At 64.3% G+C, this 50,309-nt stretch carries 41 protein-coding genes and 1 riboswitch; of the genes, 26 read left to right on the top strand and 15 right to left on the bottom strand.

The genetic code is table 11. From position 1 onward, the window contains the following. The 14 genes from V6M89_RS27820 to V6M89_RS27755 all read left to right on the top strand — a co-directional run. Positions 1-1,243: efflux RND transporter periplasmic adaptor subunit (locus V6M89_RS27820; RefSeq protein WP_332856258.1), on the top strand; the 1,243-nt coding region annotated here is incomplete at its 5' end. Beyond that, positions 1,240-4,347, top strand: a complete 3,108-nt coding sequence (locus tag V6M89_RS27815; RefSeq protein ID WP_332856257.1) for an efflux RND transporter permease subunit — start codon at positions 1,240-1,242, stop codon at positions 4,345-4,347. The genes V6M89_RS27820 and V6M89_RS27815, both read left to right, overlap by 4 nt. Next, a complete protein-coding gene (locus V6M89_RS27810; RefSeq protein ID WP_332856256.1) occupies positions 4,344-7,649 on the top strand; it encodes an efflux RND transporter permease subunit in 3,306 nt (1,101 codons plus the stop codon). The genes V6M89_RS27815 and V6M89_RS27810 overlap by 4 nt, the downstream gene beginning before the upstream one ends. After that, on the top strand, positions 7,646-9,073 hold the full coding sequence (locus tag V6M89_RS27805; RefSeq protein ID WP_332856255.1) for an efflux transporter outer membrane subunit: 1,428 nt from the start codon (positions 7,646-7,648) through the stop codon (positions 9,071-9,073). The genes V6M89_RS27810 and V6M89_RS27805 overlap by 4 nt, the downstream gene beginning before the upstream one ends. A 144-nt stretch (positions 9,074-9,217) precedes the next feature. Beyond that, positions 9,218-11,797, top strand: coding sequence for a chemotaxis protein CheB (locus tag V6M89_RS27800; RefSeq protein WP_332856254.1), 2,580 nt, complete (start codon positions 9,218-9,220; stop codon positions 11,795-11,797). A 7-nt stretch (positions 11,798-11,804) separates the two neighbouring features. Continuing rightward, complete coding sequence (locus V6M89_RS27795; protein ID WP_332856253.1) at positions 11,805-13,550, top strand: sensor histidine kinase; 1,746 nt, start codon at positions 11,805-11,807, stop codon at positions 13,548-13,550. Positions 13,551-13,568: 18 nt separating this feature from the next. Beyond that, the gene (locus V6M89_RS27790) at positions 13,569-14,249 is read left to right on the top strand and encodes a hypothetical protein (RefSeq protein ID WP_332856252.1); all 681 of its coding nucleotides are present in this window, start codon (positions 13,569-13,571) and stop codon (positions 14,247-14,249) included. A gap of 58 nt (positions 14,250-14,307) precedes the next feature. Continuing rightward, a complete protein-coding gene (locus V6M89_RS27785; protein WP_332856251.1) occupies positions 14,308-14,523 on the top strand; it encodes a DUF4287 domain-containing protein in 216 nt (71 codons plus the stop codon). Between the two features lie 466 nt (positions 14,524-14,989). Next, complete coding sequence (locus tag V6M89_RS27780; RefSeq protein ID WP_332856250.1) at positions 14,990-15,391, top strand: hypothetical protein; 402 nt, start codon at positions 14,990-14,992, stop codon at positions 15,389-15,391. A gap of 146 nt (positions 15,392-15,537) precedes the next feature. Then, positions 15,538-16,248, top strand: coding sequence for a CPBP family intramembrane glutamic endopeptidase (locus tag V6M89_RS27775; RefSeq protein ID WP_332856249.1), 711 nt, complete (start codon positions 15,538-15,540; stop codon positions 16,246-16,248). Positions 16,249-16,312: 64 nt separating this feature from the next. Next, positions 16,313-18,454, top strand: a complete 2,142-nt coding sequence (locus V6M89_RS27770) for a S46 family peptidase (protein ID WP_442882008.1) — start codon at positions 16,313-16,315, stop codon at positions 18,452-18,454. Further along, entirely contained in the window at positions 18,454-19,101 is a 648-nt protein-coding gene (gene pnuC / locus V6M89_RS27765) for a nicotinamide riboside transporter PnuC (RefSeq protein ID WP_442882007.1), read from the top strand. Before V6M89_RS27770 ends, pnuC begins: the two co-directional genes overlap by 1 nt. Further along, positions 19,098-19,622: an ATP-binding protein gene (locus V6M89_RS27760; protein ID WP_332856248.1), complete on the top strand. Its 525-nt coding sequence runs from the start codon at positions 19,098-19,100 to the stop codon at positions 19,620-19,622. Before pnuC ends, V6M89_RS27760 begins: the two co-directional genes overlap by 4 nt. Then, positions 19,619-20,344 (top strand): hypothetical protein, encoded by a 726-nt coding sequence (locus V6M89_RS27755; RefSeq protein ID WP_332856247.1) that lies wholly within the window; start codon positions 19,619-19,621, stop codon positions 20,342-20,344. Before V6M89_RS27760 ends, V6M89_RS27755 begins: the two co-directional genes overlap by 4 nt. Here V6M89_RS27755 and V6M89_RS27750 read toward each other — a convergent pair. After that, positions 20,341-22,482, bottom strand: a complete 2,142-nt coding sequence (locus V6M89_RS27750; protein WP_332856246.1) for a TonB-dependent siderophore receptor — start codon at positions 22,480-22,482, stop codon at positions 20,341-20,343. The two genes, V6M89_RS27755 and V6M89_RS27750, sit on opposite strands and share 4 nt — an antisense overlap. Before the next feature lie 54 nt (positions 22,483-22,536). After that, a riboswitch (TPP riboswitch) is annotated at positions 22,537-22,635 on the bottom strand. A gap of 166 nt (positions 22,636-22,801) precedes the next feature. On the opposite strand from V6M89_RS27750, the gene V6M89_RS27745 reads away from it, so the two are divergent. Beyond that, positions 22,802-23,323 (top strand): Imm26 family immunity protein, encoded by a 522-nt coding sequence (locus V6M89_RS27745; protein ID WP_332856245.1) that lies wholly within the window; start codon positions 22,802-22,804, stop codon positions 23,321-23,323. On the opposite strand, the gene V6M89_RS27740 is transcribed toward V6M89_RS27745, so the two are convergent. Genes V6M89_RS27740 through ompR form a run of 3 tightly spaced genes read right to left on the bottom strand, consistent with a single transcriptional unit; the run spans position 23,310 to position 26,161 of the window. Continuing rightward, entirely contained in the window at positions 23,310-24,017 is a 708-nt protein-coding gene (locus V6M89_RS27740; protein WP_332856244.1) for a hypothetical protein, read from the bottom strand. The genes V6M89_RS27745 and V6M89_RS27740 overlap by 14 nt on opposite strands. Continuing rightward, positions 24,017-25,378 (bottom strand): sensor histidine kinase, encoded by a 1,362-nt coding sequence (locus tag V6M89_RS27735; RefSeq protein WP_332856243.1) that lies wholly within the window; start codon positions 25,376-25,378, stop codon positions 24,017-24,019. The genes V6M89_RS27740 and V6M89_RS27735 overlap by 1 nt, the downstream gene beginning before the upstream one ends. Positions 25,379-25,393: 15 nt before the next feature. After that, positions 25,394-26,161 carry an osmolarity response regulator transcription factor OmpR gene (gene ompR, locus V6M89_RS27730; protein WP_020702208.1) on the bottom strand — a complete coding sequence of 256 codons (768 nt, stop codon included), beginning with the start codon at positions 26,159-26,161 and terminating at the stop codon, positions 25,394-25,396. Between the two features lie 245 nt (positions 26,162-26,406). Between ompR and V6M89_RS27725 the strand changes: the two genes are divergently transcribed. The 3 genes from V6M89_RS27725 to V6M89_RS27715 all read left to right on the top strand — a co-directional run bounded on the left by V6M89_RS27725 (position 26,407) and on the right by V6M89_RS27715 (position 30,858). Beyond that, complete coding sequence (locus tag V6M89_RS27725) at positions 26,407-26,709, top strand: hypothetical protein (RefSeq protein ID WP_332856260.1); 303 nt, start codon at positions 26,407-26,409, stop codon at positions 26,707-26,709. 324 nt (positions 26,710-27,033) lie between these two features. Further along, positions 27,034-28,878: a flagellar assembly protein A gene (locus tag V6M89_RS27720; protein ID WP_332856242.1), complete on the top strand. Its 1,845-nt coding sequence runs from the start codon at positions 27,034-27,036 to the stop codon at positions 28,876-28,878. Between the two features lie 114 nt (positions 28,879-28,992). Further along, positions 28,993-30,858, top strand: a complete 1,866-nt coding sequence (locus V6M89_RS27715) for a flagellar assembly protein A (protein ID WP_332856241.1) — start codon at positions 28,993-28,995, stop codon at positions 30,856-30,858. Position 30,859: 1 nt separating this feature from the next. Here the strand turns inward: V6M89_RS27715 and arfB are convergent, their stop codons facing one another. Together arfB and V6M89_RS27705 are read right to left on the bottom strand one after the other, a co-directional pair. Then, the gene (gene arfB, locus V6M89_RS27710; RefSeq protein WP_332856240.1) at positions 30,860-31,249 is read right to left on the bottom strand and encodes an alternative ribosome rescue aminoacyl-tRNA hydrolase ArfB; all 390 of its coding nucleotides are present in this window, start codon (positions 31,247-31,249) and stop codon (positions 30,860-30,862) included. Continuing rightward, positions 31,246-32,319 carry a CaiB/BaiF CoA transferase family protein gene (locus V6M89_RS27705; protein ID WP_332856239.1) on the bottom strand — a complete coding sequence of 358 codons (1,074 nt, stop codon included), beginning with the start codon at positions 32,317-32,319 and terminating at the stop codon, positions 31,246-31,248. Before V6M89_RS27705 ends, arfB begins: the two co-directional genes overlap by 4 nt. 126 nt (positions 32,320-32,445) lie before the next feature. Between V6M89_RS27705 and V6M89_RS27700 the strand changes: the two genes are divergently transcribed. Beyond that, positions 32,446-32,934: a chemotaxis protein CheW gene (locus V6M89_RS27700; protein WP_332856238.1), complete on the top strand. Its 489-nt coding sequence runs from the start codon at positions 32,446-32,448 to the stop codon at positions 32,932-32,934. Here V6M89_RS27700 and V6M89_RS27695 read toward each other — a convergent pair. The 4 genes from V6M89_RS27695 to V6M89_RS27680 form a co-directional block, all read right to left on the bottom strand. Then, positions 32,931-34,904, bottom strand: a complete 1,974-nt coding sequence (locus V6M89_RS27695; RefSeq protein WP_332856237.1) for an ATP-binding cassette domain-containing protein — start codon at positions 34,902-34,904, stop codon at positions 32,931-32,933. The genes V6M89_RS27700 and V6M89_RS27695 overlap by 4 nt on opposite strands. 122 nt (positions 34,905-35,026) lie before the next feature. After that, positions 35,027-35,914 carry a 50S ribosomal protein L3 N(5)-glutamine methyltransferase gene (gene prmB, locus V6M89_RS27690; RefSeq protein ID WP_332856236.1) on the bottom strand — a complete coding sequence of 296 codons (888 nt, stop codon included), beginning with the start codon at positions 35,912-35,914 and terminating at the stop codon, positions 35,027-35,029. Between the two features lie 59 nt (positions 35,915-35,973). Beyond that, the gene (gene dapE, locus V6M89_RS27685; protein WP_332856235.1) at positions 35,974-37,107 is read right to left on the bottom strand and encodes a succinyl-diaminopimelate desuccinylase; all 1,134 of its coding nucleotides are present in this window, start codon (positions 37,105-37,107) and stop codon (positions 35,974-35,976) included. 2 nt (positions 37,108-37,109) lie between these two features. Beyond that, positions 37,110-37,463, bottom strand: coding sequence for an ArsC family reductase (locus V6M89_RS27680; RefSeq protein ID WP_332856234.1), 354 nt, complete (start codon positions 37,461-37,463; stop codon positions 37,110-37,112). A 196-nt stretch (positions 37,464-37,659) separates the two neighbouring features. Between V6M89_RS27680 and V6M89_RS27675 the strand changes: the two genes are divergently transcribed. The 4 genes from V6M89_RS27675 to V6M89_RS27660 all read left to right on the top strand — a co-directional run bounded on the left by V6M89_RS27675 (position 37,660) and on the right by V6M89_RS27660 (position 42,316). Next, a complete protein-coding gene (locus V6M89_RS27675) occupies positions 37,660-38,310 on the top strand; it encodes a PEP-CTERM sorting domain-containing protein (protein WP_332856233.1) in 651 nt (216 codons plus the stop codon). Between the two features lie 235 nt (positions 38,311-38,545). Continuing rightward, positions 38,546-39,844, top strand: a complete 1,299-nt coding sequence (locus tag V6M89_RS27670; RefSeq protein ID WP_332856232.1) for a diguanylate cyclase domain-containing protein — start codon at positions 38,546-38,548, stop codon at positions 39,842-39,844. Next, positions 39,837-41,804: a TonB-dependent receptor plug domain-containing protein gene (locus tag V6M89_RS27665; protein ID WP_332856231.1), complete on the top strand. Its 1,968-nt coding sequence runs from the start codon at positions 39,837-39,839 to the stop codon at positions 41,802-41,804. The genes V6M89_RS27670 and V6M89_RS27665 overlap by 8 nt, the downstream gene beginning before the upstream one ends. After that, the gene (locus V6M89_RS27660; RefSeq protein WP_332856230.1) at positions 41,801-42,316 is read left to right on the top strand and encodes a YfiR family protein; all 516 of its coding nucleotides are present in this window, start codon (positions 41,801-41,803) and stop codon (positions 42,314-42,316) included. The genes V6M89_RS27665 and V6M89_RS27660 overlap by 4 nt, the downstream gene beginning before the upstream one ends. 6 nt (positions 42,317-42,322) lie before the next feature. On the opposite strand, the gene V6M89_RS27655 is transcribed toward V6M89_RS27660, so the two are convergent. The 3 genes from V6M89_RS27655 to dapC form a co-directional block, all read right to left on the bottom strand. Then, a complete protein-coding gene (locus V6M89_RS27655) occupies positions 42,323-43,465 on the bottom strand; it encodes a PilT/PilU family type 4a pilus ATPase (RefSeq protein WP_332856229.1) in 1,143 nt (380 codons plus the stop codon). Between the two features lie 62 nt (positions 43,466-43,527). Next, positions 43,528-44,355: a 2,3,4,5-tetrahydropyridine-2,6-dicarboxylate N-succinyltransferase gene (dapD, locus tag V6M89_RS27650; RefSeq protein ID WP_332856228.1), complete on the bottom strand. Its 828-nt coding sequence runs from the start codon at positions 44,353-44,355 to the stop codon at positions 43,528-43,530. A gap of 11 nt (positions 44,356-44,366) precedes the next feature. Then, positions 44,367-45,581: a succinyldiaminopimelate transaminase gene (gene dapC, locus V6M89_RS27645; RefSeq protein WP_332856227.1), complete on the bottom strand. Its 1,215-nt coding sequence runs from the start codon at positions 45,579-45,581 to the stop codon at positions 44,367-44,369. A gap of 160 nt (positions 45,582-45,741) precedes the next feature. Between dapC and V6M89_RS27640 the strand changes: the two genes are divergently transcribed. Continuing rightward, positions 45,742-47,559, top strand: coding sequence for a DUF4153 domain-containing protein (locus V6M89_RS27640; protein WP_332856226.1), 1,818 nt, complete (start codon positions 45,742-45,744; stop codon positions 47,557-47,559). A 73-nt stretch (positions 47,560-47,632) separates the two neighbouring features. Here V6M89_RS27640 and V6M89_RS27635 read toward each other — a convergent pair whose 3' ends face one another. Next, positions 47,633-48,022, bottom strand: a complete 390-nt coding sequence (locus V6M89_RS27635) for a VOC family protein (protein WP_332856225.1) — start codon at positions 48,020-48,022, stop codon at positions 47,633-47,635. A 31-nt stretch (positions 48,023-48,053) separates the two neighbouring features. Further along, positions 48,054-48,839 (bottom strand): SDR family NAD(P)-dependent oxidoreductase, encoded by a 786-nt coding sequence (locus V6M89_RS27630; protein ID WP_332856224.1) that lies wholly within the window; start codon positions 48,837-48,839, stop codon positions 48,054-48,056. Positions 48,840-48,930: 91 nt separating this feature from the next. Between V6M89_RS27630 and V6M89_RS27625 the strand changes: the two genes are divergently transcribed. Together V6M89_RS27625 and V6M89_RS27620 are read left to right on the top strand one after the other, a co-directional pair. Beyond that, positions 48,931-49,803 (top strand): LysR family transcriptional regulator, encoded by an 873-nt coding sequence (locus V6M89_RS27625; protein WP_332856223.1) that lies wholly within the window; start codon positions 48,931-48,933, stop codon positions 49,801-49,803. A gap of 324 nt (positions 49,804-50,127) precedes the next feature. Then, on the top strand, positions 50,128-50,309 hold a 182-nt coding region (locus tag V6M89_RS27620), incomplete at its 3' end, for a PAS domain S-box protein (RefSeq protein ID WP_332856259.1).

Below are 50,309 nucleotides of genomic sequence, written 5' to 3'. Positions count from 1 at the left end.
GGGCGGCCTGGCGTGGTACCTGACGCACCAGGCGCCGAGCACCGGCGCGCCCGGCGCGCCAGGCGCCGGCGGTCCTCCCGGTCCCGGCGGCCCAGGTGGTCCCGGCGGTGCTGGCGGTCGACGCGGCGGCGCGGCCACCACGGTCGGCGTGGCGACTGCAGACAAAGCTGACATTCCGGTCACACTGGAGGCGCTGGGTACGGTGACCGCCGCGGCCACCACCACCGTGCGTCCGCAGGTGTCGGGCATCCTGCAGCAGGTGCTGTTCAAGGAAGGCCAGATGGTCAAGGCCGGGCAGGTGCTGGCGCAGATCGATCCACGCCAGTTCGAAATGGCGCTGTTGCAGGCTTCCGGCCAACGCCAGCGCGACGAGGCACAGCTGGAAAACGCCAAGCTGACGCTGAACCGCTATCGCACACTGCTGGGCCAGGACTCGATCGCCCGCCAGGACGTGGACACGCAGGCCTCGCTGGTCAAGCAGCTGGAAGGCACCGTCATGACCGACCGCGCGCAGGAAGGCACGGCCAAGCTGAATCTGGGCTATACCAAGGTGATCGCGCCGATCACCGGCCGCGTGGGCTTGCGCGTGGTCGATATCGGTAACCTGGTCAGCTCCGGCGACGCCAACGGCCTGGCCGTGATTACCCAGCTGTCGCCTATCGATGTGGAATTCTCGATCCCGCAGGACAGCGTGCCGATGGTGATGCAGCAGGTGAATGGCGGCGCACAGCTGTCCGCGATCGCGCTGGACCGCACCCGCACCAATGCGCTGGACAACGGCAAATTCGCGGCCATGGACAACCAGGTCGACGTGCAGACCGGCACCGTGAAAGCCAAGGCGCGCTTCGCCAACGCCAAGTCGGCGCTGTTCCCGAGCCAGTTCGTCAACGTGCGGCTGGAGCTGCGCACCATCAAGGATGCGGTGATGGTGCCGGTGACGGCGGTGCGCCACGGCGCCAACGGCGATTTCGTCTACGTGCTGAAGGAAGACAAGACCGTCACCGTCCGTCCGGTCACGCGCGGCCAGGCCACGGTCGACAAAGTGCAGATCGCCAGCGGCCTGCAGGTGGGCGAGCAGGTCATCACTGAGGGCGGCGACCGCCTGAAGGAAGGCGCCAAGGTCACGCTGCCTGGCGCCGGCAAGGGCAAACGCGATGGCGCCGCGTCCGCCGACGGCGCTTCAGCTCCAGCGGAAGGCGAACGTCGTCATCGTCGTAAAGAACAGGGCGCGGCACAACAATGAGTCCATCAGCACCATTCATCCAGCGACCGGTAGCGACATCGCTGCTGATGCTGGCGATCGTCCTCGCCGGCATCGTCGGCTTCAAGTTCCTGCCGCTGTCCGCGCTGCCGCAGGTTGACTTCCCCACCATCCAGGTGCAGACGCTGTACCCCGGCGGCAGTCCCGAAGTGATGGGCCAGACCGTGACCGCGCCGCTGGAGCGCCAGTTCGGCCAGATGGCCGGCTTGCAGCGCATGAGCTCCACCAGCGCCGCCGGCGTTTCCATCATCACCCTGCAGTTTGGCCTGGGCCAGACGCTGGACGTCGCCGAGCAGGAAGTGCAGGCCGCGATCAACGCCGGCGCCTCGCTGCTGCCGACCGACCTGCCGGCGCCGCCGGTGTACGCCAAGGTCAATCCGGCCGATGCGCCGGTGCTGACGCTGGCCATCACGTCGGATACGATGCCGCTGACCGAAGTGCAGAACGTGGTCAACACTCGGCTGGCGCTGAAGATCAGCCAGGTCTCCGGCGTCGGCCTGGTCACGCTCAGCGGCGGCCAGCGTCCCGCCGTGCGCATCCAGGCAGACACCAACGCGCTGGCCTCCTACGGCCTGGGGCTGGACACGCTGCGCACCGCGATCACCGCCGCCAACGCCAACGGCGCCAAGGGCAGCTTCGACGGCCCGACCCGCGCCTACAGCATCAACGCCAACGACCAGCTGGTGACCGCCAAGGATTACAAGGACCTGATCCTGGCCTACAAGAACGGCGCCCCGGTGCGCCTGGCCGACGTCGCCACCGTCAAGGACAGCGCCGAGAACGTCGAACTGGGCGCATGGTCCGGCAACAAGAAGGCCATCATCCTCAACGTGCAGCGCCAGCCGGGCGCCAACGTCATCGCCACCGTCGATGCGATCAAGGCCCGCCTGCCGGAACTGCAAGCCGGCCTGCCGGGCGCGATGAAGGTCGAAGTGCTGAGCGACCGCACCACCGGCATCCGCGCCTCGGTCGAACACGTGGAGATGGAGCTGCTGCTGGCCGTGGTGCTGGTGGTGCTGGTGATCTTCGCCTTCCTGCATAGCCTGCGCGCCACCGTGATCGCCAGCCTGTCGGTGCCGATCTCGCTGATCGGCACCTGCGGCGTGATGTATTTGCTCGGCTATAGCCTGAACAACCTGTCGCTGATGGCGCTGACCATCGCCACCGGCTTCGTGGTCGACGATGCGATCGTCATGATCGAGAACATCGCCCGCTACATTGAAGAAGGCGAAACGCCGATGGCCGCCGCGCTCAAGGGCGCCAAGCAGATCGGCTTCACCATCATCTCGCTGACGGTGTCGCTGATCGCCGTGCTGATTCCGCTGCTGTTCATGGGCGACGTGGTGGGCCGCCTGTTCCGCGAGTTCGCGATCTCGCTGGCGATCACCATCCTGATCTCCGCCGTGGTGTCGCTGACGCTGGTGCCGATGATGTCGGCGCGCTGGCTCAAGAGCCACGCCGAGGAAAAGCCAAGCCGCTTCGCCCGCCGCTTCCAGCAGTTCTTCGATTGGGTAATCAACCACTACGACCGTTCGTTGACCTGGGTGCTGGAGCACGCCGGCCTGACGCTGCTGGTCGCGCTGGGCACGATGGCGCTGACGGTGCTGTTGTACGTGGTGATCCCGAAAGGCCTGTTCCCGACCCAGGACACTGGCCAGCTGCAAGCGCGCCTGGAGACCGGCAAGGCCGTCTCCTACGCCAAGATGGCGGACCTGCAGCAGCAGGCCGCGCGCCTGATCCTGGAAGATCCCGACGTCGGCACGCTCAGCTCCGTGGTCGGCGTGGACGCCGCCAACAACACCATGCTCCACACCGGCAGCATGCTGATCAACCTGAAGCACGAACGGATAGGCAGCCAGCAGGAGACCATGGACCGCCTGCGTCAGCGCGTGGCGCAGATCCCCGGTCTGACGCTGTACCTGCAGCCGACCCAGGACTTGACCATCGACGCCGAATCCGGCCCGACCCAGTTCCGCGTGTCGATCGAGGGCGCGGACAACGCCACCGTCAACCAGTGGGCCACCAAACTGGCGGAGCAGATGCGCACCAGGCACGAGCTGCGCAACGTGGTGTCGGACGTCGGCGCCAGCGCAAACGCGGCCTACGTCAGCGTGGACCGCGACAGCGCCTCGCGCATGTCGATCACCGCCGCCTCCATCGACGACGCCTTGTACAGTGCCTTCGGCCAGCGCATCGTCTCGACCATCTTCACCGAGACCAACCAGTACCGCGTGATTCTGGAAGCGCGCCGCGATGACATCACCACCCCGGCCGACCTGGGCAACCTGCAGATTCGTACCGGTTCCGGCAAGGCCACACCGCTGTCGGCGGTGGCCACCATCAGCGAGCGCGCCGCGCCGTTGCAGGTGACGCACGTGGCGCAGTATCCGGCCACCACGCTGGGCTTCGACACGGCGCCCGGCGTTTCGCTGGGCACGGCGGTGGACTCCATCAAGCAGGCCGCCGCCGAGATCAAGTTCCCGGCCTCGGTCACGCTGACCTTCCTCGGTGCGTCCGGCGCCTACCAGGCTTCGTTGTCGAACCAATTGTGGCTGATCCTGGCCGCCGTGATCTGCGTCTACATCGTGCTGGGCGTGCTGTACGAAAGCTATATCCATCCGTTGACGATTTTGTCGACGCTGCCGTCGGCCGGCGTCGGCGCCTTGCTGGCGTTGCTGGTCAGCGGCCAGGACCTGGGCGTGATCGGCATCATCGGCATCATCCTGCTGATCGGTATCGTCAAGAAGAACGCCATCATGATGATCGACTTCGCCATTGAGGCGGAGCGGGAGCAGGGCAAGCCGCCGCGTGAGGCGATCCACCAGGCCGCGCTGCTGCGCTTCCGCCCGATTTTGATGACGACGCTGGCCGCGCTGTTCGCCGCCGTGCCGCTGATGCTGGGCTGGGGCGAGGGCGCCGAGCTGCGTCGTCCCTTGGGGCTGGCCATCTTCGGCGGCTTGATCGTCAGCCAGATGCTGACGCTGTACACCACGCCGGTGATCTACCTGGGCTTCGACAGCCTGGCGCGCCGCGTGCGCCGCAAGATCGGCAACCCGCCGGCGCAAGTTGAAGGTGGTGCGCTGTGAATCTGTCGTCACCCTTCGTCAGGCGTCCGATCGCCACCGTCCTGTTGACGTGTGGCCTGGCGCTGGCCGGCATCGGCGCGTTCTTCGTGCTGCCGGTGGCGCCGCTGCCGCAGGTGGATTTCCCGGTCATCTCGGTCAACGCCAACCTGCCGGGCGCCAGCCCCGCGACCATGGCCACCAGCGTCTCCACGCCGCTGGAGCGCCACCTGGGTGTGATCGCCGGCGTCAACGAGATGACGTCGCAATCGAATACCGGTTCCTCCAGCGTGACCTTGCAGTTCGACTTGAACCGCAACGTCGACTCGGTCGCGCGCGAGGTGCAGGCGGCGATCAACGCCAGCCGCGTCGACCTGCCGGCCACGCTGCGCAGCAACCCGACCTACCGCAAGGCCAATACCTCCGGCATCCCGGTGATGATCCTGGCGCTGACGTCGGACACCCGCACACCGGGCCAGATCTTCGACGCCGTCTCCAACACCGTGCTGCAACGCCTGTCGCAAGTGACCGGCGTGGGCGACGTGGAACTGGGCGGCAGCTCGCTGCCGGCGGTGCGCGTTGAACTGAATCCGTATGCCCTGAACCGCTACGGCCTGTCGGCGGAAGACGTGCGCGCGGCCATCCAGGCCACCAACGCCAACCGTCCGCGCGGCGCCTTGCAGGGCAACGGCCGCCGCTTGCAGATCTATTCCGTCTCGGCCAACGCCAGCGGCGGACGCTCCGCCGCCGACTACCGCAACCTGGTGGTCGGCTGGCGCAACGACACCGCGATCCGCTTGCAGGACGTGGCGCAGGTGATCGACGGCGTCGAAGACAACAACAACCTTGGCCTGTTCAACGGCAAGCCGGCGATCATCGTCATCCTGCGTTCGCAGGCCGGCGCCAACGTCATCGAAACTGTCAACAGCGTGCGCGCGCAGCTGCCGTTGTTGCAGGCGCAGTTGCCGTCGGACGTCAAGATCGACGTCGCCAGCGACAGCACCAATTCGATCCGCTCGTCGCTGCACGAGATCGAGATCACGCTGATCATCTCCATCCTGCTGGTGGTGCTGGTGGTCAGCGCCTTCCTGCGCAGCGTGCGTGCCACCATCGTACCGGCGGTGGCGACCATCGTTTCGCTGCTGGGCACCTTCGGCGCCATGTATTTGCTGGGCTTCAGCCTGAACAACCTGTCGCTGATGGCGCTGACGGTGGCCACCGGCTTCGTCGTCGACGACGCCATCGTGGTGCTTGAAAATACCACCCGCCATATCGAGGCCGGCATGGACCGCTTCGAGGCGGCGCTGTTGGGCGCGCGCGAGGTGGGCTTCACCGTGCTGTCGATCAGCCTTTCGCTGATCGCCGTGTTCATTCCGCTGCTGTTCATGGGCGGCCAGTTTGGCGCGCTATTCAAGGAATTCGCCGTCACGCTATCGGCGGCGGTGATGATTTCGCTGGTGATCTCGCTGACCACCACGCCGATGATGTGCGCCTGGCTACTCAAGCCCGGCCATGTCCACGCCAAGCCGCCGGGTCGCATCGCCCGTTTCTTCGAGCGCGGTTTCGACTTTATCCTCAAGGGCTACGAGCATAGCCTGGACTGGGCGCTGTCCAGCGTCTGGCTGGTGATGCTGAGCCTTGTGTTCGTGATCGGCCTGAACTTCTATCTGTTCGCGGCGATACCGAAGGGCGGCTTCCCGCAGCAGGACACGGGCCAGATCAACGGCGGCATCCGCGCCGACCAGAGCATCTCGTTCCAGGCCATGCAGGGCAAGCTGAAACAGCTGGTCAACATCATCAAGGACGATCCCGATGTCGCCACGGTGGTCGGCTTTACCGGCGGCCGTCGCGCCGGCGGCGGCTTCATGTTCATCAACCTGAAGCCGGCCAACCAGCGCACGGTGGCCGGGCAGGCGGTGATCGCGCGCCTGCGGCCCAAGCTGGCCAGGGTGACCGGCGTGAGCCTGTTCCTGAGCCCCGTGCAGGATCTGCGGGCCGGTGGACGCCAGGCCAATTCGAACTACCAGTACACGCTCAAGAGCGACAACCAGGCCGATTTGAAGAAGTGGGCCAGCCGTCTCGCGGATGCGATGAAGGGCCAGAAAGCACTGACCGATGTCGATACCGACCAGGCGGACAACGGCGTCGAGACCTTCGTCACCATCGACAAGAACAGCGCTTCGCGCCTCGGCCTGTCGGCGCGCGATGTGGACAATGCCTTGTACAACAGCTTCGGCCAGCGCCAGGTGGCGACCATCTACTCGGAGCTCAACCAGTATCACGTCATCATGGAAGTGCCGCGCGAGTTTGCCACGAGCCCGGAGGCGCTGAAGGATGTGTATGTGCCGTCGAAAGGCCTGCCTGCGCCGAGCGCCAGCAATCCCAACGGCGCACCGGTGGCGGTGACGGTGGCTGCTACCGGTAGCGCAGGCACCAGCACGGGCAGCACCAGCGCAACCAGCACAACCAGCGCCACCCCGGCCAACGTGGCCGCCCCGGCGGTCAAGGACGCGTCGTCCGGTTCCGCTCTGAGCACCAAGGCCACCACCATGGTTCCGCTGTCGGCGCTGGCCAGCTTTGCCGAAAGCTCGGCGCCGACCTCGATCAACCACCAGGATGGCGAACTGGCGACCACCATCGCCTTCAACCTGCAACCGGGCACCAGCCTGTCCGAGGCGGCGGAGCAGATCAAGGCGGCCGAAGCGGAGATCGGCATGCCTAACAATGTGCGCGGCAGCTTCCAGGGCTCGGCCAAGGCCGCGCAGGACAGCAACAAGTCGCTGCCACTGCTGATCCTGGCCGCCATCGTGGTGATCTACATCGTGCTGGGCATCCTGTATGAAAGCCTGGCGCATCCGATCACCGTGCTGACCACGCTGCCGTCGGCGGGCGTGGGCGCGGTGCTGGCGCTGCTGATCTTCAAGATGGAGTTCTCGACCATTTCGCTGATCGGCATCTTCCTGCTGATCGGTATCGTCAAGAAAAACGCCATTCTGATCATCGACTTTGCGCTGGAGGCGGAACGTTCGCGCGGCCTGACGCCGTTGCAGGCGGTGCGCGAAGCGTGCCTGCTGCGCTTCCGCCCGATCCTGATGACCACACTGGCCGCCGCACTGGGCGCGCTGCCGCTGGCGATCGGCTTCGGCGAAGGCTCCGAGCTGCGCCAGCCGCTGGGCGTGGCCATCATCGGCGGCCTGATCGCCAGCCAGGTACTGACGCTGCTGACCACACCGGTGGTCTACATCCTGATGGACAAGCTGCGTCGCCGCGGCGCGTCCGAACAACATTTAAGCCGCATCCACAGCGAAGCGCCGGGCACACCATGAACAACTACGCACCAATCTTACGTTACTCCCTGATCGCAATGGCGGTGCTGCTGGCCAGCGGCTGCGCGGTCGGCCCGGCCTACCAGCTGCCGTCCACGCCGCAGCCGTCGGCCTACAAGGAAACCGCCAGCGAGGCCGAGAAGGTCGCCGCCGGCTGGACCGCCGCCGCGCCGGCCGACACGCTGGAACGCGGCCCGTGGTGGCAGCTGTTCGGCGATCCGCTGCTGAACCAGATGGCCGACAGCATCGAAGTCTCCAACCAGAACGTCGCCGCCGCCGTCGCCAACTACGCGCAGGCACGCGCGCTGGTCGAGCAGCAGCGCGCCTCGCTGTTCCCGTCGGCGACGCTGAACGGCAGCGCCAACCGCTCCGGCGGCGGTGGCGATACGCCGACCGGCAACCAGTACCGCGCCAACATCGGCGGCAGCTGGGAGCCGGACGTCTGGGGCAAGCTGCGCGCCGGCACCAACAACGCCAAAGCCAGCATGCAGGCCAGCGCCGCCGAACTGGCCGCCGCGCGCCTGTCGGCGCAGGGCGAGCTGGCCACCAACTACTTCTCGTTGCGCCAGACCGACGCCCAGAAGGCGCTGCTGGACGCCACCACGGAAGGTTACTCGCGCGTGCTGCAAATCACGCAGAACCGCTTCGACGCCGGCATCGCCGCCAAGTCCGACCTGCTGCAAGCGCAAACCCAGCTGGCCAACGCCCGCATCGACCAGGTCACGCTGGGCCGCCAGCGCGCCACGCTGGAGCATGCGATCGCGGTCCTGCTGGGCAAGGCCGCAAGCGATTTCACGCTGCCGCCGGCGCCATGGAAGGTGGTGGTGCCCGACGTGCCGACCGGCGTGCCGTCGACGTTGTTGCAGCGCCGCCCGGACATCGCCGCCGCCGAGCGCCGCGTGGCCGCCGCCAATGAGCAGATCGGCGTGGCCCGCAGCGCCTACTTCCCGAGCCTGAACCTGACCGGCTCCTTTGGCTACGGTTCCAGCTCCACCGGCGGCTTGTTCAACGCCTCCAATAACTTGTGGTCACTGGGACTGTCGGCGGCGCAGACGCTGTTCGACGCCGGCGCCACCAAGGCCCGCGTCAGCGGCGCCGAGGCGCAGCGCGACGCCGCCATCGCCCAATACCGCCAGACGGTGCTGAGCGCTTTTGCCGACGTCGAGAACCAGCTGGCCGCGACCCGCGCATTGGCCCAGCAGCAGGACCTGCGCAAGATTGCTTCCGAGGCGGCCGACCAGGTCGAGGCGCAGATGCTCAACCGCTACCGCGCCGGCCAGGTTGGTTACAGCGACGTGGTAACCGCGCAGAACACCGCGCTGGCGGCGCGCCGCGCGCTGGTGCAATCGCAGGCCGACCGCCAGACCACGGCGGTGGCGCTGATCCAGTCGCTGGGCGGCGGCTGGCATGCTGCTGGCGAATAGGGCGGTGGCGGTGTAGCGCGCGTGACACAGTTTGGCGTTTGGGGCGCGGTTTTGTATAATCTTCTGGCAAGATGTTAACAATTGCCACTTTTCCGAGACGCCTGACCGCCGGTGCAGGGTTGTTCCGGCGGTCGCCCAGCCACAATGACGAAACAAACCGCTCACGCAGCCAATGTCGCCGCCATCGACCTCCCGACGGCGAAGCCCGCCCACGGCCAGGTGCCGGTGGTGGGCGTTGGCGCGTCCGCCGGCGGCCTTGATCCGATCTGCGAATTCCTGGTCAGCGTGCCGCCGGCCAGCGGCTTCGCCTATGTCATCGTGCAGCACCTCGATCCGACCCACAAGGCCATGCTGCCGGAGCTGCTGCAACGGGTCACGCGCATGCCGGTGCATGAGATCGAGGACGGCATGCCGGTCGAAGCCGACCATGTATATGTGATACCGCCCGGCCGCGACCTCGGTTTCGACGGCGCCAATTTCGCCGTGCTGCCCGCTTCCGGCGCGCGCGGCCACCACTTCCCCATCGATAGCTTCTTCCAGGCGCTAGCCGCGCGCAGCCGCGAGCATGCGGTGGCGGTGGTTTTTTCCGGCATGGGCGCCGACGGCACGCGCGGCATGGCCGCGGTGCGCGAGGCCGGCGGCCTGACGCTGGCGCAGCAGCCGGCGTCGGCGCGCTTCGATCCGATGCCGCTCAGCGCCATCGCCGCCGGCCTGGTCGACATCGTGGCGCTGCCGAGCGAAATGGTGGCGCTGGTGTTGAGCTGGTGGAGCAGCCACGAATCCACCCTGCCGGCCCAGGCGGCGGCCCAGCGCGATGCGCTGCGCCAGCTGTTCCAGTTGCTGCTCAAGCAGACCGGCGCCAATTTTTCCGACTACAAGCTGAGCACCGTGCTGCGCCGCATCGAGCGCCGCATGAAGGTGCGCCAGTGCCTGACGTTGGCCGACTATGTCGTCTTCCTGCGCGCTAATCCGGCCGAGATCGAGCTGCTGTTCAAGGAACTGTTGATCGGCGTGACCAACTTCTTCCGCGATCCCAAGGTGTGGGACTACCTGATGGCGACCGCGTTGCCCCAGCTGCTGGAGGCGCACCCCGACGGCGGTGCCTTCAAGGCGTGGGTGCCGGCCTGCTCGACCGGCGAGGAGGCGTATTCGCTGGCGATCGCCTTCAGCGAGGTGCTGGAGCGGGTGCGGCCGGCGGCGCGCTACACGCTGCAAATCTTCGCCACCGACCTCGATGACGACGCCATCGAGCGTGCGCGCCAGGGTGTGTTCGGCGATGGCATCGAGGCGGAAATGCCGGCGGAGCTGCTGCAACGCTACTTCATGGCGGCCGAGAAGGGCGGCTACCGCGTCCGCAAGGATGTACGCAACACCATCATCTTCGCGCGCCAGAACGTTATTTCCGACCCGCCGTTCACCAAGCTCGATATACTATGTTGTCGCAACCTGCTGATTTATTTCACGGCCAAATTGCAGGAGCAGCTGATCCCGCTGTTCCACTATGCGCTGAAGCCCGAGGGGCTGCTGATGCTGGGCAGCGCAGACACGCCCGGCAACTTTCATGAACTGTTCGCGCCGGCCACCAGCGCGGGACGCATCTACCGGCGCCTGGATGCCTCCGTCCACCGCGTCGCCAATTATTTTCCGACCCGCGTCAACACCGTGTCGATTTCCACCGCCAGCGAACCTCAGCCATCATCCATGAACGGTAACCTCCAACTCCAGGTCGAGCAGCTGCTGCTCAAGAAGCATACGCCGGCCGCCGTGCTGCTCAACGCGCATGGCGACATCCTGTACATCCACGGCCGCACCGGCGCCTACCTGGAGCCGGCCGCCGGCAAGGCCAACTGGAACATCCACGCGATGGCGCGCGACGGACTGCGGCACGAGCTGGCCGACCTGCTCAAGCGCGCGACCCAGGGCGAGAGCCAGATCGCCGTGCGTGGCCTGGTCCAGCGCGACGACGCCGGCAAGCCCTTGCAGGCGCTCGACCTGACGGCCGAGCCCATGCCCGGCGAAGGCCCGCTGGCCGGCACCGTCATGCTGACGCTGGCCGGCGCGCCGCTGCCGGTGGAAAAGCGCCGCAGCCGCACTAGCAATCCGCAGTTGCTGGAACTGGAGCAGCAGCTGGCGCAGGCGCGGCTGGAGATCCAGGCGGTGCGCGCCGAGATGCAGGCCTCGCGCGAGGAGCTCAAGTCGGCCAACGAGGAGCTGCAGTCAACCAACGAGGAACTGCAATCGGCCAACGAGGAACTGACCACCTCCAAGGAAGAGATGCAGTCGCTGAACGAGGAGCTGTACACCGTCAACGCCGAGCTGCAATCGAAGGTCGACGACCTGTCGGTGGTGAACGGCGACATGAAGAATCTGCTCAACAGCACCGACGTCGCCACCATCTTCCTCGACGGCGAGCTGCGCATCCGCCGCTTCACCGACCAAAGCAAGCAGATCTACAAGCTGATCCCCGGCGACGTGCACCGGCCGCTGAGCGATATCGTCAACGATTTGCAGTATCCTGAGCTGGAAGACGACGCGCGCGAAGTGCTGCGCACGTTGGTATTCCGCGAACGCCAGATCCCCACCAACGGCGGCGGCTGGTACACGGTGCGCATCATGCCCTACCGGACGGTGGACAATGTGATCGACGGCGTGGTCGTCACCTTCATCAACATCAGCGAGTCGAAACAGCTGGAGGCTCAGCTGCGGTCGATGCAGAAAGGATAGGCCTAGCATGAAAAAGCGCCAGCGTCCCGAACTCGATCCTGTGCAGTTGCGCCAGATCGCCGAACTGACGGTGGCGGCGCTACCGAAAGTAAAGCCTCCGGCCGACGGCGCCGGCAGCGATGAACTCAAGCGCTGGCATGAACTCCAGGTCAGCCAGGTCGAGCTGGATATGCAGAACCTGGCCTTGGCCGAGTTGCAGATTGAGCGCGACCAGGCCGAGGAGGGGCGCGACAGCTACGCCACGCTGTACGATCAGGCGCCGGCCGGCTACTTGTCGCTCGACGCCGATGGCTACATCACGCGCGCCAACCAGGCCGCCGCCGTGCTGCTGGCGCGCCCGCTGTGCGAGTTGGTGGGCCGACGCTTCGAGCAGTTCGTGGCGCCGCAATCGCAGGCCTTGTTGCGCGGCTTCCTGCTCGACTTGCTCGACAGCGGCGGACGCGGGGTGCTGGAGGCGCCGCTGTTCGATTCGTACACGCGCAGCGCCATGCGCGGATTGCGCCAGGTCCGCATCGAAGCGAACATGGATGCGGCGGGCCGCTCCTGCCGCATGATCCTGACCGACATCGGCACCGAGGATGTGCGCGAGGATGCGCGGCGGCGCGCCTTCCAGGTACTCGACAGTATCAACGAGGCGGTGCTGGTCTGCGACGCCGAGCAGAACATCGTCTTCGTCAATCCCGCCTTTACCACGCTGACCGGCTACGCGGTGGAGGAGGCGCTGGGCCGCAATCCGCGCTTCCTGGGCCGCCCCGGTGCCCATCCGGTCGGCTACCATGCGGAATCGCTGCGCTGCCTGCGCAGCTACGGCAAATGGCAGGGCGAGGTGTACAACCGGCGGCGCGACGGCACGCCATATGTGGCCTCGATGTCGCTGACGGTGGTGCGCGACGACGACGGTTCGATCAGCCATTTCATCGGCGTGTTCTCCGACGTCACGGCGCGCCAGCAGGCCGAGGCGGCGCTATTGAAACTGTCGCGCGAGCTCGATGCGCGGGTGGCGGCGCGCACCGCCGAACTGACCGAGGCCAATCGCCAGCTGATGCTGGAAGTGGTGGAGCGCAAACGCACCGAGGCGGCGCTGCACGAATCGCGCGAGCAGCTGCGCAAGCTGGCCGAGCACATGGAGATGGTCAAGGAAAACGAACGTACCCGCATCGCGCGCGACATTCACGACGAGCTGGGACAAAACCTGATGGCGCTGCGCATCGATATCTCCATGCTCAGCGCCCGCACCAGCGAGCGCCATGCGCGCCTGCACCAGCGGGTCGACGCGGTGCTGGAAAATGTCGACACCACCATCAGCAGCGTGCGCGGCATCATGAACGAGCTGCGGCCGGCGGTGCTGGACCTGGGTTTGCAGGCGGCGCTGGAATGGCAGGTGGGCGAGTTCCGCAAGCGCAGCAGCCTGGCGTGCGCGCTGACGCTGCCCGACGACGGGGTGTTTGCCTCGATCGCTCCGGAGATGGAGATTGTGCTGTTCCGCAGTTTGCAGGAGGCGCTAAGCAACGTGCGGCGCCATGCGGGCGCCAGCCGGGTCGAGGTGCTGCTGGCGCGGCGCGACGGCCGGCTGGTGTTCAGCGTCAGCGACAACGGCGTCGGCATTGCGCCGCAGCACCGCGACAAGAGCGAGTCGTTCGGCTTGCAGGGCATGGCGCAGCGCGTGGAATCGCTGGGCGGGCGGCTCGATATCGGCCAGTACGAACCAGGGCGCGGCTGCACGCTGACGATGGACTTCGAGCTGCCTGTTTAACCTTTGGAGCTTATGCGTATGGGTGTTGAATATAGACATTTTATGGTGGTGGACGATGCAGACTGGCGTCCCCAAAGCGACACAGCAGCCAGAGTCGAAGCGGTATTGCGCGACTGGTCGCTCATAGACGGGGCAGAGCACACGATAGACTTCTCGGCGTCTCAGGAAAAGCGTGGGGGCAGTTCGAACAGTGCGGCTTCGCCTGGCCCGGGAGTCGCCGTTGTCTATCCTGGCGCAACCGGAGCAGCGATAGAGGTTGTCGCGGGGCCCTCCTTGTTTGCCGATATGGCATCGGATGACCGTTACCTGATGCGGGCGACCTTGGTCATCGGAGACGACTTCCGGGTGCAATGGAGTTCGGACAGCGTCTATTTCGAGCTTGTGTCGCCACCTCTGGCCAATGGTGCGCCGATTGAAGGGGAGGATGTGGATTTTAATGACAGCCTGTTTGCAGCGTCCTTCCCGTCCGAGGGGGCAAGCTCGCCTCCGGTCGTAGTTGCACACATAGAGGATCGCGCCAAGTCGAGTGTCGCATGGGACTCCTGCCTTGGCTTCTGGCGAGGTGCGCTCCTGCTGACCTTTGGCAAGGACCTCCCTGCGTTTAGCGAAAAGGTGCAAGCACTTCCCGCCCGCGAATTTGTCGCCGCGATCAGTGCTGCGCTGCGCGGAAGGCTAGTCGAAATTGGAGAGTTTTACTAGCCGTTTCCGCGTTCGCGAGGACGGCGAGTTTATTCGATGAAACTATCAAGGAATGCATATGAAAACAGAGGAAAAAGTAAAAGGCCCGGCATCTTACCTTCCATCAATTGAGAAGACTTATGGAAAACCGATAGATCACTGGTTAAACATCGTGGGCTCTTTGAAAGATAAGAAACATATGGAAATCGTGGCGACGCTTAAAGCAGACCATAAACTTGGTCATGGGCATGCAAATGCTTTGGTTGCGTATTATCGTGCTCAGAGCGAGAGTTGAGCGCTATCGACGGAAGCTGCCTGCCAATCGTTGAGCCAGGGGAGTGCGTCGTGAGTGGAGGCGGGGTCAGCGGAGGCGCGGTCAGTTCCGGCAACGCGCCAAATGGCACTTTGCCGGAACTGACCGCGAAGCCGCGAAGCCGTGTGTAGCCTTGGAAGATTACTATGTCGAAAATTTGTGACGATTGCGGAACGGTTGAGGGCAGTTTGCACGAGGCCTTTTGTACGCGAGAGCGCTGTCCATTTTGTGGGAATCAGCTCATTTCTTGCGGATGCATATCGAAGGTACTAGAGCTTGATGTCGAAGAGCAGAAAGCGTTTGATGATTATGAGGACGACTCTGTAGAGCCTCTCGCCGGCGTTCTCCGCCGCTGGGTTAAGGCACTTGATCGCAAAGGCCGTATTCCATTTTAAAGCGGAATACGGCCAAAAGCGGCCTGAGCATTTAAAAATGTCACACGAAAATTATGAAGAAACTTCTTAATCGATACTTCGTTCTTTTCCTCTTTATTTTTCCATCTACGGCTATGGGTTACGATCTACACATTACAAAAGCCAATGAGTGGTCACCGGGTTCAGAACGGCTAATTTCTGAGTCTGAATGGAAGGCTGCCGTTGCTGCTGATGGGCTACTGAAAATGGATGCAACTGCTACGGCGGTCAATCCTCAAACACATGAGCTTATTCAAATCAGTAATCCATTGATGGCATCATGGATTGATCCAAAGACGAACGAAAAGCATTATTTCCACTACCATCATGGTGAGATTTCGGTCAAAAATCCAAGTGAGAATGCGATCAAGAAAATGAAGGAACTGGCGGTAAAGTTCGGTGCCCATGTTCTGGGTGATGAGGGCGAGAAGTATTGAGTAACGACAACCGTGTCGAACATTGAAATTTCGCCAGGCGATTCGCTACTGGTGGCGGGGGCGGCGGGGTCAGTTCCGTGAAGCTCCGAAGCTCGTCGCGAAGTTTGTCGATATTTTATTACCTTGTTTTGATAGGCCCAACAGGAATGACACTGCAATTTTTAAATCAATCTATTCCTGACATAATTTTCACGTTGTACTTGCTGGTGTATTTTCCTTTGGAAGGTATCTGGCGCAATTTATCCACGGCGCCGCCCAAGCCAAAACTGCCCAATTTACAGAGCTACTGGCGGCAGGGGCGTTTCGTTCTGTTGCTCCTCGCTGTGTTTATGCTGGTTAGTTGGTTGGGAAACCACTCTGCCAATCAGCTTGGTTTGGATATTCCGCTCTCGCCTGGTGGGGCTTGGGGGCTTGCGATCGTTGCCGTTCTCATGGCGGTCATGCATGTTTTGGGCAAGCGGGCGGAATCCAAAATGACGCCGGAAGATCGCCTCAAGCAAGAGGACAAACTACGAGAGATGCCGTTTTCAATGCCACGGACGCGCGTTGAAATCGCGGCGTACTTCGTGACCATGATCGGCATGACCGCGACGTGGGAACTGTTATTCCGGGGCTATTTGCTGCTTGTACTCACGCCGTACACCGGATTGCCGCTCGCAGTCGCACTGGCTGCGATTTCCTATGGAGCAGGACACGGCTTTAAGAATTACAAGCAGTTCTTTGGCTCTATCGTTGCAGCGTTTGCGTTCACAATTGGCTATGCGCTAACAGGTAGTTTGTGGTGGCTGATCGTGCTGCACGCAGCGGCGCCGATATCGATGTTCTATATGGCGCGTAAGTTGACCCCCGCCACATAAAAGCATTTTCAGCTATCCGCAGAAGGAATATACTGCCGCCAGAACTCAAACTGGGGTGTATATCTTGTTAAAATATCTAGTACTTCCGGTGGCCCTGATGGGCGCCGCTGCGGCCCAGGCCGACGAAGGTCAGTGGCAGCCATACCAGCTGCCGCAGCTGAAATCCGAATTGAAGCGCATCGGCATCACCATCCCGGCCGAGAAATTGTCCGATCTGTCCAAGCATCCGATGAGCGCCATCGTTTCGCTGGGCGGCTGCTCGGCGTCGTTCGTGTCGGACGCCGGCCTGGTCGTGACCAACCACCACTGCGCGTACGGCGCGATCCAGCGCAACGCCACCCCCGAGCATAACTACATCGTCGACGGCTACCTGGCCAAGACCCGCGCCGAAGAGCTGCCGGGCGGCCCGAACACGCTGGTCTACGTGACCGACAAGGTCGAAAACGTCACCGACCGCGTGCTCAAAGGCGTCAGCGACACCATGAGCGGCAAGCAGCGCCACGAGGCGGTGGAGAAATCGATCAAGGCGCTGATCGCCGAATGCGAGAGCGACAAATTCTACCGCTGCTCGGTGCCGGCCTTCCACCGCGGCCTGGAGTACTACCGCATCCGCCAGATGATGATACGCGACGTGCGCCTGGTGTACGCGCCGGCCGACATGATCGGTAACTTCGGCGGCGACATCGACAACTACGAATGGCCACGCCAGGGCGGCGACTACTCCTTCCTGCGCGCCTACGTGGGCAAGGACGGCCGCCCGGCCGATCCGTCGCCGGACAACGTGCCTTACCACTCCAAGGACTTCCTGGTGGTTTCCGCCGCCGGCCTGAAAAACGGCGACCCGGTGCTGCTGGCCGGTTACCCCGGCCGCACCAGCCGCTACAAGCTGCCGTCGGAAATCCGCGCCGCGCGCGACTTCGCCTATCCGGCCAAGGTGGCCGAGATCCAGGCCGACCTGGACGTGATCGCCGCCGCCACCAAGGGCAATGCCGCCGCCGCCGTGCGTTACGCCAGCGTCGACAAGGGCATGAACAACGTGATGAAGAAAACCCAGGGCCTGCTGGACGGCTTTGCGCGCAAGGACATCGCCGCCATCAAGGACGTGCAGGATGCGGAGTTCCGCGCCTGGTACGCCAGGCAGCCGGGCGTATCGAAAACCCTGCTGGCCGAACTGGATGCGGTGATCGCCGCCGACCTGGCGCTGAGCGACGAGGAATTCGGCTACAGCGTCGCCACCACCGGCGACCTGCTGAAGAGCGCGACCACCCTGTACCGCCTGGCGCGCGAAGGCGCCAAGCCGGATGCGGAACGCGAAACCGGCTTCCAGGAGCGCGACCTGACCTTCATCAAGGCCCGCCTGAACCGCCTGGAGCAATCGTATGTGGGTAGCGTCGACCAGGCGCGCTTTGTGGCCGCCTTGCAGCGCTACGCCAAGCTGCCGAAGTCCATGCACGTCCTCGGCATGGACGCGCTGCTGCCGGCCGTCGATGCGGTGCCGGCCCTGTACCTCAAGTCGTCGCTGGGCGATACCGCCAAGCGCCTGGCTTGGGTGGGCAAGGACGCCGCCGCGCTGGCCGCGTCGGATGACGCCTTCCTGCAACTGGCCGTCAAGCTGGACGGCGTGACGCAGTCGCTGACGGAACGCCGCAAGGAACTGGACGGCAACCTGGAACGCGTGATCCCGCAATACATGCAGGCCGTGATCGCGTGGAAGAAGTCGCAGGGCAAGCCGGTTTATCCTGATGCGAATTCGACGCTGCGCGTGACCTACGGCACGGTGTCGCCTTATTCGGCCAAGGACGGCATCACCAAGGGCCCGTTCACCACGGTCGAGGGCATCGTCGAGAAGAACACCGGCAAGGATCCGTTCAACGCGCCGAAAAAGCTGCTCGATGCGATCAAGGCCAAGCGCTACGGCCAGTTCATGGATCCCATCCTGGGCACGGTGCCGGTTGACTTCCTGACCAGCGCCGACACCACCGGCGGCAATTCCGGCTCGGCGGTGATGAACAAGAACGGCGAGTTGATCGGCCTGAATTTCGATTCGACCTACGAGTCCATCACCAAGGACTGGTACTTCGATACCGCCATCACCCGCGCCATCCACATGGATATCCGCTATATGCTGTGGGTGATGGCCGAAGTGGATCACGCTGATAACGTGCTCAAAGAGATGACCATCAAGTATCCGGCCAAGAAAAAATAATGAACGAGCTATCGGTTCTACTGGGGTACCTGAACATGCCGTGGCACCTGGCAGGCGTGGCCACGTCCCCGCTGGAGCTGGTGTCCTTCATTTTATCGGTGGCCACGGTGTGGCTGAACATCCGCCAGAGCCATTGGGGCTGGCTGTTCGCCATCATCTCGTCGGCCACCTACGGGCTGGTGTTCTTCGGTTCCCGGCTGTATGGCGACATGGGCTTGCAGCTGGTGTTCATCGCCGTGTCGTTCTACGGCTGGTACCAGTGGCTGCATGGCGACGACAGTCACGAGCGGCTGCCCGTCTCCACGCTGGACGCGCGCGGCCGCTGGTGGGCCGCGGGCGGCTGGCTGGCCGGCTTCGCGTTGCTGGCCTGGTTCCTCAAGACCTATACCGACACCGACGTGCCCAACTCCGACGGCTTCCTGACCGCCGGCAGTCTGGTCGGGCAGCTGCTGCTGTCGCGTAAAAAGGTCGAGAACTGGCATGTGTGGATCATCGTCGACGTGCTGTACGTGGCGCTGTACCTGCACAAGCACCTGGTGCTGACGGCGGTGTTGTACGCGGTATTCGTCGGCATGGCGGTGATCGGCCTGCGGGCCTGGAGCAACGACACCACGAGCGGCAGCAACGGCCGCATGGCGCTGGAATGAGCGCGCACGCGCCGCTGCGGGTGGCCATCCTGGGCACCACGTCGTCCGGCAAGTCGACGCTGGCGGCCGCGCTGGCCGAGCACTATCAAACGCTGTGGGTGCCCGAGTACCTGCGCGAGTTTGTCGACACCGAGGCCAGGATACCGGTGGCGGCGGACCAGTTTCACATCGCCGAGACGCAGCGCGACCGCGAGAATGCGGCCGCGCCGCGCGCCGGCAAGTATCTTTTTTGCGACACCGCACCGCTGATGACGGTGGTCTACGGCCGCCATTATTTCGGCGGCATTGACGACCACTTGGCCGCGCTGGCGGCCAGCCACCAGCAGGACTATGCCTATACGCTGGTGATGGCGCCGGACATCCCCTGGGTGGCCGACGGCTTGCAGCGTGAATCCGAGGAAGTGAGCATCATCATCAATCGCATGCTGCTGGACGAGCTGGCGGCGCGTGGGATACCCTACCTGCTGGTGTCGGGCGATCCCGGCGAACGATTATCCCAAGTGGAACGGCATCTACCATGAAGCAGCAGTTGGCGGCGATATTGATGTGTGTTTCCCCGCTGGCGTTGGCCGATACCGGCTACTACCTGGTCTCCACCTACGACGTGGAAGGGCAGGCATCCCTCGATTACAAATACTGGAACGCCCACTACAAGGGCTTTACCGTGGCGGCGCCGGAAATCGGCATCGGCTACGGCGTCACGTCGCGCTGGTACACCGAGGTGTACGCCAAGTGGACCAAATTCAACGGCGGCGCCAGCCACTGGGTGGAGACGGCATGGCAGAACGACTACCTGCTGACGCAAGGCCAGTATCCCTTCGACCTGGCGCTGCACACCAAAGTGGAAAAGGCGCGCGACAACGCCGATGGCTACGCGCTTGAATGGGGCCCGGTGCTGCAAACGGAAATCGGCCGCACGCAGTTCAACGCCAACCTGTTCTTCCAGCGCGACTATCGCGTGGCGCCGGGCGGCGGCGAGCATCCGATGGAGCTGACCTACCAGCTGCAAGTCAAGCATAACTGGAAGCCGTGGCTGCAGCCTGGCGTGCAGGCCTTCGGTGAAGTGGGGAAGTGGAACGACTGGCTGCCATACCGGCAGCAGTCGCACCGCGCCGGGCCGGCGGTGTTTGGACACTGCGATATCGGCCGGCAGGAGATCAAGTACGAATTTGCTTACCTGATCGGCAGGAATTCGGCACGCGCAGCGAAGAGTTTTTCGATGCGCGTGCAGCTGATCTTTTAGAAGTCCATCTGGGCTGACACGCGGAAGGTGCGCGAGGCGCCCGGCATCAGATAACCGCCCAGTTCCGGCGTGACGTCGCGCCAGTAGAACTTGTCGAGCGCGTTGTTGACGCTGGCGCGCAACGTGGTCTGGACGCCGCCGATACGGGTGGCGTAGGCGCCGCCCAGGTTCAGCACATGGTAGCCCGGCACGAACACCTGGTTGGTCTTGTCGAACGCCTTCTTGCCCGAGTAGATCCAGTTGGCGTTGACCGACAGGCCGGTCACCTGCGGCACCGCGTAGTCGGCGTAGACGGTCGACTTGAAGGCAGGGACGTCGGCGACGCGCTTGCCGTCCAGTTCCGCCGAGCCGGTGTCGCGCTGCTGCGTGTTGAGCGCGGTGGCCGATACGCCCACCGTCAATTCACGCGATGCGCGGCCGTTCAGGGCCATTTCCAGGCCGCGATGGCGGGCCTGGCCGTTGCGCACGAAGGTATTGCTCGGCGTGTCCGTGTATTCCAGACCCTTGCGGATCTCGAACAGGGCCACGCTGGCGCTCAGGTCGGGATGGACGTCGGCCTTGACGCCAACTTCGACCTGCTTCGATTTGCCCGGCGCCAGCGCGCGGCCGGTATTCTCGGTGCCGATCGGTGCGACGCCGCCATGCTCCAGGCCCTGCGCATACGAGCTGTAGACCGAGACATTGGGGCGCAGGCTGTACACCAGCGCCACGCTCGGCAGCCAGAAGCCGACGTCGGTGTGGGCGAACGGCAGCGTCGTCGCGACGATTTCGTCGCGCTTGACCTGTACATAACGCGCGCCGGCGTGCAGCTTGAGCTGCTCGTTGATGCTGAGGATGTCCTGTGCGAACAAGGCGCGTTCGTTGTCGCGGCGGCGTTCGGAGACCGGGCCGCTGGTGCCGCCGGTCGGCGCGACCATGATCGGGTGGTAGATATTGCTGAACGCCGTATTGTCCGCGCCGGCCTGGGTGTACAGATAGTCGCCCCATTTCTCGCTGTTCTTGAACAGCGATGCGCCGCCGGTGAACTCATGCTTCAGCGAGCCGGTGCTGAACTTGCCCTGCACCAGCGCCTGCACCGTCAGCGGCGATTTCTTCTCGCCCAGGCTGACGTAGTCGTAGATGTCGTAGTCGCCATTGCCGCAGAAGCCAGGATACAGGAACTGCGCGGTGCAGCCGTAAGGGAAGGCGGTGTAGTCGTCGCGCTTGAACTGGTGCTGGTTGGCGCTGACGGCGGTGCTCCAGTCGGGCGTGAACTTGTATTCGAAGCGGACGCCGATATTGCTGCTGGTGGTCTCGACCGGACGGCTCCACGGCTGGTTGTTGAGCATGGTGTCGGCCGGGATGTTCGGCAGCGTCTGGTTGTTCAGCAGCTGGAAGCCGGGCGCGGTCACTTGCGATTTCTTCTGGTAGTCGGCGTCCACTTGCAGCAGCGCCTGCGGCGAGATCTTCCAGTCGAAGGCGGCCGAGACGAACTTGCGGTTGCCGTCGGCGCCCTTGATGTAGGAGCGCAGGCGTTCGGCGGCGGCGTTGAAGCGGTAGCCGAAGCGCTGGTCTTCAAAGCGGCCGCCCAGGTCGACGGCGCCGTACAGCGTGCCGCGTTCGCGTTCTTCCAGCACCACCATGCGCACCGGCGTATCGGTCGGGCGCTTGGTGACGTAGTTGACGATGCCGCCCGGCGCCGAGACGCCCGCTTGCAGGCCGGACAGGCCTTTCAGCACTTCCAGGCGTTCCTTGTTCTCCAGCGGGATCTGGGTGTCGGCCGAGATCGCCATGCCGTCCTTGCGGTAGCTGGAGGCGTTGTCCAGCTTGAAGCCGCGGATCGAGAACTGTTCCGAGTAGCCGACGGCGTTGTAGGCGTCGCCGATGCTGGCGTCGTAGCGGGCGGCGTCGGTGGTGGAGCGGATTTGCAGGTCCTGCATCTGCTGCGAGGTCAGCACGCTGACCGAGGCCGGGGTTTCCAGCAGCGATGCACTGGAGAAGCCGGCCACGCTGGCGCGATTGGCCTGCGCCTTGGCGCCGGTGATCACCACTTCGGGCATGGCTTGCTCGGCGGCGGAAGTTTCAGCGGCGGCAACGCCGGGGAATGCATGGAGTACCGCCAGGGCGATGGCGGAAACTGCGAATCTTGGTGTGTTCATGTGCTCTCTCTTTTGTTCTTGGCTGGGAGCCGCGAGGAGAGCCATCAAAGGAGGGGGAACTACTTTGCGCTTTCCTTCGCTGGCATTATCCAGATCAGGTACGAAGGGTATCTCTCACCCGGCAGCAAAGCTCCAGGACCCCTAGCGAGGCGCTAGTGTAGCACATGCGGTGCCGTGCGCCGCGATCCGCGCCGCGCCGCTACACTTGCGGTTTGCGCCACAAGGCGCCAACGAAGCAGACACAGCCATTAACGGAGGCGCCATCATGTCAATACATTTTGGCGACACTCTGCTGCATCGTGCAAGTGAAAGGGCAGGAATGAGGCAGTCGTATCAAGAGGGAAGCTGGTTCGCCATACCGTTGCTGGATGGCGGCTATGGCTGGGGCCTGGTGGCGCGTTTGTCGCCAGGCAGCAAGATCATGCTGGCGTATCTGTTCGGACCCAAGCTGCCGCGTTTGCCGTCGCTGGAGGAGCTCAATACGCTGCAACCGCAGGACGCGGTCAAGGTGCTGCGGGTGGGCGACATGGCGCTGGCCAGCGGCCATTGGCGCGTGCTGGGCGATATCGTCGACTGGAATCCGGCGCGCTGGCCGATGCCGCAGTTCCTGCGCCGCGCCGACTCGCTCAAGCGCGCCTGGCGCGTGACGTATTCGGATGCGGACCCGAGCCGCTCGGAGCGCGAAGAGTCCGTGCCTTACGATACGCAGGGCCTGGAGGCGGATTCGCTGTACGGCTACGGCTCGACCGAGCTGTTGCTGACCCGGCTGCTGGAGCCGCAGGATCACCCGATCAACCGTGGCAGCAGCAGCGGCAGCGGTAGCAGCGTCAGTCGCAGCTGACGTTCCAGGCAGCAAACTCGCCGCGGTGCTTGCGCACGGCGACGCGGGCGATCGTGTCGCGGTCGCTTTCAAATACCAGGCTGAACATCACGGGCGCGCCGGCCGCAGGCGGCGCCGGCTCGATTCCACGCAGCGTGAACGGTAGCGCACGCTGGCGTATGCACTGAGAGTTCCCGGCGAACAGCAAACGCGCGCGGCTCAGCAGTTCGGGATACTGGCGCAGCAGCGCCACCACGTCTTCCGGCGGCAGCGCCTGGTCCATCAGCACTGTGTGCGGCGCGGCGGTGCAGATGGTCTTGGGCTTGGCCAGCCACACATGCCAGCTGGGGAGCTGGGCCGATTCGGTCCAGCGCCCGTCCTTGGGCGCCTTGGCGTCGTAGACAAAACTCGAACGGATTTGCCGGCACAGGTCGACCGCGGAATGGCGCGGCGCCGAATCGACGCGGGCGATCACCTGCCAAGGCTTACCGCGCTGGCGCTGGATGTCGAAGTCCGGCGCGAACAGCGGCGGCACCGGGCGCGCGCCCCTGGATTCGGCCAGCATCTTCTGGCGGAAGTAGTCGTCGAAGGAACTGCGCTCCTCGTCGCTGGGGGCGCGCTGTTCCATGGGCGGCGGGGCGGCCGACTTTGCTGGTTTGCCGGCCACGGCTGGTCCGGCCGCCGCCAGCAGCACCGCGCAATACATGGTCCGCATCAAGCCGCCTTCATCACGATCTGGATCAGCAGGCCGCCGCCTTCGCGGTTGCGCACGTGCAGTTCGGCGCCGTGGCGCAGCATCACGCGGTCGACGATGGCCAGGCCCAGGCCGGCGCCGTTGGCCTGGCCGCGCGCGGTGTCGAGCCGGGTGAAGGGCTTGAGCAACTGCTCGATCTGGTCGGCCGGCACGCCGCTGCCGTGGTCCTGCACCTCGATGATGACGCGGCGCGAGGTGTGCATGCCTTTGGTGCTGCACTTGATGTCGATCTCGGTCAGCTCGCTGCCGGGCGTCTTGCCGTAGCGGCGGGCATTCTCGATCAGGTTGTTGATGACGCGCTTGATGTCGGTGGCGTTGCCCATCACGTGGGCGTTGGCGACGATGTCGGTGCTGATGCGCACGTCCGGCAGGCGGCCGGCTTCATGCGCGGTCTCCTCAAGCAGTTCGCTGAGGTCGACGTTGATGAAGCTCGACACCTCGGTCGGCTTGGCGTAGTCGAGGAACTGGCCGATGATGTCGTCCATCTGGCCGATGTCGGACTGGATGCCCTCGCGCGCCTCGTTCGACAGGTTGGCCATCTCCACTTCCAGCTGCATGCGCGCCAGCGGCGTGCGCAGGTCGTGCGAGATGCCGGCCAGGATCACGGCGCGGTCCGATTCCACCTGCTGCAACTGCACCACCATCTGGTTGAAGCTGCGGTTGGCTTCCATGATCTCCATCGGGCCTTTTTCCGGCAGCGGCTCCGGCCGCTTCCCCTGCGCGAAGGCGCGCGTGGCTTGCGTCAGGCGGCGCAGCGGCAGGTTGATCAGGCTGGAGATGAAGGCCGCGCCCAGCAGCGACACCACCGACACCACGCTGGCCCAGCCCAGCCACTGGATGCCGGTCAGGCCGCGGATGCGCTCGCGTTCCAGCATCAGCCAGTAGGCGTCGTCGTCGATCTTGAAGCTGACCCAGAAGCCGGCCACGCCGTTGACGCGCGCCGAGAAGCGGGTGTCCTCGCCCAGCTTGGCCTTGACCAGCTTCTGGATGTCGGGCATCAGCGCGTTGTCGGGCGGCGGATCGACCTTGTCGTCGTCCTCCAGCGTGAACACGCGGATGCCCTCGTTGGACACCAGGTCGAACAGCAGCTCGCGCCGCAGTTCGGGCGCCGAGTGGGTGAGGGCGGCGTGGGTGATGGTGACCACCGAGATCACCTGCGAGGAGATCTGCTGCACCTGCGGCTCGTGCTGCACCGCGCTGATCATGCCGACCCAGGCGGTCATGCTGGTGGTGGTCAGCGCGCCCAGCAGGAAGAAGGTGCGCCAGAACAGGCCGCTTTTCAGGCTGGCGGCCCTGAACGTAAAAGGAAACTTCGATTTCATGCGCACGCCCGCGCCTTAGCGCGGCTGCCCCTCCGGAATGAACACATAGCCCAGGCCCCAGACGGTCTGGATGTACAGCGGGCTCGATGGATCGGGCTCGATCAGTTTGCGCAGGCGCGAGATCTGCACGTCCAGGCTGCGGTCGAACACTTCGTATTCGCGGCCGCGCGCCAGTTCCATCAGCTTTTCGCGCGACAGCGGCTGGCGCGCGTGGCGGGCGAATACTTTTAGTACCGAAAATTCGCCGGTGGTCAACGGCACGGTCTCGCCGGCCTTCTTCAGCGTGCGGGTGCCCAGGTCCAGCACGAACTGGCCGAATTCGAACGATTGCGGGGTTTCCGACGGCGCGCCGGGGATTTCGTCCGGGCCGCGGCGGCGCAGCACGGCGCCGATGCGGGCCACCAGCTCGCGCGGGTTGAACGGTTTTGGCAGGTAGTCGTCGGCGCCCATTTCCAGGCCGACGATGCGGTCCACGTCTTCGCCCTTGGCGGTCAGCATGATGATCGGCGTCTGGTCGCCGGCGCCGCGCAGGCGGCGGCAGATCGACAGGCCGTCTTCGCCCGGCAGCATCAGGTCCAGCACCAGCAGGTCGTAGCGCTCGCGCAGCCACAGCTTGTTCATGGCCGTCGCGCTTTCGGCGGTGAAGACGTTGAAGCCTTGCTCGGTCAGGTAGCGGCGCAGCAGGTCGCGCAGTCGCACGTCGTCGTCCACTACCATGATCTTGGCCTGATGGCCATGCTGGTTGGCGGAGGTGTTGCCGGATTCAGTCGTTGTGCTAGTCATTTGGCTGCCAGATTTGTCATATTCATGTTGCTATGGTAACGTCATATTCGCATTGCGAAAACGTCTGTGACAACCCATTACAAAGTGTTACAAACTTTACCCAATTCGTCTTACCCCCTCAGGTAAAGCATCATACACTCTGGGCATAGATTCAGCTTTTTAGGAACGTCATGGGCATCGATCACAAAAAAAACTACGCGGCAGCAAGCGCAAATTTTTGCGTGCGATCCCTCTTGGGCGTTCTGTTGCTGAGTGGCGCCGCGATGGCGCACGACAGCTCGTCGGAGCGCGATGCGCCGCGCCGCGAAGAACCCCGCACCCTGCCTGCACGCGACGCTCAGCCGGCTCGCCAGGCTGATCCGCGCCAGCTCGATCCACGCAGCTACGAGGCCCGCGCCGAAGAGCAGCGCCGCGCCATGCAGGAAGCGGGCCGCAATGCCGAAATGAATCGCCGTGCCGGCCGCCTGACGCCGGACGAGCGCCGCGACCTGCGGCGCCAGATCAACGAAGTCGGCCAGGATATCTACGCCAACCCACCGCGCCATTGAGAAGTCGTTTCAAAAAGACCGCAGCGTCGTTGCGGTCCCTCGCCGTGCATTCGCACTGTCTTCGAGGCCGCGCCTAGCTGCGCTCATTTTGAAACAACTTCCCAGGAAGTATGGCTTTGTTAATGATCCAACATTGATCTGTAGCAATAAGTTCACAGTTGTGTCGTGCACGCCACGAAAATCGCTTTCTTTTCCTTAGTCTAAGTGTAATATTCGTTAATTACACGCAATGCCTTTCGGCCGCGTGCCGTTCGGAGGAAGATAGTGGTTCAAGAGCTTGCCCCTGTCGCGCCAGGCCAGGAGTCCCACGCTCCGGGGAGCGGCTTGCCTATCGGCTTGCTGAAGCGGCCGGACGGCATCTACATCGACCTGGCGCTGTCGCCGCTGACGCTGACCGCCGCCATCAACGAAGTCTTCCATTCCCACTGTTATTTCGCCGGCCTGAATTACCCCTTGCTGGTCAAGGCGCTGTACGGCGTCGGCCCGGATACCGGCGTGCCGGGCCCGGTGCGGCTGGCGGCCGAGTTGCGCGTGATGGAGCCGGAGCGCATCGCGCTGTACAAGAATCCGAAGATGGGACGCGGCTACGCCGAATACTATTTCGAGACGCTGTACCTGGACGCGATGACGCTGCCCGACGGCACCGAGATCCCGGAACGGCCGACGCGGCTGGACGTCGACGAGTTCGTGGCCGAGATGTGGAACAAGGGCATCCTGTTCGGCATCGAGGTGGCGGCCGTGGCGGCGGCCATCGCCTCCACCAAGGCCGACCGCATCACCGTGGCCACCGAGCTGGAACCGGAGCCGGGCCAGGACGCGACGGTGGTCGAAGTGTCGTCCGACCTGCACCGCAGCGACGCGCCCAAGACCAAGGCCGACGGCCGTGTCGATTTGGGCAGCTTCCAGAACCGCTTCCCGCAGATCAAGGCCAATGTGCGGCTGCTGAAAAAGCTGCCGGCCGTGCCGGGGCAGCCGGGCTTCGACCTGGCCGGCCGCATGACGCCGGCCGAGACACCCAAGGACCTGACGCTGCGCTTCTTCGCCGGCGACGGCACCGATGCCGTGATGGTGGACAACGAGGAGTACCTGGTGTCGACCCGCGAAGGCTTCCTGAATGTCGATTCCAAGTCCAACCGCATTTCCATCACCGATAAAATCGTCAGCACGGACGGCGTCAGCGGCCGCACCACCGGCAACCTGGAACTGGCCGGCGCCTACGAGGAATTCGGCGACGTGCAGGAACAGCGCGACGTCACCGGCGGCGACATCACGGTGCACGGCAACGTCTACGGCAATATCCATTCGCGCGGCGGCACCGTGGTGCTGGACCAGAACCTGGTCAGCGGCAGCGTCGCCAACGTGGCCGGCAACATTACCATCACCGGGGTCGCCTCCGGCTCGGTGATCTCCACCCGCAGCGGCGCTATCCACATCGGCCGGGCCGAGAACTGCGTTATCTCCGGCACCATCGTGACCTTGGGCGAGGCCTCCAACTGCGAGATCATCGCCGAAGAAATCCGCATCGAAGTGGCCGAGGGCTGCGCAGTGGCCGGCCGCAACGTCGAAATCGAAAACGCCGGACCGCGCCGCCGCACCGAGATGGTCATCTATGTGCTGGTGAAGGACGTCAGCCAGTTCGACCAGGAGATCGCCGACCTGGAACTGCGGGTGGCGGGCTTCGAGGCGGCCAACCTGGCGGCGCGGGAGGAGGCCGAACGCATCGCGGCGGTGCCGGACGTGCGGCGCTACCTGGCGCTGGCCGAAAAACTGCGGGTGCAGGAACTGCAGCTGACCGCCGACCAGGGCCAGTTCCTGCGCAAGATCGCCGGCGCGGTGGCCACCGAGTTGCAGGCCATCGCCAAGCTGCGCACCGACCTGCAGGCAGGCCAGACGCAGCAGAAGCTGTTGCAGGACAAGCTGGCCCGCGTGCTCGAGCAGAAGGCGGAAGCGGCGGGCATCGCGCGCTGCGGCCTGCATCTGGTCAGCGGCGACACCCTGGTGCGCACCATGCCGTTCCAGGCGGACGTCGCGGCGCTGATCCAGCTGCCCGCCAAGGACATCAAGCAGCGCCTGCGCGGCACGCCCAACGGCGGCGAAGTGCTGTTCAGCGACGGCGCCGGCTCGCTGGACTGGCACCTCAACGCACGGCAGCGGCCTGTGGCTGGCTAGCCCAGGTGCGCGCACAATGCCTGCGGTTCATGCTAATCTAGGTTCAACATTACAAAGTGAAGAAGCGCTGCCTGGCCGGGCGGCGTTTCGACGTACATTTTCCTGGGGATTACTGTGTCAGATGACGCGACGGCGCTGGATTTAAACGCGGAGAGCGAGCTGCCCGCAGCGATCGTCAAGCGCGCGGACGGCGTCTTTTTCGCTGCCGACGCCTCGGCCGTTTCCTGCCTGGCGGCGGTCAGCCAGGTGTTCCTCGGCAGCGCCTATTTCGCCAAGCTCGATTACGCCGTCTTCATCAAGCTGCTCTACAACTGCGGCCCGGACCTGCCGGCCAGCGTGACCAGCAAGCCGTTGATACGCTTTGCCGACACGATAGAACCGTTCCATCCGCCGCGCCGGGCCTTGTACAAGTCCGTCAAGATCATCAACGGCGAGGCCGAATACTATTTCGAGCCGGTTTTCTTCGAGGTGCCGGACCTGCCGCCGCAACCGGCGCGCCTGAATTTCGACGAATTCGTTTCCGACATGTGGGTCAAGGGCATACGCTTCGGCATCGACGCGCCGGCCGTGCGCGACGTGATCACCAGCGGGCGGCTGGCGCGCATCATCGTGGCCCGCCGGCTCAACGCCACGGCGGGGCGCGACGCCACCATCGTGGAGGTGTCGCAGGAAATCCATCGCAGTAATGCGCCGCGCGAAAAGTCGGACGGCAAGGTGGATTTGCAGGCCTTCCAGAACCGCTTCCCGCAGGTCAAGCCCAACGTCAAGCTGCTGCGCAAGGTGCCGCGCACGGCGGGCGTGCGCGGCTACGAACTGTCGGGCATCGTGCTGGAGCCGCCGGTCCCGCGCGACATCGAATTGAGCAGCGTGGCCGGCGAGGGCACGGTGATCGAGAACCTGCGCGACGGCGAATTCCTGGTGTCGGCGGTGGAGGGTTTCCTCAGCGTGGACCCGGCCAGCAAGCGGCTGTCGATCGGGCCCAAGATCATCAGCCGCGAAGGCGTCAGCGCGCGCACCACCGGCAATCTGCAGCTGACCGGCGAGTACGAGGAGTTCGGCGACGTGCAGGAACAGCGCTCGGTCGAAGGCGGCAACATCACCATCCACGGCGACGTGTTCGGCATCATCACCTCGCGCGGCGGAGATATTGTCCTGAGCCGCAACCTGATGGGCGGCACCATCACCAACGCCGACGGCGGCATACGGGTGCAGGGCGTGGCCTCCGGCTCGGTGCTGCAGACCAAGCGCGGCGAGGTGACGCTGGCGCGCGCGGAGAGCTGCATCATCTCCGGCACGCGGGTGGTGATCGGCGAGGCGAGCAACTGCGAAATCATGGCCGAGGAAGTGGTGATCAAGGTGGCCGAGGGCTGCGCCATCGCCGCGCGCAAGATCGAGATCGCCAACGCCGGTCCGCGCAAGCAGAACGAGATGCTGCTCTACACGCTGGTGCCGGACACCTCCAAGTTCGACAAGAAGATCGCCGAGTTGCAGCCCAGGGTGCAGCACGCCGCGCACGAGGCCAATATGCGCAAGGTGGAGATCGACGCCATCACCGGCCAGACCGAGGTGCGCAACTACCTGACGCTGGCCACCCGCGTGCGCAAGCGCGAGGTCATGTTGACGCCGGAGCAGGAGCCGCTGTTCCACCGGATGGCGGCGGCGGTGGGGCCGTCGTTGAAGGCGGTGGCGAAGATTTCGCTGGCGATGAAGGCGGCGCAGGTGCAGCAGGAGCAGGCGCAGGAAGAGGTCAACCAGGTGCAGCGGCAGAAGAGCGCCGTGATGCGCGGCTCGCGCTGCATGGTCGAGACCCTGACCGGCGACGTGCTGCTGCGGACCATGACCTTCGTGCCGGACGGGCCGCCGGCGCATGACCGGCCGGCCAAGGAGGTCAAGGCCAAGGTGCGCACCACGGCGGCCGGCATGAGCACCATCTACTCCGGCAGCGCCGGGCCGATCGCCTGGGCGCCGGAGACGGATTAAATTACAAGCTGATTTTGCCGCGCAGTTGCTTGCGTTCGCCGTCCTTGGCCTTGCCGTCCAGGCGCTTGCGCTGCGAGCTGCGGGTGGGCCTGGTGGCACGGCGCACGGTGGGCAGCACGGCCACGCTGTCGACCAGTTCCTGCAGGCGGCGCAAGGCTTCCTCCTTGTTGGCCTCCAGGCTGCGCGACTGCTGCGCCTTCAACACCACCACGCCGTCCTTGGTGATGCGCTGGTCGCGCATGGCCAGCAGGCGTTCCTTGATGTGCTCCGGCAGCGATGAGCTGACGATGTCGAAGCGCAGGTGCACCGCGCTGGAAACCTTGTTGACGTTCTGGCCGCCCGGCCCCTGGGCGCGGATGGCGTTGAACTCCACTTCGTTCACATCGATCACGGCGCGAACCTCACCGGCTGCGCCACCGACCACGACTCGCCTTCGGTGTCGTGCGGGCGGCGGCTGACGATATCCTGGAACAGCGGGTGCCGCAGCGCTTCCTCGGTGCGCAGCACCGGCGAGACGCAGCAGTCGGCGGCGGCGAAGGCTTCGCTCCACTGGGCCAGCGTGCGGGTGGCGAACAGCGCCTCCAGTTCGGCCTTGAGCGCCATCGCATCCTCGCCGCCGACCTGCTGGCCGAGCTGCCAGTGGCGCGGCTTCAGGTCCGGCCGTTGCAGCACGTCGCAGCAGCCCTGCCAGAACTTGAGCTCCAGCGCGCCGACCGCCATGTAGCGGCCATCCGCCGTGCGGTAGACGTTGTAGCAGGGGACGCCGCCGGTCAGCAGGTCGCTGCCCGGCACGGCGGGCGCGCCGTTGTTGACCGCCACCAGCGGCATGATGTTATGCGCCATCACGGCGGCCGTCATCGAGACATCGACGAAGCGGCCGGCGCCGCCCATCTTGACTGCCACCAGCGCCGCCAGGATGCCTTGCAGCGCCGATTGGGCGCCGCCCAGCAGGTCGCCCACTTGCAGGTTGGGCAGCGCGGGCACGCCGTCGGCGCCGGCGTTCTGGTCCAGCATGCCGGCGTAGCCGATGTAGTTGATGTCGTGCCCGGCCAGCTGCGCAAAGGGGCCGTGCTGGCCGTAGCCGGAGATCGCGCACATCACCAGCTTGGGATTGCGCTGGCGGAGCGTCTGCCAGCCCAGGCCGAGTTTTTCCATCACGCCGGGGCGGAAGCTCTCCACCAGCACGTCGGCCGTCTCCACCATCGCCAGCAGCTGCTCGCGGTGCGTGGCGTCCTTCAGGTCCAGCCGCATCATCTGTTTGCCGCGATTGACGGCGACGAAGAACTGCGACACTTCATTGCGCACCGGCCCCATGACGCGCGCGTAGTCGCCGGGACCGGGATCTTCGATCTTGATTACTTCCGCGCCCATGTCCGCCAGGTGCATGGTGGCGACGGGGCCGGGCAGCAAGCGGGTCAAGTCCAGTACGCGGATGCCGCTGAGAGGGAGCTGTGTATTCATGAAGGCATTGTAGCAAACCAGCCACTGCGAGCCCGGCGAATGTTGACGCCGCTCAACGACCGCCGGGGAGGGCAAAGGTAGGATGGCACATGCCTGTTACCGCACGTCCCGGACGAAAGGATCATCATGCCTTCATTGACAACGCAAGCCGCCAGCGCAGACACCACCGCCGCGCCGGGCCAATATCTGGTGTTCCGGCTGGGTGGCCTGGACTACGCGCTGGACTTCAGCAAGGTGCAGGAGCTGCGGCCCTTGAAGGCGCTGGAGCGGTTTTCATCGGAGGGGGCGATCGTGGCCGGGGTGGCGGTGTCGCGCGGCGTGATCATGCCGATCGTCGACATGCGCATCGCCTTCGGGCCACGGCCGCCGGAGCACGATCCGCTGACGGATGTGATCATCCTCAAGCTGTCGAGCTGCGTGATGGGGATGGTGGTGGATGGGGTGACGGATATCGTCCAGCTGACGCTGGGGCAGATCCAGCCGATACCCGGCGCCAGTGCGGTGGAGTACCTGGTCGGTATCGGCGAAGCGGACGGGCGCCGGCTGATCGTGGTCGACATCGATAAGCTGATGTCGATCCAAAAAGTTCAGATGGGCGCCCGCCAAGCCGCTTAGGCCAGCGCTTCCAGCTGTTCCTGCAACTCCAGCCATTCAGCTTCGAGCTGGCCGAGGTCCTTGGTGAAGAAGGTCTGATCGGCCAGCAGCTGTTTCAGCTTGGCCTTGTTGGCGGCGTCGTAGATCGACGATTCGCCCAGGGCTGCATCCACATCGGCTTTCTGCGCGCTGCGCTTGGCGATCTGGTCGTCCAGGCGCTTGATCTTCTGCTCCAGCGGCTTGCGCAGCGCGGCCAGGCGCTGGCGGTCTTCGGCCTGCTGGCGCTTCTGGTCCTTGCTGACCGCTGCCGGCGCGGCGGCGGTCGGCGGCGCGACCGGCGAGGTCACCGGGAAGTCGGTCTTGTTGGCCTTGCCCGCAGCCGGCAGCACGTCGGTGCCTTTACCCAGCTTGGTCTTGAACAGCCAATCCTTGTAGTCGTCCAGATCGCCGTCGAACGGCTGCAGCTTGCCGTCGGCGACGATGATGAATTCGTCGGTGGTGGCGCGCAGCAGGTGGCGATCGTGGGAGACGACCACCAGCGTGCCTTCGAACTGCGCCAGCGCTTCGGTCAGCGCCTCGCGGGTTTCCAGGTCCAGGTGATTGGTCGGTTCATCGAGCAGCAGCAGGTTGGGGCGCTGCCAGACGATCAGGGCCAACGCCAGGCGGGCCTTCTCGCCGCCGGAGAACGGCGCGATCGAGCTGGTGACCATGGTGCCCGGGAAGTTGAAGCCGCCCAGGAAGTTGCGCAGTTCCTGTTCGCGCACGGTCGGCGCGATCTTGGCCAGGTGCCACAGCGGCGATTCGTCGTGGCGCAGCATCTCCACCTGGTGCTGGGCGAAGTAGCCGATATTCAGGCCCTTGCCCATGGTGGCGTCGCCGGTCAGCGGCGACAGTTCGCCGGCGATGGTCTTGATCAGCGTCGATTTACCGGCGCCGTTCACACCCAGCAGGCCGATACGCTGGCCGATCTGCAGCGAGAACTTGATCTTGTTGACGATGGTCTTGTGGGTGATCTCGCCGGTTTCTTCGTTTTCGATCTTGTAGCCGGCGTCGACGTCTTCCATCACCAGCAGCGGATTCGGGGCGCTGAGCGGCTCGCGGAATTCGAACGAGAATTCGGCGGCGGCGCGCAGCGGCGCCAGTTCTTCCATCTTGGCCAGCGCCTTCATGCGGCTCTGCGCCTGGCGGGCCTTGGAGGCTTGTGCCTTGAAGCGGTTGACGAACGATTCAAGGTGGGCGCGCTTGCGCTGCTGCTTTTCCAGCGCGCCGGCGGCCAGGATCATCTGCGCCGCGCGCTGACGTTCGAAGGACGAGTAGTTGCCCGAGTAGCGTTTCAGCTTGCGCTCGTCGATGTGCACCACCACGTTCACTACTTCGTCGAGGAAGTCGCGATCGTGGGAGATGATCAGCAAGGTGCCGGCGTAGCGTTTGAGCCAGTCTTCCAGCCAGATGATCGCGTCCAGATCCAGGTGGTTGGTCGGTTCATCGAGCAGCAGCAGGTCGGAAGGGCACATCAGCGCCTGCGCCAGGTTCAGGCGCATGCGCCAGCCGCCGGAGAAGCTGGCCACCGGTTGCTGCATCTGGTCGATCGAGAAGCCAAGGCCCAGCAGCAGCTGTTCGCCACGCGACTGCACGGTGTAGGCGTCGGCGTCGGCCAGCGCGCTGTAGATCTCGCCGATGGCGATGCCGTTCTCGGACGATTCAGGCTCCGCTTCCAGGCGGGCCAGTTCGGCCTCCAGCTTGCGCAGGGTGACGTCGCCGTCGATGGCGTAGTCGAGCGCCGCGCGGTCCAGCGGCGGGGTTTCCTGCGCCACGTAAGCGACGCGCCATTTGGCCGGGAAGTCGATCTCGCCCTGGTCCGGGTGCAGCTCGCCGCGCATCATCGCGAACAGGCTGGATTTGCCGGCGCCATTGGCGCCAATCAGGCCAATCTTGTCGCCTGGGTTGAGGGTGACATCGACCTGTTCCAGCAGCGGCTTAATACCGCGCATCAGGCTTACTTGAATAAAGCGAATCATCTTGTTCTTTGATAGTTAGCCCGTCATTCCCGCGCAGGCGGGAATCCATACTCAGCATGGGTCCCCGCTTGCGCGAGGACGACGCGCGGCGGTTATTACAGCTTTAGTTGGTCTGCGGTCAGCAGGAATACCATGTCGTCGCCGTTGCTGGTGGTGAGCCAGATCAGGCCCAGTTCACCGAAGGCCGCTTCGGCGAACTCGCGTTCATTGCCGATTTCGACGATCAGGATGCCGTCGTCGGTCAGGCGTTCTGCGGCGCCGGCGACGATCTTGCGCACCAGGTCCATGCCATCCTTGCCGCCGTCCAGCGCCAGTTCAGGCTCGGCGCGGTACTCCATCGGCAGCTTGCTCATCGACGACGAGTTCACATACGGCGGGTTGGTGATGATCAGGTCATACTTCTTGTCCGGCACATTGGCGTACAGGTCGGACTGGATCAGCGTCAGGCGGTCTTCCAGCTTGTAGGTGGCGACGTTTTTCTTCGCCACTTCCAGCGCGTCGGCCGAGATGTCGACCGCGTCCACGTGCGCGTCCGGGAAGGCGTCGGCCAGCATGATGGCCAGGCAGCCGGAGCCCGTGCACAGTTCCAGCACGTTGGCCACGTTTTCAGGCTCGTTGACCCACGGCGAGAAGTACTGCGGGATCAGTTCCGCGATGAAGGAGCGCGGCACGATGGTGCGCTCGTCCACGTAGAAGCTGTAGGTGCCCAGCCACGCTTCGTTGGTGATGTAGGCGGCCGGCACGCGCTCGTTGGTGCGGCGGTCGATGACGGCCATGACGGACGCGATTTCCTCCGGCAGCAGCTTGGCGTCCAGGAACGGGTCCAGGTGGTCCAGCGGCAGCTTGAGCGTGTGCAGGATCAGGTAGGCCGCTTCGTCGAAGGCTTCGACGCTGCCATGGCCGAAGAACAGCTTGGCGGTGTTGAAGCGGGTGACGGCGTAGCGCAACAGGTCGCGCGGCGTGGTGAAAGGAGTCGTGTTCATGGCTATCTCGGTAAAACAGTAATCGGTTTGCGCACGCCGCGGCGTCTGCTGGCAGGCTATCAGGCCAGCAGGTTTTCCAGTGTACGGCGATAGATATTCTTCAGCGGATCGACAAAACGCAGCTCGATATGCTCGTCGATCTTGTGGATACTTGCGTTGGGAGGCCCGAATTCTATCACCTGAGGGCAGATCTGAGCGATAAAGCGTCCATCCGAGGTGCCGCCGGTGGTCGACAATTCGGTGGTGACGCCGGTTTCCGACTTGATCGCGGCCGACAGCGCATCGCTCAGCGTACCGCGCGGCGTCAGGAACGGCAGGCCGCTCAGCGCCCATTTCAGGTCGTAGTGCAGGTTGTGCTTGTCCAGGATGGCGTGCACGCGGCGTTTCAGTTCCTCGTGGGTGCTGGCGGTCGAGAAGCGGAAGTTGAAGTCGATGACCATCTCGCCGGGGATGACGTTGTTGGCGCCGGTGCCGCCGTTAATGTTGGACATCTGCCAGGAGGTCGGCAGGTAGTACTCGTTGCCTTCGTCCCAACGCTCCGCCACCAGCTCGGCCAGCGCCGGCGCGGCCAGGTGGATCGGGTTCTTGGCCAGCTGCGGGTAGGCGATGTGGCCCTGCACACCCTTGACCGTCAGCTTACCGGACAGCGAGCCACGGCGGCCGTTCTTGATCATGTCGCCCAGGGTTTCGTCGGAAGTCGGCTCGCCGACGATGCAGTAGTCCAGCTTCTCGCCGCGTTCCTTCAGCATATTGCAGACGATGACGGTACCGTCGGTGGCCGGGCCTTCCTCGTCGCTGGTGATCAGGAAGGCGATCGAGCCTTTATGGTCGGCGTGGGCGGCGACGAACTCCTCGCAGGCCACCACGAAGGCGGCGATCGAGGTTTTCATGTCGGCGGCGCCGCGGCCATACAGCTTGCCGTCGCGGTGGGTCGGGTTGAAGGGCTCCGAGCGCCATTGCTCGACCGGGCCGGTGGGCACCACGTCGGTATGGCCGGCGAACACCAGCAGCGGCGCGGTGGTGCCACGGCGCGCCCACAGATTGGTCACGCCGTTCGATTCGATCACTTCGCAGACGAAGCCCAGCGGCGACAGCAAATCGATCAGGTGCTGCTGGCAGCCTTTATCGTCCGGGGTAACAGAGGAGAGGGCGATCAGCTTTTCGGTCAGCGCCAGGGTCTTGGATGGAGTCATTTTTATTTGTCGAAGATTTGTTTGTACTGGGCGTCGGAGAAGGAAACGGCGTAGGTGCCGTCCTTGTCCAGCACCGGGCGCTTGATCACGGACGGATTTTCCAGCATCAGCGCGATGGCGCTTTCGTCGTCGACGATGGAGGCTTTGCGCTCGTCGGACAGGGCGCGCCAGGTCGTGCCTTTTTTATTCACCAGCACATCGCGCGACAGGTGTTGTAGCCAGCCGGCGACGATTTCGCGGCTCAGGCCCTGCTTTTTAAAATCGTGGAAGACAAAATCCTGCTGCTGGTCGGCCAGCCAGACGCGGGCTTTTTTGACGGTATCGCAGTTCGGGATGCCGTAGAGGGTCGTTTTCATAGGGCTTGGATGCGGAAACTAGTGTTTTAGGCGAAGGGCGACAGAATACCATGGCTGGCCCGTGTTGATCCGCGACCGCAGCTCCTTAGTTGCAAGCTATGCACCCGGCACCGGGGAAAAGAAATATCGAATAGACATCACCGGGGCGGTCTGGAACAATATTCGAGCTGACCGCAACCACCCCAGGAGAAATAATATGAAAAAGACTCTGTTGGCATTGGCGCTGAGTGGCGCCGCCGCGCTGGCGCAGGCAGGCGTGATCGACTTCAATCCACCGGCCAGCGTGTGTAACAACGCGGTGGACGGCTACGGCGGCATCGTCGGCTGCACCGATTATGGCTACATCGCCCAGTCCTACGGCGACGTGGCCGGCGTGCTTGATGTGCAGTACTCGGCCCAGCGCGTGAGCGACACCAGTTTGAGCTGGTGGGACGCCAATTACAACACCCTGCGCGGCGTGGCCTGGGCGGTCGGCGGCGACGACAACTCGGCGGCGCGGATCGACCTGGTGCCGCTGAACGGCCAGGCCGTCACGCTCAGCCACTTCGACCTCGGCGCCTATTCCAACACCACGCGCGGCACCCACCTGACGATTTCGGCGATCGGCGGCCCGGTGCTGTTCAGCTACGACGGCGATGTCGGCGGCCTGCCTGGCAATACCGCCAGCAGTTTTGACGGCAGCTGGACCTCGCTGAGCGGTATCCGCATCGAGTGGCGCGACAGCGCCTACAACGTCGGCATCGACAACATCACCTATGCCGTCAACCCGGTGCCGGAGCCGTCGGCCTGGCTGATGCTGTCGCTTGGCCTGCTCGGCATCGGCATCGCGGCCGGCCGCCGCGCTTGATCGACCCGGACTTCAAGGGCGTGGGCGCAGAGGTGCCCGCGCCCGTGCTATTTCGCCCCATCGCTCCCCATCCACGCCGCATGGTGGCTACGCCGCCACGACGCCCCAGCTTTCGCCCCACATCCTCCCGCTTTACGCTTACAATTCCATTGAAGATAATTCTTTGTGGAAATGCCAATATTAGGGTCCCGCGGCGCCGCCGCGCACCTTGCCGCCCATGCTGCCGACTGTGCCCATGACCGAGTCTGAAGCCTCTTTATCTCCTCCCGCCGATTCGCTGGTACGGCGCCTGACCCGCATGAATTTGCAGCTGCTCAGCGTGACCATGCTGCTGACCTTCGCCCTGCTGGCGACGGCCACCTGGTACGTCGCGCGAGGCCGCCAGGTGCACGCGGCGCAGCTGAGCGCCCGGCTGCTGGCCAACAGCGTATCGCCGATGATGGTGTTTGACGACCGTCCCGCCGCGCAGGCCGAACTCGAAGCGTTTTCCCGCCGCAGCGATCTGCTGCTGGTGCAGGTGCAAACACCGGCCGGCGCAGTGTTCGCGCAGTGGCAGGCAGGCGCCGACGCGCCCACGCCCCGGATTGCGCCGACGCTCGCCCCGGAGCTGCTGGCCGATGCCGCGTCGGTGACGATGCAGGAACTGGAAGTGTGGGCGCCGATCCGCCTGAAGGACGAAGTGGTCGGCGTGCTGGTGTTGCGCGAAAGCCTGGCCGGCCTGCGAATTGCTGTGTTGACGCTCAGCGCGGCGTCGGCGGCGTTGATCGCGGTGGCGATCCTGGTCGCATGGCGCGGGCTGTCGCTGGTGCAGCGCCGCGCATTGGCGCCGCTGGTGGAATTATCCCAGCTGGCCGAACATATCGCACGGGAGCGCGATTACGGCAAGCGCGCAACGGTCTACCGGCCCGACGAAGTGGGTCGGTTGACCGAGCATTTCAACGATATGCTGAAACGGATCGAGGTATGGCAGGCGGACCTGAATCTTCAGCTGGAGCAGGAACAGGAGGCCGGCCAGCAGTTCCAGCAGCTGGCTCACAAGGACAGCCTGACCGGCCTGCCCAACCGCCTGTTCTTCCAGGGCGAGTTGCAGCGCTACCTGGCGCTGAGCGTGGAGCACGGCGAGTTGATGGCGCTGATGTTCATCGACCTGGATAACTTCAAGACCGTCAACGACAGGCATGGCCACGACGCGGGCGATGAAGTGCTGTGCGAAGTGTCGCGCCGCATGGCCAGCGTGGTGCGTTCGCGCGATGTGCTGTGCCGCCTGGGCGGCGACGAATTCGCGCTGATCCTGCCGACACTGCCGGACCAGGCGGCGGCCGAGCAGCTGGCGCAGCGCCTGATCGACGCGGTGCGCGTGACGATGACGATACGCGGCCAGGTCATGCCGGTCGGCGCCACCGTGGGCCTGGCGTTTGCGCCGCTGGATGCCAGCGAGGCCACCGCCTTGCTCAACGCCTCGGATGAAGCCATGTATGAAGCCAAGCGGGCCGGCAAGAACACTTTCAGGAGAGCGCGGCGTGCGGATGCGTAAGGCTTGCGTGCTGCTGGTAGCCGTTTGCTGCGCGCCTGCTGCTGCGCTGGCGCAGCAGCAACAGGTTCCGGCCAGCCTGGAAGAGCTGCTGCGGCAAACCCCGACCGACGTCACGCGCGACGTCGAGGAATCCACCTCGTCGCGCTTTGCGCAGAGCGCGTCGCAGGCGCCGTCGGTCACCTACGTGGTCACGGACGCCGACATCGCCCGCCACGGCATGCGCAATATGGCGGACATCCTGCGCAGCATGCCCGGCCTGTACGTGACCGGCGATGGCAACTTTACCTACGTCGGCGCGCGCGGACTGGGCCGGCCGGGCGACTTCAATGCGCGCCTGCTGTTCCTGATCGACGGCATGCGCATCAACGAGAACATCTACGACGCCGGCCTGCTCGGCTCCGAGTTCTTTGTCGACGTTGACCTGATCGACCGCGTCGAATACGCGCCGGGGCCGGGCTCCGCGCTGTACGGCAACAACGCCTTCTTCGGTGTGGTCAACATCATCACCAAGGGCGCGGACAAGCTGCATGGCCTGCAAGTGCGGGCCAATGTGGACTCGGACCGCAAGCGCGAGGTGCGCGCCAGCGTCGGCCACCGATCGGAGCAGGGCTGGGAAGCGTGGCTGGCGTTGAGCGCTTTCAAGCAGGACGACATCGCCGCACCGTTCGAACTGCTGCCGGACGACGATGCGCACTACAAGGAGCGCAGCTGGGAGCGCGGCCAGCGCCTGCTTGGCATGGCCCGCTACGGCGGCTGGACGCTGCGCGCGGGCCTCAGCCATCGCGAACACGGGCTGCCCAGCTTCGTCGATCTGGGACCGGAGCTGCCGCTCCGCGTACTCCAGGACCGCAACATCTTCAATAACAACTTTGTCTCGGCTGAATACCAGCGCGACCTGGGCAACGACTGGAGCCTGTATGGCGCGGTATCGTCCAAGCGCAGCGACTATCTGAGCACGTTCCCGTTTGTGCGGCAGGACTTGTCGACGCTCGAATTCGACAACCGCTCGCTGGGCCGCTGGTACAACGTGGATCTGCGCGTCAGCACCCAGCGTTGGAGAGATCACGAATTAATGGCCGGCTTCGAGTATCAGGACGACCGCACGCAGTCGATCGTCGCCGGCCCGGTCGGCGGCGAGCCCGATGCCGCGTTCTACGGCGAGAACCGGCGGCGCGGCCTGTTCGTACAAGACTCCTGGCGGCTGAACGATGCCCATCGCGTGACGCTGGGCCTGCGCCGCGACAGCACCAGGGTGGGCGGGACCAACATCAATCCGCGCCTCGCGTGGATCTGGAGCGGCGTGCCCGATGCCTCGCTCAAGCTGATGTACGGCAGCGCCTACCGCGAGGCCAACCTGTTCGAATTCCAGGTCAACGCGCCGCTGGAAGCGCCGCTACCATCGCCCGAGCGGATACGCACGCTGGAGCTGGCGTGGGACCACGCGCTGAATCACAATTTCCAGTACCGGGCCTCGGTGTATGCGTCGCGGCTGCGGGACCTGATCAGCATCAATCGGGAAACCGCGGTGTTCGACAACAGCGGCACCATACGCAATGTTGGTGCGGAGCTGGGACTGGAGCGGCGCTGGACCGGCGGCCAGCAACTGCAGGCTGCCGTGTCGCTACAGCGGACCACCGACGCGGCGGGGCTGCGCCTGGACAATTCTCCGCGCGCGATGGTCAAGCTGCTGTACAGTCAACCGCTGCAAGGCGAGCAACTGCGGCTGTCGTGGCAGATGCTGAGCGAGAGCCGCCGCGCCATCGGGCCGCTGGAACTGCCGGGTTATGCGCTGCTCAATAGCACGCTGTTGTGGCGCGCGGGCGCTGGCACTGATATCGCGCTCTCGCTGTACAACATCGGCAACGTCCGCTACTACGACTCGCCGTTGGGTGTGGGCGTGCCGTTGAAGCAGGAGGGACGTGTGCTGCGCTTTTCGCTGACCAGGCAGTTCGGTTCATGAGGTCCTGGCGCCAGGCCTGGCTGCTGTTGCCGATGCTGGCGTCGCTGGCGGCTCCTGCGCACGCGGGCCAGGACCAGCTGCAGCTGAAGGCCGCGTTCATCTACCGCTTTGCCCAGCTGACCCAATGGCCGCCGCCGCCGCAGCGCGAGTTCACCTACTGCGTGGCGGGCGACGCGCCCTTGCAGGACGCGCTGCGCACGCTGATGCAGGCCACGCCGGGCGGCATGCCGGTGCATACCTTGCAGTTGAGCGAGCCGCAGCGCGTGCCGCAATGCCAGTTGCTGGTGCTGGGCGCGGGCGTGCGCGGCGATCTGCGGCGCTGGCAGGAAGTGTTGGCGGATGATCCGGTGCTGGTGGTGGGCGACAGCGCGGAATCGTTCCGCAGCGGCGCCATCATCGGGCTGGTGATCGAGCCGAACGGCCTGGCCTTCCGCATCAATCAAACGGAAGCCAGGCGGCGCGGCCTCGCGCTCAGCTACCAGATGCTGAAGCTGGCGCGCGAGGTGAAGTAGGGCGCTTCAGGTGTTGAGCGTGAACTCGGTGAACGACGCCTCGTCCGGCGACGACTTGGCTTCCGGCTCGACCTGGGCGTTCTTGCTGTCCGGGCCATTATTCAATAGCCACAGCAGGTTGGTGGCGGAATCGGCGTTGGCCAAGGCTTCGTCCTGGCTGATCAAGCCGTCCTGCACCAGCTTGAGCAAGGCCAGTTCGAACGATTGCGAACCGGGCGACATGCTCTTTTCCATCGCTTCCTTGATCTGGCCGATTTCGCCTTTTTCGATCAGGTCCGAGATGTAGCGGGTGTTGACCATCACTTCCACCGCCGCCGTGCGCGTGCCGCCGTTGATCGAGCGGACCAGCCGCTGCGAGACGATGGCCTTCACCGTCGACGACAGATCCTGCAGCAGCGCGGCGCGGTTCTCGATCGGGTAGAAACTGATAATACGGTTTAGCGCGTTATAGCTGTTGTTGGCGTGCAGGGTCGCCAGCACCAGGTGGCCCGACTGCGCGTAGGCCAGGGCGGCGGCCATGGTTTCCTTGTCGCGGATCTCGCCGATCAGGATGCAGTCCGGCGCCTGGCGCATGGAGTTGCGCAGCGCGGTGTAGAAGTCCTTGGCGTCGCTGCCGATCTCGCGCTGGTTGACGATGGACTTTTTGTTCTTGAACAGATACTCGATCGGGTCTTCCAGCGTCAGGATATGGCCGGAGCGCAGTTCGTTGCGGTGGTCCAGCATCGAGGCGATGGTGGTGGACTTGCCGGAGCCGGTCGAGCCGACCAGCAGCAGCAGGCCGCGCTTTTCCATGATCAGGTCCGCCAGCACCGGCGGCAGCTGAAGGTCGGCCAGCACCGGAATGGTGGCCGGCACGAAGCGGAATACGGCGGAGAGGGTGCCGCGCTGCTTGAACGCGGAGAGGCGGAAGCGGCCCATGTTCGGCACCGATACGCCCATATTCAGTTCATTGGTCGCGGCCAGTTCCTCCATCTGCGCCGGCGTGGCGATTTCCGCCAGCAGCGAGTGGATGTTGTCCGGTTCGAGCTTTTGCTGATTGATGGGGATCAGGTTGCCGTTGATCTTGATGTGTACCGGCGAATTCACCGCAAAGAACATGTCCGACGCGTTCTTTTCCTTCATCAGCTGGAACAGGCGTTCCATGGCCATGGCACTCTCCTCAGTATCAAAAAAACGGGGACTGCAATCAGTCCCCGGTTCTTGTTGCCTGCTTAGATACCGCGCAGCAGTTCGTTGATGCCGGTCTTGGCGCGGGTTTTTGCATCCACGCGCTTGACGATGACCGCGCAGTACAGCGAGTACTTGCCGTCTTCCGAAGGCAGGTTGCCCGATACGACCACCGAACCCGCGGGCACGCGGCCGTAGGTCACTTCGCCGGTGGCGCGGTCGTAGATCTTGGTCGACTGGCCGATGTACACGCCCATCGAGATCACCGAGTTCTCTTCGACGATCACGCCTTCGACGATTTCCGAACGGGCGCCGATGAAGCAGTTGTCTTCGATGATGGTCGGATTGGCTTGCATCGGTTCCAGCACGCCGCCGATGCCGACGCCGCCGGACAGGTGGACGTTCTTGCCGATCTGCGCGCACGAACCGACGGTGGCCCAGGTGTCGACCATCGCGCCTTCATCGACGTAGGCGCCGATGTTGACGTAGGAAGGCATCAGCACCACGTTCTTGGCGATGAAGGAACCGCGGCGCGCCACTGCCGGCGGCACCACGCGGAAGCCGCCCTTGATGAAGTCTTCGGCGGTGTAGTTGGCGAACTTGGTCGGAACCTTGTCGTAGAACTGCATGGTTCCGTCGGACGGCATCTGCACGTTGTTCTCCAGGCGGAACGACAGCAGCACGGCTTTCTTGACCCACTGGTTCACAACCCAGTCGCCGGTGGTTTTTTCGGCCACGCGGATGGTGCCGGCGTCCAGGCCCGCGATCACGTGCGAAACCGCGTCGCGCAGTTCGGCGGCGCCGTTACCCGGGTTGATGTTGGCGCGGTCTTCCCATGCCTGGTCGATGATGTTCTGGAGTTGTTGGCTCATGTTGGACTCAATTATTTGTTAAGGGTTTTGCAGAATTGGACGATGCGCTGCGCAGCTTCCAGGCCTTCTTCCGTCTCGGCGACCAGCGCCATGCGGATGCGGTTGCGGCCCGGATTGGCGCCGTGGGCGTCGCGCGCCAGGTAGCTGCCCGGCAGTACCGTGACATTATATTCGGCATACAGGCGCTGGGCGAATTCGGTGTCCGACAAGCCGGTCCGGCTGACGTCCGCCCACAGGTAGAAGCCGGCGTCCGGCAGCTCCACTTGCAGCACTTCCTGCAGCAGCGGGGTGATGGCGGCGAATTTGGCGCGGTATTTTTCGCGGTTCTGTTCGACGTGGGTTTCGTCGTTCCAGGCCGCGATCGAAGCAGCTTGCACGGAAGGGCTCATGGCTCCGCCGTGATAGGTGCGGTACAACAGGAATTTTTTCAGGACGTCGGCGTCGCCGGCCACGAAACCCGAGCGCATGCCCGGCACGTTGGAACGCTTCGACAGGCTGCTGAACACCACCAGGCGCGCGTACGGCTTGTCGATCGTGGACAGGCCCAGCGTGTGGGCCGCTTCCAGCGCGCCCAGTGGCGCCTTGTCGCCGTGGTAGATCTCGGAGTAGCACTCGTCGGCGGCGATGACGAAGTTGTAGCGCTCGGACAGGGCGAACAGGTTCTCCCAGTCGGTCAGCGTCAGCACGGCGCCGGTCGGATTGCCGGGGGAGCACAGGAACAGCAGCGATACGCGCTCCCACACCGAGGTCGGGATGCTGTCGTAATCGCAGCCGAAGTTGCGGGCCGGGTCGGAATTGATGAAGTACGGCTCGGCGCCGGCCAGGTAGGCCGCGCCTTCGTAGATCTGGTAGAACGGGTTCGGGCTGACCACCAGCGACTTGGCGGCCGGGTCGATCACGGTCTGCGCCAGCGCGAACAGCGCCTCGCGCGAACCGTTCACCGGCAGCACCTGGGTGGCTGGATTGAGCTTGGGGATGCCATAGCGGCGTTCCAGCCAGCCGGCGATGGCGCCGCGCAGCGCGTCCGAGCCGATGGTGGTCGGGTAGCTGGCCAGGCCGTCCACATTGTCGATCAGCGCCTGCTGGATGAACTGCGGCGTCGGATGTTTGGGTTCGCCCATGCCCAGGCTGATGGCCTTGTGCTGTGGGCTGGCGGTCACCTGCGCGAACAGCTGGCGCAGTTTTTCGAACGGATAGGGTTGCAGCTTGTCGAGATGTGGATTCACTTGGCGGACCGGGTGCGGAACGTTGAAAAAAGAGCAGCGTAGACAACCATTATAGCGCCTCTGGGTTGGCCTCGTCATACGACGGTGAGTAGGCCGGCTATCAATGCCAAATAATAAACATGTGAGATACTTCGACCCACGGTTCACAAAGAGGTCAGGCATGGAACAGGATGAAACGACGATGGAAGTGGATGTCAGCCGACAGGTGATGGCGTTGCGGCTGGCGACCGGGCTGGCGCAGGGTGCGTTGCTATATTGGCTATATCAGGCCGACCGGGGCGGCTGGTGGCCGGCCGGGACGCCATATGTGATGACGCCACTGCTGATGGCCTGCGTGCTGCTGCCGGCGATGCTGATATCGGCCATGGGCCATATGGCGCCGAAGAAGGTGGCGCAATGGATGGCGGTGGCCGCCGCTGTGTTGCTGATCATGGCGCTGCACGCCGTCAGCCGCGAGGCTGGCGTGTTGCGGGGCGCCGGCGAGCTTGGCAAGGGCGCGTTCACGTCGATGTCGGGGCCTGTGATGGTGTTTGGCGCGGTCTTCATGTACATCGCGCATTCGCTGGTGATGGCGGGGGCTGCGGACCGGCGCCGCATCGCCAGCTACGACACGTATTTTGAGTTGGCCTGGAAGCTGGCGGTGCAGCTGATGTTCTCGGCCTTCTTCGTCGGGGCGCTGTGGCTGGTGCTGTTGATGGGCAGCGGCCTGTTCTCGATGGTGAAGTTGGGCTTCCTCAAGCAGATGATGGAAGAGTCGTGGTTTGTGGTGCCGGTGATCTGCTTCGCCTGGTCGTGCGCGATGCACATCACCGACGTGCGGCCGGCCATCGTGCGCGGCATCCGCAGCCTGCTGCTGGTGCTGCTGTCGTGGATATTGCCGGTGGCGGCGCTGATCATCAGCGGCTTCCTGTGCGCCTTGCCGTTCACCGGGCTGGATGTGCTGTGGGCGACGCGGCACGCGACGTCGCTGCTGCTGGCGGCGGATGCGGTGCTGATCGTGCTGATTAACGCCGCCTTCCAGAACGGCCACGCCAAGGCGGCGCTGGCGGTGCGGGTAAGCGCGCGCGTGGCTTCGCTGTTGATACTGCCGCTGACGGCCATCGCCATCTATGCGCTGGGTCTGCGGGTGTACGACTACGGCTGGACCTCGGACCGCGTGATCGCCGCCGCCTGTTTGGTGGTCGCCAGTTGCTACGCACTGGGTTATGCATGGGCGGCGCATCGCTACGAGACCTGGCTGTGCCCCATCGCCAACGTCAACGTGGCGGCGGCCTTCGTGGTGCTGGCGGTGCTGCTTGCCTTGTTCACGCCGATCGCCGATCCGGCGCGTCTGTCGGTGAACAACCAGATGGCGCGGCTGGAGAAGGGCCGCACCAAGGCGGCGCAATTCGATTTCCACTACCTGCGATTCGAAGGGCAGCGCTACGGGCAGGAGGCGTTGACGCGCCTGTCGCAGCAAACCACCGGCCCCGATGCGGCGTTGATACGCGACCTGGCCGGCAAGGCGTTGAAGGAGACGAATCGTTGGCAAACGGGATCGCAGTTGGCGTCGGTATCGATCACCGACAACGTCAAGGTGTGGCCATCGACCACCAAGCTGCCGGCCAGCTTTGTGGCGCAGAAGTGGAGCCCGATCGAAGACGCGGCTGTCTTGCCATGCCTGTTAAGCCGCGGCAGCAGCTGCGATGCCCTGGTGCTCGATGTCGACGGTGACGGCAAGCCGGAAGTCCTGCTGTTCAACGCCGGCCGCTACTCGGCGGCGCCGCTCTACACCGAGCACGCCGACGGCAAGTGGGTGGTGGCCGGCCATCTCGACGCGAGCGGCAGCGAGTGCGCTCCGCTGATCGAGAAGCTGAAGGCGGGCCAGTACACGCTGGTCGCACCGCGCATGAAGGCGCTGGAAGTGGCGGGGCAGCTATTGCAGTTCCAGTCGGAGTTCGGCGCGGACGACTGCAAGCTCATCAAGGCCGCAAAATAAGCGGGGGTCAAGTCTGACATTCGGACACGAGCTCTGCCTTAACCTATGTTACGGCAGAGCTCGTGTCCGAATGTCAGACTTGACCCCAGCCTTTGTAGCTGCGCACTTCGAGATTATGCCCATCGGGATCGTAGAAATACCAGGCGTCGGCCATGCCGCGCGCGCCCAGGGACTTCGACGGTGGTCCGCCGTTGCGGTCAAATGGCGCGCTGCCGAACGCAATCGATCGTTCGCACAGCCGATTGTGTACAGCATCGAAGCTGGCGCGGTCCAGGCAAAAGGCCAGGTGAAGCAAGTCTCGCGGCGGTTCGCGCATCAGGTCCAGCGTTAAACCTTCGTTCACGCGCACAAGTTCGAACGGGCCAGCGCTGCCGTCGAGACGGAAGCCGAGCACGTCCTGATAAAAGCGGGCGGACGTGGCGGGATCGCGTACCCGCAGAATGATGTGATCGAGAGTTACCATGCTCTTGCTCCATGTGCGTTGCTGAAAGTATTCACGTCATGACGCGGCCACCGGCAACATCGAGTGTGATGCCGGTGATCCATGACGCGGATGCGGACAGTAGAAACAATGCTGCCGATGCGATGTCGTCAGGGTGGCCAAGCCGGCCTAGCGGAAACGCCGTCAATATGCGCTGTTGCTGTTCAAGCGGCATGCGCTGAGCCGTGCGCTCGGTCAGGACGGCTGACGGCGAAATGCAGTTCACGCGGATGCCGTGTTGCCCAAGTTCGTTTGCGGCATGGCGTGTCAGCATGATCACACCTGCCTTGGCTGCGCCATACCCGGCCGGCGCCCCCGAAGCGACCCGTCCGCCCGCCGAAGCCATGGTGACGATGCTGCCGCTACCGCGCGCTATCATGGCGGGCAGGAAAGACTTGAGTGTGAAGAAGGTTGAAGTCAGATTGTTGTCGAGGCTAGAGCGCCAATCTTCTTCGGTGATGTCGGCCAGTGGGGCAGGACGTCCGCTGCCGCCGCCAGCAAATGCCAGCACCAACTCTGGCGCGCCCAAGTCTTCCTCGATGGCGACACGCATGCGTTCGACGGCGGCCAGGTCGGAACAGTCTGCCACTGCCGCCAGAGCTTCCCCGCCCATTGAGCGGATCGCGGCCACCGTATCGTCAACGGCAGCGCGGGCACGGCCATTGACGGCGACTCTTGCGCCACAGCGGGCCAGCGCCAGGCAGGTAGCTGCGCCGATCCCGCGCGAACCGCCGGTGACGAGCGCCACCTTGCCGTGCAGGTCGGGATAAATCGGAACAGAGGTGTTTGCTTCAGTCATGTCTGGTCTCCGGTGTATGCTTGACGCCAGATTACAAACTGACTAGGCTAAAATCAAATCACATGTTATTGGCCTATCCATAAAAAATTAGATGTCTTACCTACTTCATCTGCGCAGCTTCCTCAGCGTCTACCGGCACAATTCCATCTCGCGCGCGGCGGTTTCGCTGCAGCTGACGCAACCCGCCGTGTCCCGACACATCAAGATATTGGAGGCGCGCCTGCAGACTCAATTGTTCACCCGTCTGCCGCGCGGTCTGGCGCCAACGCCCGCCGCCATCGAACTGGAGCGCCAGTCCGGGCCGCATTTGGACGCGCTGGAGGCCATCATCGGCAGCGGCGCCAATCAGCGCGAGGCCCTTGCCGGTGTCATTCATGTCGGCGCGACCAGCGGATTTTCCGGGTTGCTGCTGTCCGCCTTGAGCGCCATGCCGCGTTACGGGATTCGACTTGACCTGCGCGCGATGCCGCCGCCGGCCCTGGTGAAAGCGCTCGCCGACCGCGAGCTTGATCTGGTGGTGACACTGGCGCGCATACCGCACAAAGCCATTGACTATGCACTGCTGTATGAGGGGCGGCTGCAATTGGTATGCGCACCGGCTTTTCGCGATCGCGTACCCAAGTCGGCTGCGCCGAAAGGCCTGCCGCTGATCGATTTGCAAGGGCCGGTACCACCACTGACGAGTTTTTGGCGAGAGGTTTTCGGTTGCTCCGCTGAGCAGCCTTCGGCCATCGTTCCTGACTATCAAATGGCGCTGGAGGCAGCGGCGGCGGGCGGCGGACTGGCCGTCTTGCCGGAATGCCTATGTCGGCCGCTGCTCAATGCCGGCCACCTGATCGCACTGCCGTTGCCGAAGCGCGCACCGTTGTTCTCGCTCTATCTTGCACGCGGCAAGGGTGGCGGCGCCGTTGAACGGGTTGACCTGTGCAGTCAGCAGTTGATTGACGCCGCGCGCACGTGGTGACGGACGGATTTGATGGCGATTGTGGCCGTTTCGGCTCCAATTTCCCAGTATCTCATTGCCATTGAGATACTATTCCGCTTTCAATCGAGATGATGCTGACATGCCGGGAGCCCGCCGTGCTATTGTAGAAACAGGTTACAGGTTTTATCTCCACACTTCGCGAAGTCCCATCATCCAGCCCACGCACATCCGTGAGTTGCCTCGACCTCCCGCCGCCTAGCTGTCGCTCATAACGCGCTGCATTCCGAGACATCCGCCGCGCATCGCGACGGGCAATGGATGCACGTGCCAATTCAATGTGACATCCGGGAGAATATCTTGAACGTGGACCGCTCGCTGTACGACGGACAACTGCTATTGAAGGCGGGCGCGCTGCAGGACGCCATTTTCAACAGCGCCAATTTCTCCAGTATCGCCACCGATGCCCAAGGCGTGATCCAGATTTTCAATGTCGGCGCCGAGCGCATGCTGGGCTATAAGGCGGCCGACGTGATGGACAAGATCAC

This window comes from Duganella sp. S19_KUP01_CR8 (assembly GCF_036688705.1).
Classification (GTDB): domain Bacteria; phylum Pseudomonadota; class Gammaproteobacteria; order Burkholderiales; family Burkholderiaceae_D; genus Rugamonas.
The sequence above is the reverse complement of the archived record's forward strand: the minus strand, read 5'-3'. Positions and strand labels throughout refer to the sequence as shown.

What these genes read in the sequence shown, in the direction of transcription:
- V6M89_RS27815 (WP_332856257.1), top strand. Translation starts at nt 1,240, where the DNA reads ATGAGTCCATCAGCACCATTCATCCAGCGACCGGTAGCGACATCGCTG.
- V6M89_RS27805 (WP_332856255.1), top strand. Translation starts at nt 7,646, where the DNA reads ATGAACAACTACGCACCAATCTTACGTTACTCCCTGATCGCAATGGCG.
- V6M89_RS27800 (WP_332856254.1), top strand. Translation starts at nt 9,218, where the DNA reads ATGACGAAACAAACCGCTCACGCAGCCAATGTCGCCGCCATCGACCTC.
- V6M89_RS27795 (WP_332856253.1), top strand. Translation starts at nt 11,805, where the DNA reads ATGAAAAAGCGCCAGCGTCCCGAACTCGATCCTGTGCAGTTGCGCCAG.
- V6M89_RS27790 (WP_332856252.1), top strand. Translation starts at nt 13,569, where the DNA reads ATGGGTGTTGAATATAGACATTTTATGGTGGTGGACGATGCAGACTGG.
- V6M89_RS27785 (WP_332856251.1), top strand. Translation starts at nt 14,308, where the DNA reads ATGAAAACAGAGGAAAAAGTAAAAGGCCCGGCATCTTACCTTCCATCA.
- V6M89_RS27780 (WP_332856250.1), top strand. Translation starts at nt 14,990, where the DNA reads ATGAAGAAACTTCTTAATCGATACTTCGTTCTTTTCCTCTTTATTTTT.
- V6M89_RS27775 (WP_332856249.1), top strand. Translation starts at nt 15,538, where the DNA reads ATGACACTGCAATTTTTAAATCAATCTATTCCTGACATAATTTTCACG.
- pnuC (WP_442882007.1), top strand. Translation starts at nt 18,454, where the DNA reads ATGAACGAGCTATCGGTTCTACTGGGGTACCTGAACATGCCGTGGCAC.
- V6M89_RS27760 (WP_332856248.1), top strand. Translation starts at nt 19,098, where the DNA reads ATGAGCGCGCACGCGCCGCTGCGGGTGGCCATCCTGGGCACCACGTCG.
- V6M89_RS27755 (WP_332856247.1), top strand. Translation starts at nt 19,619, where the DNA reads ATGAAGCAGCAGTTGGCGGCGATATTGATGTGTGTTTCCCCGCTGGCG.
- V6M89_RS27750 (WP_332856246.1), bottom strand. Translation starts at nt 22,482, where the DNA reads ATGAACACACCAAGATTCGCAGTTTCCGCCATCGCCCTGGCGGTACTC.
- V6M89_RS27745 (WP_332856245.1), top strand. Translation starts at nt 22,802, where the DNA reads ATGAGGCAGTCGTATCAAGAGGGAAGCTGGTTCGCCATACCGTTGCTG.
- V6M89_RS27740 (WP_332856244.1), bottom strand. Translation starts at nt 24,017, where the DNA reads ATGCGGACCATGTATTGCGCGGTGCTGCTGGCGGCGGCCGGACCAGCC.
- V6M89_RS27735 (WP_332856243.1), bottom strand. Translation starts at nt 25,378, where the DNA reads ATGAAATCGAAGTTTCCTTTTACGTTCAGGGCCGCCAGCCTGAAAAGC.
- ompR (WP_020702208.1), bottom strand. Translation starts at nt 26,161, where the DNA reads ATGACTAGCACAACGACTGAATCCGGCAACACCTCCGCCAACCAGCAT.
- V6M89_RS27705 (WP_332856239.1), bottom strand. Translation starts at nt 32,319, where the DNA reads ATGAATACACAGCTCCCTCTCAGCGGCATCCGCGTACTGGACTTGACC.
- V6M89_RS27700 (WP_332856238.1), top strand. Translation starts at nt 32,446, where the DNA reads ATGCCTTCATTGACAACGCAAGCCGCCAGCGCAGACACCACCGCCGCG.
- V6M89_RS27695 (WP_332856237.1), bottom strand. Translation starts at nt 34,904, where the DNA reads ATGCGCGGTATTAAGCCGCTGCTGGAACAGGTCGATGTCACCCTCAAC.
- prmB (WP_332856236.1), bottom strand. Translation starts at nt 35,914, where the DNA reads ATGAACACGACTCCTTTCACCACGCCGCGCGACCTGTTGCGCTACGCC.
- dapE (WP_332856235.1), bottom strand. Translation starts at nt 37,107, where the DNA reads ATGACTCCATCCAAGACCCTGGCGCTGACCGAAAAGCTGATCGCCCTC.
- V6M89_RS27680 (WP_332856234.1), bottom strand. Translation starts at nt 37,463, where the DNA reads ATGAAAACGACCCTCTACGGCATCCCGAACTGCGATACCGTCAAAAAA.
- V6M89_RS27675 (WP_332856233.1), top strand. Translation starts at nt 37,660, where the DNA reads ATGAAAAAGACTCTGTTGGCATTGGCGCTGAGTGGCGCCGCCGCGCTG.
- V6M89_RS27670 (WP_332856232.1), top strand. Translation starts at nt 38,546, where the DNA reads ATGACCGAGTCTGAAGCCTCTTTATCTCCTCCCGCCGATTCGCTGGTA.
- V6M89_RS27665 (WP_332856231.1), top strand. Translation starts at nt 39,837, where the DNA reads ATGCGTAAGGCTTGCGTGCTGCTGGTAGCCGTTTGCTGCGCGCCTGCT.
- V6M89_RS27660 (WP_332856230.1), top strand. Translation starts at nt 41,801, where the DNA reads ATGAGGTCCTGGCGCCAGGCCTGGCTGCTGTTGCCGATGCTGGCGTCG.
- V6M89_RS27655 (WP_332856229.1), bottom strand. Translation starts at nt 43,465, where the DNA reads ATGGCCATGGAACGCCTGTTCCAGCTGATGAAGGAAAAGAACGCGTCG.
- dapD (WP_332856228.1), bottom strand. Translation starts at nt 44,355, where the DNA reads ATGAGCCAACAACTCCAGAACATCATCGACCAGGCATGGGAAGACCGC.
- V6M89_RS27640 (WP_332856226.1), top strand. Translation starts at nt 45,742, where the DNA reads ATGGAACAGGATGAAACGACGATGGAAGTGGATGTCAGCCGACAGGTG.
- V6M89_RS27635 (WP_332856225.1), bottom strand. Translation starts at nt 48,022, where the DNA reads ATGGTAACTCTCGATCACATCATTCTGCGGGTACGCGATCCCGCCACG.
- V6M89_RS27630 (WP_332856224.1), bottom strand. Translation starts at nt 48,839, where the DNA reads ATGACTGAAGCAAACACCTCTGTTCCGATTTATCCCGACCTGCACGGC.
- V6M89_RS27625 (WP_332856223.1), top strand. Translation starts at nt 48,931, where the DNA reads ATGTCTTACCTACTTCATCTGCGCAGCTTCCTCAGCGTCTACCGGCAC.